This is a genomic window from Geomicrobium sediminis, assembly GCF_016908595.1.
GTDB lineage: Bacteria > Bacillota > Bacilli > Bacillales > Marinococcaceae > Geomicrobium_A > Geomicrobium_A sediminis.
Map to the genome: position 1 here is coordinate 1 of NZ_JAFBEC010000018.1, position 56,299 is coordinate 56,299.

A 56,299-nucleotide genomic window follows, 5' to 3' on the forward strand; every position below is an offset into this window, starting at 1 on the left:
TCCCTACAAGAATCCCATCACATAGTCGAGAAAATTGCATTATTAAATGCAAAAGATGATTATTTTACCGATCTTTGTACTAGAAGTTTAAGAAAGATATTAACTCATGATTTACAGGAACTATTAGTATATAAGCCTCTTTCTGTACCACAAGAGATTGCCATTGAAGTTTACTCCAATACGATTGGAACTTTACTTTCTTATTGGATGAAGAACAAAAAAGAAGAAACTCCGAAAGAAATGGACAACTATTTTCATTCTGTTTTGAATCCCATGTATTTTGATATGTTAAAGTAAATAGCTAAAAGGGACCTTAAAAAAAGTTCACAAAGAAGGCCATAGAAAACGCAACCTTCTTCCGTTAAATGGCCCGTTAATGGAAAAAACAAAATTGGAATTTTTGATAAACAAACACATTAATTTTAACACAAAAACCAGTCGCACTCCCCAAAAACGACTAGCCAAAGAAACGGATCACAGAGTGCAGGTAAACTATTACATCATACCGCCCTTATCTCAAGCATATTCACCTGTATTCGCAAGGTTCTTATCCCCTCGTATGAGTATATATTTCCAATAAAGGAACGTATATTCGTTTAAATTCATCAATGAACGCTTTTTCGTTACTTTTTGTTACCTTTAAAAAGTAACATTTCAATTCCATTCCTCAGCTTCGATAAGGAATAACATAAAATAAACATTCTTCGAATGGCGAATCCTATAGCCAATCCTGACAGAGTGGCAATAATGGACAACATGATGGGACCGAAGACGATTCCAACGATAGATGTCGATGAATAAGCGACCGCGATTGTTGTAACAAATGGTTTAGGACATGCTTCCATCAAAACGACCATTGACGTCTATGGTCACCTATTTCCGAACAAACAAAGAGAAACAATCGACCGGATAGATGATCTTTTTTAAGCAATCGGCAACAAGGCAGAACACAGGCGGAACACGGACGCTCTATTGAACAACATTTTTATCATCAAACGAAAATCACCAACACTCTCTATGTGTTGGGTATGTCAATATTTATGTTGGGCTATTTGACAAGATCGAATATATTAATTCACTTCATAGGTTAAAATATAGATTAAAATATGCTTATTATCGTAAAAAAGAGATTCGTTCACTTTATCTATCCGCATATTTATTCTCTTTACCGGACGCAGAATGCAAACTTCAAACAGGTCCTATAGTTCATCATTTAAATTCAGTTATTTCGTACTATTTTAATAAAATATATTTTATTGTATATTGTGAATAATTCATAATAATTTGAAAGGAGCATTTTGTATGAAAAAAATTATCGTCGTAATCGCTGTCGCATGCTTATCTTTTTCTAGTGTAAACAGTGTAAGTGCTACATCAGTAGAAGATGAAGCGAAAAAGTATGAGATTACATCAGAGCAATTTGAAAATGAGATCTGGAACGAAATGGAAAGCGCTGACGACAATGAAAAAACTTTATTAGATGAAGATTTAAAAACCTTTAAGGATATGGGGGATGAAGAAAGGGAGGAGTTTCTACGCATTTTATCAGATCCTGAATTGATGGAAGAAGCATTGCAGGCTACATTTCAAGGAGAGAGTACAAGTTTAGATGGCGGAAACATTGAGGTAACTACAACAACGAACTCTGATACTGAAGAAGTGAATACTACTTTAGACGAAGATGAACATACTGATATCGAACGTATTAATGAAACGCATTATACTGCTGTTGAAGTTAGAGGTATTAACATATTACGAATTAGGCATACGATAGACTATAATACTGGAACTAGGACTGTAGATGATTTTTCATTTAGAGAAGTTATTGAATTAAATAATGGTGGACATACTGTTGATCGAAATATAAACCCCGCATTGAATGTGCGGTGGGAAGAAGAGTATGATTATATTGCTCCAAACAAACAGTTTGTTACTTCAGAAGCTATAGGAATAGCTGAAATAGGAATCGGCGATTGGGTAATAAATATAATGTCTGCAGATGCTGAGATTAGAGGTCAAGCAAATGGCTGGGTCGATTATAGCTTTGAGTATAGTGAGTAATGATAAACATATAAATCTAATCATTAATTAATGATTTAAAGAGCAATCCGATTATAAAGGATTGCTTTTTAATTTGCGATTTTTAGTCAAAACATTCATTTTTATACATAAATAAGTATCTTACTGTATCAGATTTCATATGAAAGTAGCTTACCAGCATTTGCATCACACCGCTTTACATTAAAATGATTCAAATTTAAAACAAGTCAGCAAGTTTACATATAAGGACAAACTACCACATTGATTTCTTATCATTTTCATATCGGGAAATAAAGAGAAAATGATATCAACCTCTTTCTTACAAAACCCTTAGTATAAAAGGGTTTTTTTAATTTTTTTTGCAAAACGATTCTATGAAATAAACGGGCAAAAAACGGCAACGCTTCAAGAGTCATTATTCAACAAAAATGAACAACACAAATAATGACATCACTCTTTACGAGCAATGCCATTCATCACGTATTACTAGTCCTACTTACGTAATCAAAAATCAAACTCAGCTTCTTTTTGTTCACGAAGCTGCTTTAACGTTTCTGACAAGAGCAACGTGTCGTCCACTAAGTCTTGAAGTCTAAAGTGAATGTCGTCATTGATGATTTGTTTATTTAGGAAATCTTTTTCTTCAATGAACACGAAGCTTTGCGTAATATGAGCTTTCATATAATTTAAAATCGGCTTTAACTGTTGGTCGACGATCATGTAATGTTTTGAAGATCCTGCTGTCATCACAACGCTAACGGTCTTATGCTCAAATGCACGTTCTGGAAGCAAGTCAAAAACGTTTTTCAATGTTCCTGGAATGGATGCTTGAAATACCGGAGTACCGATAAGTAAAACGTCCGCATCCATAATCGTTTGAGTCACGTACTTTGTATCCCCGGCGTAATCGAGGTAGTGACGTCCATCGCTCCACTGGATCGTGTAATCCGCTAAATCGATTAACGTTGCATCAACTGTATGCTTATCAAGCTTCTCCATCACTTGGTTCATCGCTGTACGCGTCTTTGAACCGACCGTTGAACCTGAAAGAACAACTACATTCATTTTCTTCACGATCCTTTAGACGTATATTTTCGAATGGCAGGTAAGATCTCTGTCCCAATCAACTCAATGTTGTTACGAAGTTGCGCCATCGTAACCCCTCCGAAATCCATCTGACCGATATAGCGCTGGTGTCCGAAGAGCTCATGTTGATAGAGGATCTTCTCAATGATTTGTTGTGGGCTTCCCACATTCACAACACTGCGAATATCCGCGCTTTGAGCAAATTGTTGTTTCGGGAAACCGCGACCGTTGGTTAGCTTCATGCCTTCATTAATATGTGGATAATACTCTCGCTGGGCTTGTTGAGTCGTTTCAGCAGTATAGAAGAACCCAGCCGTTGCAATCGGTAACGAATCTGGATCATGCCCGTTTGCTTTAGCCGTTTCACGATACGCATCAATCGTTCCTTTAAAGTGACTAGCCGCGCCTCCCAGATGTGCAAGAAACATCGGGACTCCTGCATACCCTGCTTTCATCGCACTTGCAGGTGTACCGCCAACCGCTCTCCAAATCGGTAACTTCCCTTCTAATGGACGCGGGAGTACTTTTGCATCTTTTAACGACTTACGGAAATTACCACTCCAATTGACGACCTCTTCTTCATTAATTCTACGAAGAAGCTCGAACTTCTCTTCATACAATTCCTCGTAATCATGCAAATCATAGCCTAGCAAGTCGTAAAGACCTACTCTTGATGCTCTTCCTGCAATAATTTCTGTTCGTCCTTCAGAAATTAAATCAATCGTAGAAAAATCCTCATACACGCGTACAGGATCTAACGTACTGATAATGGTCGATGAGCTTCCGATCTTAATTTTTTCTGTCGCTTGAGCAATTGCACCTAAAACGACGGTGTGAGCTTGTGTTGCGAAATAGTCTTGATGGCTCTCCCCAACGCTTATAAAATCAATGCCTGCTTGTTCGGCAAGCTTTGCGACTTCTATAATTTCTTGAATTCTTTGTTTTGCTGAGATTCGGTCTCCAGTTTCCGGATGAGGCAAATGATCCCCTAACGTATACAATCCGAACTCTAGGCCTTTTCCTGATTTAAAACGACCTTTATCCATTTTATTTCAACACCCTTTCGGAATCTTTTCTTTTCTATGAGAGTGACTAATGATAGTATGAGTGAAATAGATCGATTTAGGAAGTACGCACTTTTAGGAACCATAGTATACTAAATGATACTTAGGAGGGATTTCGATGAAATATGAACCCGACTTTTGTAAAATAGACGACGCCTTAACCATTATTGTCGGCAAGTGGAAACCAATTATTCTCCTTCACCTGCTTAATCACGGAACCCAACGGTTCTCTGAATTACGAAGTCAAATGCCTGGCATTACCCAGAAAATGCTCACGAAGCAGTTGCGTGAACTTGAAGAAGAAGACATCGTTTCACGAAAAGTCTATCCTCAAGTTCCACCGAAAGTGGAGTATTCGATCACCGATTATGGACGTACGCTTCAACCGATCCTTGAAGCAATGCATGAGTGGGGAACGAAACACCACGCACACCGCCTTAAGAAAGAAAATACGGCTTCACACGAATCCTAATGGAAATGGACAATACAGCCCTGTCTCATGTAGGATAGTGAAGGAGAACTCTTGATACACCATCAGTAAAGGAGACATACTCATGACAGAACATAAACAAACAGCTCACATTAATCCAGAAGGTAAAGAAATCGCGGAAACGGTTCTTCTACCAGGAGATCCATTACGTGCGAAGTTTATTGCAGATAACTATTTAGAAGACGTTGTTCAATTTAATAGCGTCCGTAACATGTTTGGCTATACAGGAACGTATAACGGGAAGAAAATCTCCGTTATGGGAACAGGCATGGGTGTCCCGAGTATCGGCATTTACTCGTGGGAACTCATTAACATTTTCGGAGTGAAAAACTTAATTCGCGTCGGTTCATGTGGAGCACTTCAAGACGACTTGAACCTTTACGACATTATTTTCGCTATGGGAGCTTCTACGAACTCGAACTATGTTAGCCAGTACAACTTACCAGGCCACTATGCGCCGGTTGCATCGTACGAGCTCCTTGAGAAAGCGAAGAACATCGCTGACGAGCAAGGTCAAACGGTTCACGTAGGTAACGTCCTAACAAGTGACACGTTCTACAATGCCGACGAAACTGCTGCTAAAAAGTGGAGTGACATAGGCATTCTCGGTATTGAAATGGAAGCTGCTGCTCTTTACATGAACGCTGCCGCCGCTGGCGTAAACGCACTTACAATTCTTACTGTTAGTGACCACGTATTCAAGCAAGAAGAAACAACTGCTGACGAACGTCAAAATTCATTTACGAAAATGATGGATATCGCACTTAACCTTGCGTAACTATTGAAAAACTCCTTGAAAAGCGGACGCTTTTCAAGGAGTTTTTCAATGGTTGCTCTAGACGTCAGAACTATGTGAGTAGAATACGTCAAACAGGCTTCTTTTTCACTCATTCTCCTCACATAACTGGCTTATTGTGAGGAGAAAACATAACTTTGTGAGTAGCGCTCTACCATCTTTGTATTTTTTCTTATCTTCTGTTCACAATCCAACGTTGTAGAGCTTCATGCATATCCCGAAGCCTCGAAGCTAAAAGTTTGATATTATGTTAGTAGGTCATATGTATTCTGAAAGTTCTTTCTACTACTTCTTTAAAAGGATGGATCTACGTTGAGAATTGTAAATGAGAAGCAATTAACATCACTTATGGACATGAAAGAAATTATTCAGCGAGTGGAAGTTGCTTTAGAAGAGTATTCTTCGGGAAGGACCAACACTCCAATTCGCACAGCTCTTCCTTACGATGACGAACAAAACACGGCCTTGTTTATGCCATCTGTGGCGGACGGTCTCCAAAAGATCGGCGTGAAAGTCGTCACCGTTGCCCCGAACAACAAAGATCTTGGCAAGAAACTCATTAATGGGTTTGTCGCCCTCTCCGATTACAAAACGGGCGAGCCCGTTGCCATATTAGAAGGTTCCTACTTAACGATGATTAGGACGGGGGCCATCTCAGGAGTTGCAACGAAATATTTAGCAAAACAGAACGCAACGACTCTCGCCATCATTGGGACTGGTGAACAAGCCTTCGGCCTCGCCGCTGCTGTGTTTGCTACGAGAGACATTACAGACGTTCACCTTTATAACCGTTCCAAAGACAAAGCCGAGGCTTTTGCTCATAAACTACAGCATGATTTAAGTCAGTACGTGAACATCCACTTCCATGATCAGGCCGATGATGCTATTACGCATGCCGAAATTATCGTAACCGCAACAAATTCATCAACACCCGTGTACAGTGCGTCACTTCGACCTGGCACTCACGTGAATGCGGTCGGATCGTTTCGACCTACGATGCAAGAATTACCGACACATACCGTGACAGATGCACATAAAGTTGTTGTCGAAGCTGTTGATGCTGCACTTGAAGAGACTGGAGACCTGATTACTCCGATTGAAAATGGCGATTATCAAGAGAATCAAATTCACGGGGAACTCGGAAAGATTGTTTCTGGTGAACTTAGCTGTCGTGAACATGATGAAGAGATTACCGTCTTCAAATCCGTTGGCCTTGCCATCGTTGATATTGTCGTTGCGAATTACTTTTACGAAAAGGCCATAGAGACAAACACAGGGACCGATGTCGACTTTTAACAGGTAGATATTGCTGACTAAACCACAAAGGACGGATCACATGACAACCATTAAACGCGTACGCCTAGAAACAGGATACTTAGAAGAAAATGAATTCGTCTATGGAAGTGCGACATCGCTCGTAGATATTCAAATTAAAAATGGGAATGTCTCAAACATTACTCCCGCTTCAGAAGAACTAACCGACACTGATGCGTTTGATGGGAAGGAACTGTTGCTCCTTCCAGCCATTCGCGAAATGCATTGTCACTTAGATAAGAGTAAGTTAGGAGTGCCGTGGCGACCGGTTACACCTGCAAGTAACCTTGTCGAACGATTCACGAAAGAAATTGATGAACTTGATGCCCTCGACCTTCCTCTTAAAGAGCGGGCAAGAAACTTAATTGAACTTGAATGCTCACATGGGGTGACCTTCTTTCGATCGCACATTGATGTTCACCCTAAAGTTGGTCAACGTTACTTAGAAGAAACCATTGAATTACTTCATGAATATAAGGGAACCTTTGATTATGAGCTCGTTGCGTTTCCTCAACACGGTTTACTTCACTCAAATGCATACAACGATGTATTAACCGCACTCCAATCAGGCGCTACCCTCGTTGGTGGTGTTGATCCCTCCTCACTCGATGGTGATTTAGAGCGGTCGTTACATCAAACGTTTGAACTGGCTACACAATTTAATGCGCCGATTGATATCCACGTTCATGATCGTGATGATCACGGAAGAAATACCGTTCGTGAGTTAATACGATTAACAAAAGAGGCGAGGTGGCAAAACAAAGTTGCCATTAGTCATGCATTTGGATTGAATGATTTTTCAGGCGAGGAACGTGGGAGCGTGTTTAAAGAACTCGCTGAGAACGGCGTTCACATTATTTCGAGCCTACCTTTAAACGGGGTATTCCCACCACTTGAGGAATTACGTAAAGCGGGAGTACACGTATCACTTGGTTGCGATAATGTGTACGATTCCTGGTCACCTCTTGGGACTGGGAATGTGATTGAGAAGCTAAATCGCTATTTAGAAGTCTATCGGATGAGAAGCCAAGAAGACTTAACCGACGCATTGAGTCTCATTACTGACAAACCTTTTTCTTTAGCAAAAGGACAGCCTTGGTTACAAAAAGGAATGGAGGCAGATTTCATTCTCGTGGACAGTTCATCAGCTGCAGAGTTTGTAGCAAGACAAAACCCTGTGCTGTACAGCTTTCACCGCGGACAACTTGTCTATCAAAAAGAATCTTAATGGGGGCACTTGATCGTGAACATATTAATCGTCTATGCACACCCTGAACCGAAGTCGTTTAATGGTGCTTTAAAGGATGCGGCAGTCGAAGAACTACAATCGCAAGGTCACACGGTCCGTATATCGGATTTGTATCGGGCAAACTTCAAAGCGATTGCAGACCGTGGTGATTTTGACCAACAAAGCAATCCGGATTTTTTTAAATACCAAGCTGAACAAGCACATGCTTCTAAGGAACATGGATTCCATCCTGAAATCCAGGCTGAACTTGATCGCTTGTTTTGGGCGGACTTCGTGATCTTCCAATTCCCATTATGGTGGTACAGTGTACCTGCAATTCTAAAAGGGTGGTTCGATCGGGTGTTTGCTGCAGGAACCATTTATGGTGGAGGGCTAGGTAGGTATAGTGAAGGAGCTTTACGTGGTCGTAAAGCGATGCTATCTGTTACGGTTGGTTCTGCTGAAAGTGGGTTTAGCCCAACTGGAATTGATGGAGACATGACGACCATTCTTTATCACATTAACCACGGGATGCTTTACTTTAGTGGCATGCAGCCTGCTGAACCCTATATTACCTACCAGCCAGCTCGAGCGAGCGCCGATGAACGTAAAGCCATGTTGGCTAGTTTTAAACAACATATGAAAGCGATTGATGACATTCCATTAATCCAGTATCACCCGAATGACCACTTTGATGAGAACCATCAACTAAAGCCCGAACATCGTATATAGAATGATCAAAGCGACCCTGTTTTTAAGAGCAGGGTCGCTTTGTAGTCGATTACATTCCATTTCTAAAGAAAGGGGCAAACATCCTTGGCACGAACAGCAAAGCGTCAGCTAAGGCTCCAATCCAAGATGAGAGGAGCGTATCTCTGTTACGCATTTGATTCCGTTCAACTTTCGCCGACATATTGACCTCCCCAAGAGTTTACTAACTTTAGTATACCATGACTGAAAATTAATTCTACTCAACGTCTTCTTCAAGAATTTGCTGCGTGAACGCTTCCGCATCTTCGACCATAACCTCATCACCTAAATAATAGATTGAATAGAAATAATCACCGTGAGGAAAATGATGGGAAACGTTCTCATTGTCCTCTCCAAATTGAGTAGCTTCGACAGGATGTCCACCAATGGTTACTTCTTCTGAAAGTGTCGGAATCGTTGGCGACACATGAATTTCAAGGTTAATTTCTAGCTCACCATCGTAACCTCCGTACACATATTCAAAATCCGCAAGTTCAGCAATCTCTAAATTCGGTTCAGACGATGCCCGGTGCCCGTAATTGACGATAAGCGAGTCTAACGACATTGACTCGTTTTCCCAAATTGATAAAATATCATAATTCGTATGTTCAGGAATGTTCACATTATACGATGTTTCATTCACTTGTTGTTGTACTTCAGAAACATCACCATTAGAGCAAGCAACCATAAAAATGGCAAGCAAAGGAATAATCATAATTCGCATTGTCTTCCCCCTTTGTAGGTCTTTACCCATTTTCAATATACTGGAAACTACTCTGCAATTTCCCGTTTACTTCTTCGAATTTCTATATTAAAGTTATTAAAGACACTTTATGTCTGTAATAAAAAAAGGATGATACATTATGAATAACGAAAAGCACGTAAAGAAAATTCAAGCGTTAGAAAACGAGCATCGCCACACTCATTTTCCAGCTAGTACATTACTTAAATTACTACCAATAACAAATAATAGTACCATTCTGGATTTAGGTGCTGGTACGGGTTATGTCACACTACCCGCTGCAAAAGAAACCTCAGGCAATGTTTATGCACTCGACCGTGATTTAAACATTCTAACCTACTTAGAGCAGTCAGTGGTTGAACAACAAGTCACGAATATCACTACGCTTGAAGCTGATTTCAAAGCCATCCCACTTCAAGATCAACATGTGGACATTGTCATTGCATCCATTTCGCTTCATGAAATCAAACCACTTTCAAGCGCGTTAGACGAAGCATTTCGCGTACTAAAACGAGGTGGGATGATTCAAGTCATTGAAATTGAAGCCACAGAAAAGTCACGGGGGCCGAGAGTATCTTCTAAAGATATGTCGGCAGCACTTGAAGAAGCGGGCTTTGTGATTAGTCAAACTTTATTTCCAGATTTAACGATTGCAAACGAACCTGTCTATATTCACCTCGCTACCCGTCCATAAATTTTACAAGGGCACTTGGTTTTGTTGTTTCAATTTCTCATGCTTTTCAAACATGAGAAACAAGAAGAGACTTACAACCATCAAGATCGTTGCACCATTCACCATGTAATGAACAGCTGGTAACAACGCAACTCCCATCAATTGCACAAGTGAGACAATGAAGATAAACAAACCTAAAACTAAGACGAATAAACGCATGACTTGTTTGAGTACGACCGTAGCTTTTAAGCTCATCTTCAAGCCTCCCGACAATATAAGTTTGTAGAGTCATTCGTTGGCGCGCCGATTTCTTCACCTAAGGCGCTCCACGATGGTTCGATACAATTGATAACATTTACGAAAAAGGTTGTCATAAAACGTACCTAAGGTTCGATCCACAACAACGCGCACTCCTGCAAAAAACAGTGCAATCACAGCGATTATAAGCATAAGTGCAACGCCCGCTTGAATGCCAGACAACACAACCACCCATTCCAATCAGAGTAAACGTAATGTAACACGAACAAGCGGAATTTTCAAATCAGTCAGATAAAATCTTTCGCCAAAACGAGCTCCAAAAAAAGACAGCACCCTTATTAAGGGACTGTCTCTCAACATTGCGCTCTAGGCATTAACAACAACCGATGGTTTCGGCTTTTCTAAACCTAGGTGGTCGCGAAGGGTTGTTCCTTCGTATTCTTCTCTGAAAATGCCGCGTTTTTGAAGCTCTGGCACGACGAGATCTACGAAGCTTGAAAGCCCGTCTGGATAGTTACCTGGGCAAAGGTTGAACCCGTCACAGCCCCCTTCTTTGAACCAACGCTCAAGATCGTCAGCAACTTGTTCAGGATTTCCGATTAAAATGCGATGTCCTCTTGAACCAGCAACATGCTTGTAAAGTTGGCGAACACTCATGTTTTCACGCTTAGCGAGATCGAGGATGAGTTGGCGACGACTTTGGTTGCCGTTGGATTCAGGCAAGTCTTCTGGCAACGGCGAATCCAAATCATAATTTGTAAAATCAAAGCCACCCATATACTCAGATAACAACTCTAATCCTACTTCTGGGACGATGAGTTCTTGTAATTCATCGTACTTCGCTTGTGCTTCTTCTTTTGTCTTTGCTACGTAAATTGACACACCTGGTAAGACTTTCACTTCGTCTGGATTGCGCCCATTTTCTTTTGCGAGCTTCTTCACTTCATCGTAGAAACGCTGTCCTTCTTCTAACGTCAATTGGGCCGTGAAAATCACTTCAGCATGCTTAGCTGCGAATGCCTTACCTTGCGGTGAAGACCCTGCTTGAATAATTACGGGTTCACCTTGCGGAGAGCTTGAAGCATTTACGGGACCTTTGACGTTAAAATAATGACCGTCATGGTTTGTTTCATGTAGGCGCTCTGAATCGAAGTAGGTGCCTGCTTCCTTATCACGAATGAGCGAGCCTTCTTCCCAACTTCCCCAAAGCTTCTTCACAACATCAAGAAATTCATCGGCGCGCGTGTAACGCTCATTATGTTCCATATGAATGTTCTGACTGAAGTTCGCTGCTTCACCCGTATAATACGACGTCACGACGTTCCAACCTGTACGTCCACGGTTTAGATGATCAAGCGAAAGAAACTTTCTCGCGATATGAAAGGGCTCGTTATACGTCGTTGTGGCTGTTGCGGCCAGACCGATCTTCGATGTCATGGCACTCAACGCCCCGAGTAACGTGAACGGTTCAAAGCGTACTAACTCTGACGGATGTGATAAGTGATTAAATGATAATCCGTCTGATACGAAGAGCATATCAAGTTTCCCCTGCTCAGCAATTTGAGCAACATCGCGGTAAAAATCAAGGTTTTCAGGACTATCTGCTGGTGTGTTCGGTTGTCTCCATGAAGCGATATGATGACCAAATCCCATCAAAAAAACACCGATGTTCATTTTACGATCCATAGTACAAGTTCCTACCTTTCAGAAGTTAAGAGTTTCGTAAGTTTTGATAGGTTGGGTGCCAATTAAGAAGGCGTTTCTCCAATAGCTTCGCCAAAGTGTCTGCGATTTTTCCTAATACCGAATAAAGTAAAATCGCGAGAATGATGACATCAATCTGCATGAATTCTCTTGCATTCATCGACATATAACCGATACCAGATGTCGCAGCAATCGTTTCTGCCACAATTAATGTGACCCACATCACACCGAGTGCATAACGGACGCCAACGAGAATGGATGGCATTGCGCCTGGCAAGATCACCTTCGTAAATAAATGCCATTTCGAAATACCATAAATACGGCTCATTTCAAGTAACCCGCGATCAACAGAACGGATTCCGTGGAATGTATTAATATAGACCGGGAACATAACCCCTGCCGTCACGAGAAAGATCTTCGCCGTCTCTCCAACTCCAAACCAGATAATAACGAGCGGAATCATCGCGAGAATTGGAATGTTACGGAACATTTGAATCGTCGTATCGGTATACCGCTCCGATGAGTTTGACATTCCGTTTAACACTCCGAGGATAAAGCCTAGTCCCCCACCGATTAAGAACCCTACTGCTGCCCGGAAGAAGCTAACACCGATGTGTTCAAAAATCTCCCCACTTACGGTATACGTGATTGCCGTTGTAAGCACTTCATAAGGGCTTGCAATTAACTGCATCGCTCCAGTAGAAACAGAAACTTGCCAAACAACGAGTAAAACGATGGGCAGAACCCAAGGGGCAATGGAGCTTTTATACACATGCTTAAGACCGTGATTACTAATTGCTTTATTCGTCATTTGACAGCTCCTTCCCTTCTACAATATAAGAATCCATTTCTAAAGGATCATCAATAAATCCTAATTCTAGTAAATCATCGGCTTGTTGCTGTAAATCTTCTTCCACACCCGGCCCATTGTAATCAGCAATGTTAATGCCACGATCTAATATCCGGTGCCACGTCTCCTCAGACAGCCCCGTTTCCTCAAACAGTAACGGTGTTGCAATGGAAGGATCATCTTCAACTTCTTCACCGATTCGAATGACCGCATCGACATATACTTCCAACGCTTCTGGATGATCCGTTAAAAATGCTTCATTCGTAAAATAAAACGAGCGATACGCAACGACATCTTCTGACGTTGAGATCACTTCGTGTCCCCGTTCTTCACCTGCTGCTAAATACGGATCCCAAACGACCCAAGCATCAATTTCTCCTCGTTCCATCGCTAGAATTGCGTCTGGAGGATCAAGATAAACAGGTCTCACATTCTCTAAATCAAGTCCTTCTTTTTCAAGCGTTTTTAGTGTTAAATAATGGGCAATCGATGCCCGATTAAAAGCAATTCGTTTTCCTTCAAGGTCACCAATGTCCTCAATATCCGTATCCCTTTGCACTAAAATGCCTTGACTATGTGGCGCTGATTCGGTTGAGGCAATATATCGGATCGGATGATTGTTCGCAATCGCATAAAGGGAAGGTATGTCGCCCGCATTTGCAATGTCCACGCTTTCTGTTCCGAGTGCCTCAAGTGTGGAGCTACCTGTGTTGAATTCTGCCCAGTCCACTGAGTAACCAAGCGCCTCCAGATCAGCGTGAAATTGTTCATCTTCACGTAACATGAGCGTAATCGCGTTTTTTTGATACCCGATTGTGAATTCATTCATTTCTTGCGAATGCGTCGTGGCTTCATGGCTACATGCAAAAAGCACACCTACTGACGTAATCATCCCCAATAAAGCACCTGTTGCTTTTCGCATCATCTCATCCTCTCCGACCCTACCTTAGTCTCTATACAGGTTTTTTTAGTTGCTCTCGTACGAGAGGCAGAACTTCCCTGCCGATTTGTTCAATCACTTCCAAGTGAGGGAATCCACGCAGCAACACTTTATCGAACCCTAATTCAACATACTCGACAATTCGTGCTGCCACTTGTTCTGGTGTTCCAACGAGAGCAATGGAGTTCCCCGATAACACTTGCGTGAGCCCGGCCCAAAGGTTTGGAGCGAGTAGGAAGTTGCTCTCCCTGCTGTTCTCCATTAAATCGTGAAGCCGACGTACCCCTTCAGAATCACCTTTCTTGCGATCCGTTTGTTTTTGTTCCAACGCTTCTGGCGAAAGATCTTTAATTAACTGTTCCGCATTTTCAAATGCCTGTTCTTCTATTTCACCTAGAATTACTTGGAATGAAACGCTATACGAAAGCTCTCGATTTTCCTTTGCTGCCCTTGACTTCACATCAGTAATCGTCTCTCTCGTATTATCAAGCGTTTCGCCCCACGTCATATAAACATCCGCTTGTTTGGCGGCGACATTTCTTCCTGTTTCCGATGCACCACCAAAGTAAATCTCTGGAGCTTTAGTCTGCGCAAGTTCTGGAAAAAGAGAGGCATTGTTCAATTCGTAAAATTCACCGCTATGCGTCACATTCTCTTCTGTGAAAAGGCGTTTTAATACGTGAATGTATTCTTCGGTACGACGATAGCGAACGTCGTGCGGCTGGAAATCACCGTAAGCAGCAAGCTCTGTTGGTGAGCCTCCGGTCACGATATTCACGAGCGCACGACCACCAGACCAGTTATCAACCGTTGCAAATTGTTTCGCAAACGTAAACGGCGACATTACACCCGGTCTTGCTGCGAAAAGGAACTTCAATGACTCTGTTTGAGTACTCAAGCTCGCAGCAACCGCAAGGGAGTCTAAGCAACCTGCGCCAGTAGGCAAGAGTAGTGAAGAAAATCCACCGCGTTCCGCTGCTAACGCAATATCTCGAATGTATTCAAAGGTCGGTTCCCGTTCGGTCTTCCCTTTTCCATTCGTCCAACCGGCATTTCCTGTTGCGATGACTCGCCCATCACCGGAAGTAGGTGCCATCGTTATAAATTCAACCATGTTATTTCCTCCTTTGTTGCCTTACGATTGCATTGCAAACGTCTGCTGTTTGTGACTTTCTTCTAATAATTCTGCATATAGTTCACGTTCAATTTCTTTAAATACTGGATGACTACGCTCCCGGGGTCTCGGTAAGGGTACGTCTCGATCATAAGAAATCGTCCCTTCTGAAATGACGATAATTCGATCCGCGAGCATAATAGCTTCACTCACATCATGTGTCACGAGTAAGGCTGTGAATTGATTGCGTTTCCAGATCTCCTCAATGAGACCTTGCATCTCAATACGCGTTAACGCATCAAGGGCACCGAGTGGTTCATCAAACAGCAATAATCTTGGGTTGGCTGCAAGTGCTCTCGCTAGTGCTACTCGTTGCTTTTGACCACCAGACAAAAGAGAAGGCCATTTAGAAGCATGGTCTTCGAGACCAACCTCTTGAAGTAATTGTTTGGCACCTGTTTGCCAATCGTTTTGGAGTTGTAGACCGAAACCAACATTTGTGAGGACATCTTGCCATGGAAGTAGACGATCTTCTTGGAACATCACTCGCGCATCATCATTTTCCTTAGATAAAGGCGCATCATTTTGATAAATCGTGCCTTCCGTTTTTTCTTCAAGTCCTGCAATTAATCGAAGTAGCGTACTTTTCCCACACCCACTTTTCCCGACAACTGCGACAAACTCCCCAGCGTCAACTTGCAAATCAATTCCTTTAATGACTTCCGTGCTGCCGAACTTCTTTTTCATATTTTCAATGCGTAATTGCACGCCATTTTGTTGGTTGGTCATCTTCATTCTCCTTTCTTAGCTAGGGACGATCTCTTTTTGCGGAAGCTCCGTGCTAAATTGATACGATGACTCTAAAAATTGCTGAAACAACGTGCCCGGATTTAATTGGACAAACTGAAGGTCTTGTTCTTTCGCTTTATCATAAGAACGCTCACAAAACGTATTAGGTGGAGCTAAAAAGACAGTGACGTTGAAGTTGTTCACGAACTTTAATACCTCTCCACGTCGTCCTTCCTCTACAGATAATGCAGGGTTACGATGATCTTCAAACCCGTTTGTTTCCGTGTTATAAATTCGAACCCAATCGCCTTCAACAATTGGAACAATTTCTTCTCCCTTAAGTGCTGCAGCAAGAATCGTCATTCTAAGTCCACCTTTCATATAATTCTTATTAAATTGATCTGTTTTATTGAATATACGTCAATAGTGCTGTACAATCAATTTCAAATAAGTAAACTCGGAATTCAGTTTTACTGAACGGTTCATTCGAATACGCTTACAGTAGGGAATTAAGAGAGGTGATACTATTTGGACCTTCGCAATATTGTTACATTTCAATCCATCGTGAAGTTAGGAAGCTTCCATGCAGCTGCTGAAACGTTGAATTACGCACCATCAACGGTAACGATGCACATAAAAAATCTTGAAGAAGAACTCGGCGTCACGTTATTGGAACGCCTGCCAAAACTGAAGCTTACGAGTTCAGGAAAGTTGTTGTATGAACAAAGCGATGTACTCCTGCGAGACTTTGATATGTTGAAAGAAATGATGACGAGTTTACAAAGTGGAAAAAGTGGGTTTATTACGATCGGGGTGATGGAACCCACGGCGAGCTTTCGATTGCCACAACTTCTCGCTGCCTTTCAAGAAGAGCACCCATTAATGAAACTTTCAATACAAGTGCATAACGCAAATGCACTTGAAGAGCTCGTACAGTCTGGGGAACTTGACGTAGCAATTGGAACGACACCAACGACATACAACGATGACGTTTCATTTTCTTGGTTATTTAATGAGGAATTTGGGTTATTAGCACCCATCACTCATACTCTAGCAACAAAAGATACTGTCTCACTCCGTGACTTACACGGTCATTCACTCTTACAAACGACCCCTTCGTGTCCATTTCGAGCGACACTCGACCGAGTGCTACTAGAAAATGACATTAAAGTAAGCAAAAACATTGAAATTAGTAATCTCTTAGCTTTAAAACCATATGTAGAGTCCGGTATTGGCATTGCAGTCATTCCAGAAATCATTGCAAAGCCACCTTTTACTGAAACACGATACGTACCTATAGCAGACTTCAATGGACAGCTCCCTATTGGAATGATGACAAAAACGACCAATTTAAATCCGAGCCCCGCACTTTCTCAATTCATCGCTCATATTCATTCGATCTACCACCCCACTACATTAATTGATTAGACACAAAGAAACCCGATTTGAGACTGACTCAAACCGGGTTTCTTTACGCTTCTATTCATAGAATCTTTACAAAAGCCACATCGCAAATACAGATGCTCCAGTTAAACTGAACATATTACTATTTAGAGGAGATGTTCACTATGTATGCTAAATCGTCAACACTCTTCCCAAAGAAACGAAAAACCGAAGTAGCCCTCGGCTTAAACGTGCGCCTATCATCTGTATTCACGAAAGCGAGTCCTAAACGTCAACAGTTAGTTAAATCCATCAATTAAATACTGTTTGTCTTCCTTGTATTCTAGCAAGAAAGGTTGAATAAATAGATGGATCAACACGGCATATACTGCGATAAAGAGTAGACCACTTGTAAAAGAGATATCTAGAAATGGATGCAGAACCGTCTGGAAGATGAGCACGATAATATATGGTGTCCCTATGTTCCACTGCGCCTTCGACGAAAGATAATTTCTCGTACCACACGTCGAGCAGTCAATCCGGTGATACAACCCGATGCACTGGCGCCAACTCATCGCCGCTTCGCACTTCCAACATGTTGGCATGCTCATTTTCCTATGTAGAGCGTAGCTTTTGAGTACAAGGTGACGAAACCACTAATTTTAACTCTGTCTCCTTCTGATTTGCAGTAGAGCGTGCCTCCACGTGCTGACAATTGACGAGCGACGAGTTCTGACTTGCCGAGTTGCTGTTCCCAATAGGGAATGAAGTTGCAATGAGCCGAGCCACACACAGGGTCTTCATTCACTTGTAATTTCGGAAAAAAACACCGTGAAACAAAATCGTATGTTGTGCTTGATGCTGTAATCGTTAATCCAATCCCATCTGGCAATTGCTTGATTTTCTCAAAGTTCGGACGGAACTGTTCTACAAGTTCTTCATGAGGAGCGACAACCATTACATCCCTCCCTAAATACACTTCCAGTGGCGTAAATCCAAGAACATCCTCCAACTCAGCAGTTGAGGAGATGATCTCTGGCATGCGACTCGGAAAATCCATCTCATAAAGATCTCCCTTGCGCTTTACAAAAAGCTCGCCACTCATCGTAAGAAACGTAACACCGGTTGCTTCTTCTTCGTAATAATTGCAAATCACATAAGCGGTTCCTAGTGTTGCATGACCACAAAGATCAATTTCCCCACCTGGTGTGAACCATCGAAGATGGTAAACTTCCCCTTCTTTCACTGTAAAAGCTGTTTCGGAAAGGTTATTCTCAATGGCAATCTTTTGCATCGTCTCATCGTCTAACCAACGGTCCATCACACAAACCCCCGCAGGATTTCCTTCAAACACCTTTTCTGCAAACGCATCTACAACGTAATAGTCCATTGTCAATCCCATCCTTTTCAACGTTTCTTTACTATTATCGTACGCTAAGCAATTAAATTTGCATATAAAAAAGAAGGTTCATAAACCTTCTTAAAGTGTATAAAACAAAATCGATGTGCACGTAATTTCGAAACACATTCATTTCTAAGCAGTCGAAGACGGGGCATCGACCTTTTTTTCTACTGTTTTTGAAACGACTTGTAAAAACCAAGGTGCAAAATGTCTTAACCGGTACGCATTTAACGTATGCATCATCTGCTCTGCTTCTTGTTTCGTTTCATACTGTTTTTCGTCAGTTCGATTGGCGTGCGTCAATACTTCTAATTTCCCTTTGTGTTCACGACAAATAATATACACACGACACCCCTCATCCAACGATTAAACTTGTAGATCAAAACCTTGAGGAAGTTATTATGAATTTTTATTCATTTTGAGCAGACCATAAAACCCCAAAATGACTAGACCAATTATGACAATGATTAGCATTATGGAAGACCATCCAACATGAATCATCTTTTCTCACCACCTGAAAAAGGCTGAACGGGCAGTGAAACATAGATCACTCATAAATTGGGCGCAAATTATAAATTATCCCACAATAAGTGATGAGTTGAATGAATGCGATTTATCTATTTATATTCCCACCATAACAAACCTCAACTATGTATGCTTATGCTTACTTTGTTCTTGTAGACCACTTTATTAAGTTGCAAAAACCTCTTTCGGTTCTCTTCGCAACCGAAACACCTGCTTTACAACATCCATCTCTTTTCATACCGATATGCATACGTCTTATGACCTCTTTATCGATTAGTCTGAGAATAGCCCCCATACTAACCATGTACTTATGTTCTTGAATTCAATACAACTATACAGATGAGGAGCGATCTTTCAAATGAAAAACGCATGGTTTTACGTTTTAACAGGGTGGTCAACTGTAACAATTGGGCTGTTTTTAGCTTCTTTTTTCGGATCGATTGCAACAGAGCATTTCGGGATTACAGGTGACGGGCGACAAGTAATCCATGCAGTGGTTATGAGTGGGATAGTCTTACCAACGATCCTCATCTTATACAAAAAAATGAATAAGTCGTTACCTACTCCAAGACCACCGGCGTATTCAATGAAACGAGCACATCACTTTTTTGGTGGATTTATACTAGCAGCAGGATTAGCATTTGTCGGTTTGTTCCTTGCAAGTGCGTTAAACCTTATTGAAATTAATCAGTGGAATGTACCAAATGCGTGGATCGGAGCACTACTCTTAAATCTATTGATTGCTTTTTTCTATGAAGCTTTACCAGAAGAATTGGCGTTACGGGGATTGATCTTCGATGCTTTAAATCATCGGTTTACTGTCTTTCTCGCCGTACTTTTTCAAACGATTGTTTTCATGATGATGGCACTTACTGTGAATTTCTTGCAAGTACTCGTTGGAATGTCGACGTTCGATCTGTTCTTCTTGCAACTGCCTCAGCTCATTTTACTTTTTGTTTTCGGTATTGCCTTAGCGCTCATCCGAATTTATACAGGTAGTCTTTGGGCCGCAATCGGTTTTCATTTAGGCTACTTAATAATGGCACGATTCTTAATCATGCCCGTAGAGTATGGCGCACCTCCGATCGTCTCGTTTGAAAACGTCTCTGAACTGAACTTCGGTGCCACTGTCATGATTGATACGATAATTTATGGCTGTATTGGTCTTATGTTGGTTTTATTACTCTTTAGAAGGGTGCGTAGATCGAAGGCAACTACGTCTTTATCACAGTAAACGCCCGTTAGAATAGTTTCTTTTATAATTCTATTTGGTTTCTTACAGGTTCCTAAAATGAATAATTACCCTTTTGACAACTGTCAAAGGGGTAATTAAGGGATTAAATTTCTCTCTTCTTTTCTTTTCGTACTTTTACGATATACACACATAATAGAATGGTTAGATGATAATACACTAGTGCCGAAGCTAAGACAGGAATCCAAGTCCCCGTGCCAAGGCCAATGACAATAGCCATGAGCATGACTCCAGAATTGATCACAACAACATTGAAAAACCGTCGTTTTTCTCGAGGTGTGATGGTGGATTCTGTGACATGAATGACTTGGGAAGGTCCAAATATAACTAGAGGACCAATGAGGACAACTAAAAAGAATACACTTAACATCGTGTCCATAATCAGTGATCACCCTCTCTGTTGTTAAAACAATCGCATCAAATCCGTAAGTGCTTTACCTAATTGTTTATGATTGTATGCAAAGGATCGTGACAGTTGCTTCTCAACATGAGCGTATGAAAAAAACACCTTTACTCATTAAAGGTGTCTTCCATATGACTATAAACATTCTTCTAAAAACGTAAGCGTCTCGTCCCAAGAATCGATTGTCGCTTCTGCATTTGCTTCTCTCGTTCCCCCGAAGATCATCGACATCGCAGCATTTGTATCGCCAAGTGTCTGTGGAAGATGCGGTAAATGACTCGGAAATGCAGAGAAGTGCCCCGCACCTTCTTGAATTCTCACGTGCACTTTCGATTTACTATGATGTTGAAGTTTCTTTTCCATTAACTCTGAGAAAAATACTGCGGGTTGAACGTGATCATCTGTACCCGCTACGAGCATCACTGATGCGTCAATTTTTTCGACAGGAATGAGATGTTCTTCGTACTGCTTTTGATCCGCCAAGTTTCTTTCTATCGCTTCTAAGCCTGAAAATGGCTTTCTCTTAATCATATGGCCGAAGAACGACAACATATCTGAGAATGTTTGCTTCGCTGCAAAATAAGATAACGACTCACCATTGTATGTCCACGCGGGCTTTGCTACGGGTTGGAAGTTCTGAATCCCAGAAAATTGCACTGCGCTCGGTGCAACACCAACCACTGCTTTTAAGCTCGAATAAGAGGATGCATACAATAATGCAAGCTCAGAACCTCGTGAATGTCCGATCATTGCAAGTCTTTCGTTGTCCACGATCGTCTTTTCCTTCAAGTATGTAAACGCATTGTCAACATACTCTAATGGGATGTTCACAATTCCTTTCGGCAACCCCGCCTTTCCAAAGTAGGCGAGCGCCATCACCACGTATCCTTTTGAGGCAAGTAAGGCTGCGGCGGACTCATGGTGTGCACCATCTGAACCTCCAACGATCACAATTGCAGGCAATGGATCGTTTGTATGAGGATAATACACTGTACCGACAAGTTCTTTGTCTTCAATGACTTCTTTTTGGATATCATCTTTTAAAAATGTTCTCGTCACCATTGCTTTAGCAATCACTTTATCGTCATCCATTAGTTCCAGTTCAAACGTTACCGGTGCATCTGAGTGTTTAACGAACATTCTTTCTTTTCCATCTTTACTTCTCATCGACTCAATAAGCCTCATCAAATCATTATGCATCTTAATCGAACCTTGTTCATCAGTGAGCGCGTCGATCGATGCAACGAATGTATGACCTCGATCATCTTTCGTTGAGATTGCTATACGAAAGGACTTATTCGCGTCTCCAGTCTCGATCTGTAATGATACACATTCTGTGACTAACGTACTCTCTTCTTGAATTTCAATTCTTACCTTCTGTTCAATCATTGTAATGAAACTCCCCACTTTCAAATGAACCATTTACCATACGAGCAGAAACAAACCAAATCCAGAAAAACTAACACCAATGAAAACCACAAAGACACGAATGAGTGCTGTTGGGAAATTCTGAATCCACCTCGTCAACCACTCCACTTCAAAATACGGGCTATTAATTTTCCCTTTTGACTTCAAATCCGCTTCACTTAGCTTTTTTAGACCGAGTAGAATGACAACAATTCCCCAAAGAAAGAACAACACTCCGAAAAAGATGTTCATAAACTAATCCTCTCCTAAAAACATTGTCTAAGACTCTTCGTCTAATCGATGCAAAAAGCGTTTCATTTCTTCTGCAATTTGTTCAGGTTCATACACGTGAATATAGTGACTACGATTGATTTCTATAAATGTACTATCGTTAATTTCATGTAAAAACTCGTTCAATGTTTCTCGCCAATCATCGATTCCTGTCCCTTGACCGTTCGAAGCAAAAAACAACATCGGCGTCTCCCTAGGAATATGATTGCTTACAACTTTCGCATTCTCATGCACTCGCTCAATTTCCTCACGCATATTCTTCGTCATCGTTCCACGATGAATGAAGGATTTGTAAGCTTTTGTATCCTCTGTAGATAAGTACTCCGTCGAGAAAATATCCGCTTCTTTTACAAACGAAGGCAAGATGCGCAATCCGCCAAACTCACTTAAGGTACCCGAGCCGATTATGATTATTGAGCTCGGTACCTGCAATTGCTCATAGCTTTTCGGTACGGCAGGATCAAGACCGACAATCGCTTGCACTTCTTCAGGGTAAACGGATGCATAGTAAAGAGCTTCAAGACCAGACATGGAGTGAGGTGCCAACACATACGGCGGTGTATGTCCAGAGAGGCGAAGTGCTTCTCTCATCTCCGCCACCATTTGCTCGACGGTGCGGGGACTGTCTGATTCTTCACTCCAACCGTATCCTGGCTTTTCCACCACAGCAATACGATACTCATCTGTAAGAAGCGACCATAATGGCTTGAAATCAATCGTAGGTGCTTGCGTTCCGCCACCACTCATAAAGACAATCGTGGTCTCACCTTGTCCTTCACTATACACGTGCATGTTGGTATCATTGATATGCACAACGTCACCTGGAGCGGGGAAACGTTCTCTTTCATTGTCACTCGCTACGAAGTGTAGCAATTGAATTCCAAAGATGATGACAATGAATCCTATCGTAACGATCATCGCAAAGATCTTTATCCTTCTCATAATCTCCTCATTCATTGAAAATTAATGATAATTAGAACTTTAGACCTCCCTTATTCTATCATAAGTTATGCTGAACGGTGATCTTCTTGTTCAGAAAATAGGGGATCTTTTTGCTTGTTCAAAATTGCGATGGAGAAGCCAATTGCACCGATTGCCATGATACTCACGAAAACGATTAATGTAGCTCGTAATGAAAACAAATCCGCAAACAACCCGAGCATAAAAATGAGCAAAATCTGGCTAGCACTTTGAATTAAATCATAAATACTCGTCACCCTCCCCATCATCTCGACGGGTACATTGTTTTGATAAAAAGTTATCATCCCTGCATATAGAAATGCATTAAAAAATCCGAGAATCATAAAGCCTACAGTGACCGACAAAAACGACCACGACAACGCGTAAATGCCGTACCCGCTAATCGTCAACAAGAGTCCCATAACAATCATTACTCGAATGGAGAGGTGTTTTGAAATCATCGTTAATACTAGACCACCAGCAATCGCACCAATGCCTGTTAAGCTAATTAATAGACTGTATTCAAATTCACTCAGCCCAATGACTTGTTGAGTGAACACGACTTCTTGAGCATCCATCGCAAACGTAAATGTCATTAACAAAATAAAACTCATGTAAATGAACGCAACATAACGTTGTTGTTTCATAAACGACTGTACGACTCGAAAATCTTGAATGACTTGCGCAATGGTTAGTGTAGGAATCTTCTCTTTCTCTCGCTTCTCATTGTCTGGCATTAGCCAAAGGAGGAATGCAGCAATGAGGAAAAAAGAGACATTAATCCAAAACGTAAGTTGTACCGTCGTAAGCATAATTAACGCTCCACCAATTGCCGGTCCAATAATACCTGCGCTTGATGTAAACAGAGATCGTAACGAGTTGAACTTTTTGCGCTTCTCTTTAGGTACTGTCATCGTGACAAATGTTATTGAAGCAGGGTGATAAAACGCACGTGCAACACTAAGTAAAACCAAGATCAAATAAACGACAAAAAGATTAGGCGCTAAGGGAATACACGCCACAAAAACCGCTCGGCATACGTATGTAACCATCATCACTTTCCGTTTACTACGATCGTCAATAAAGCTACCCGTCCAGAACTTCGCAATCATATTCGTTAAAGGTCCGATTAACCAAAGCGTTGCAACAGCCGCTGCAGAACCCGTCAGTTGAAAGACGAATAGATTAATTGCCACAAGGTAAATAAAATCACCAACACTTGAAATTCCTAACGTAGATAGCAACAGAAAACGTGGTTTCCAGTCATCTCTTTGCAAAAACATCCCACCTTACCGTTTCAGTTGATAACCCTTTCCGTTAGTGAATCCGAATCTCCTTGTCCAATTCAATAATTTCAATAATTTGTCAAAAAAATAAGCCACGCAAATGCGAAGCTCCAGGTCATTCATGATGTAACTCATGTTCTTCAGATTCGGATCTTTTCCATTTGATGTACGTGTAGATTAACTGAAAGACGTGAGAAATTATTAACATTGAAATAATAAGAATATCAATTTCAACTCCCCAAGTCGATAACATAAAAATGAAAAAAATCGTAAAAATAATGAACGGTGTCATCCAGAATGTGCGTATAAACTTCCTTCGATACGATAAACGATGATAATTCAGCGTAAAACCTTTATCTACTTTCTCTTCACCTTTGTAAGCATACGTAATTGCAGTCAAGGTGAGTAAAGCAATACCAACCACAAGCATAATTTCTGCCAACACCGGTAACACTCCTATGAATGCAAAGTCACTTCCTTACGAAATATGTTCAATAACTATTGCTAAACTCCTGGCGGTTGTTTCTTCAATTCATGCTGGGCATCTCTCACGCCATGTTTCACTGCAATGCGAATGACAAAGTAAGCAACAACTGCACCAGCGGCAAAAAAAGCGATGTACAACAAGATTGCAAACAAACCGATCCACTCGAATCCCATTCTAATTCCTCCTTTAGAATCTATACCCGTCATATGCATGACGTTAACTTCAAAGGAGTTATTCAGACTCATTTTTTGTCGCTCGTATTCTTCATCCCATGTTTACGAGCTCATGTTCAGAACAAACCTCAATCCCATGCTTTTTCAAAAGAGCTGCAGTGACACCATTGCCTTGAATTTTCTCACCATTGAATGATCCGCTATAGATCGACCGACTCCCGCACGACGGGCTGTCTTCTTTTAGAATAACGAGGCTGGCATCTAGTTCTTGAATCTTACTTAACGTTTTATAAGCACCTGCTATAAATTGATCACTCACATCATTTCCTTTTCTGTCGATGACTTGTGCACATCCCTCGAGTACGTCATCCCCTGTTCCACCTACGATTTCCGCAGGTTCCCTTGGTGTCTGTAATCCCCCAAGCAATTCCGGGCATACCGGGATCGCTTTCTTCTCACTAAGCCACTGTTGAATCAACTCATGACCTTTATGTTGGCCATCATAGCGAACCGGCATCCCGGCTAAACAAGCACTCACAACAACAATCATCTCATCACCCCTCGTTCGTTTACACGCACAACTTAACCTCTGCAACCGAACAGATCACAGAGGTCGTTGTCCCAGATCTTGTCTGCTTAGCTCACCACAAATCCTTCGAATTCGTTTTGAATGACTTGATCACAGATCTGCTTAAACATCGGAAAGCCACCGACAAAAATCGGAAAGCGGCTTTTGCGATTTTCAATATTCGTACCAGTATACCAAGAATCCGTTTTTACGTATAACGTGTAGTCCGCAATCGTCTTGCATTCTTTACTCCAATTCGACACCGCAGCTTGAACGACCTCAATGTTCGTACTCCCTTTTTCTCTCGTATTCAAAATCAAGTCCGTAATGAAATCTACATGTTGTTCAATAGCAACCGGCATGTTCATGAGAACCGAAGGGCTTTGAGGTCCTGTAATCATGAAGAAATTAGGAAAATCATTTGTTGCAACTCCTAAGTACGTTTGCACGGCCTCGCCGTTTTGCCAATGCTCTTGAAGTGATTGACCGTTACGCCCGTGAATATTCATCTTAAACAAAGACCCTGTGATTCCGTCGTACCCTGTTGCGAAGACGATCTTATCAAAGTCATAAAGCGTCTTTGTCGTTTGGATCCCCGTTTTTGTGAGCACTTCAATCGGTTCTTGTTTCACGTCCACGAGCGTGACGTGTGGTTGATTAAAGGTCTCATAATATCCACTATCAAAGATTGGCCGCTTTGCAGCATAGTAATACTCCGGACATAACTGCTCTGCAACATCTTCATCTTGCACAGTCGAGCGAATTTTGTTCCGAATAAAGCTCGCTGCCGTTGCGTTGGATTCTTCGCTTATTAACAAATCATTATACGCGGTTGGAAAAACAAACCCGCCTTTGGTCCATGCATTTTCATAAACCGCTTCACGCTGTTCTTTTGTTTCATCAAGAGCAGACACTTCGCGCCGGTCCGTAGGCATGCCAAGACGAGTCGAATACATTAATTCACGGATTGAACTTCTATCGTTCTTTACGCTGTCGATGTAGTCATGCTCATACACGTAATTGTTCGCGGGCACTGCATATTGCGGCGTACGTTGAAACACCGTCAACGACTTGGCCTCTTTTGCAATCACCGGAATCGCTTGCACTCCGCTCGATCCTGTCCCAATGACTGCTACGTCTTGATCTTTAAAGTCTACTTCCTCAATTGGCCAATCACCCGTGTGATACCATTCCCCCTCAAACTGATCAATCCCTGAAATCGGTGGAACATTCGCTTTGGATAAGCAGCCTGTTGCCGCAATGAAATACTTTGCTGTCACAGTGACATCGTCACTAAAATGAACTTTCCACAACTCGTTCACATCATCATAAAATGCAGCCACGACTTCTCGCTGAAACTGGAAATGCTTTTTTACGTCCAGCTCTTCTGCAACAAAGTGTAAGTAACTTAATATTTCTTTTTGAGAAGCAAACCGTGATGACCACGTCCACTTTCGGTAAAGATCTTCTGAGAAAGTGAAATTGTAGTAGATGCTTTCGGAATCGCATTTCGCCCCAGGATAACGATTCCAATGCCACACCCCACCAACATCCTCCGCTCGCTCAAACCCTTGCACGGTTAACCCAGCCTCACGAAATCGATAAACCGCATACAATCCTGAAAACCCTGCCCCAACAACTAGAACTTCATAATCTGTTTGATGCGTTTGTTCTGACATCTTGTGATCCTCCCAACTAGATTTCTATTCTTTAACTTATTATCCATTTATCTGTTATTTTCCTGTTTTTTACGGCGAATGAGCTGAACAACGACAAAAAAGCCATGTGGATTCTGAATGCCCGTCCACACGACTTTTTTTAGAAGATCTTATAATTCTATGTCTAACGCATTTGCTATCATTTTAGGTAAATCAGTATTGTCCATCAATCCACCGAATTGTTCACTGCCTGGTCCAAAGCTGTAGACTGGAACATCAACTCCAGTATGATTTGTTGTGCTCCAGACCGGGTTGTCATTGCCATCAAGTGCTAAACCACCCGTATCATGGTCACTCGCCATCACAACAAGCGTTTCTTCATCTTCTTTCGCAAATTCAATTGCCTCGATATACGCCGCTTCAAATGCTTCAGTATCGGTCATCGCCCAATCATAATCGTTTGCATGACCTGCCCAGTCAATTTGACTCCCTTCTACCATGAGGAAGAAGCCATCATCGTTCTGATCAAGCGCACTTAGCGCAGCCTCTGTCATCTCTTGAAGAGAAGGTTCATCTGTTTCATGACGATCCCGTTCAGGAGCCATTGCGTTGTTTGCGAATAACCCGACAACTCGGTCACTATTCGCAGATTGTAACTGCTCTGCATTTCGGGCAATCTCATACCCATCACGTTCAAAACGTTTCATGTAGTTCATTAAGTATTGGTGGCCACCTTCACTTTTCGGTAAGAAATAGCTTTCTCCTCCACCGAGTAACACATCAATATCTTGATTGTAAAACTGATTAGCAATTTCCATTTCATTGTTCCGATTGGAAACATGAGACGCAAACGCTGCTGGAGTCGCATGAGTGATCGTTGATGTCGCCACTAACCCGGTAGATCTTCCTGAGTCTTTTGCTGCTTCAAGAACTGTCTGCACACGCTCTCCTTCTGGATTTAAGCCAATGACACCGTTATTCGTTTTTACTCCAGTTGCCATCGCTGTTCCCGCTGCCGCAGAGTCTGTGACACGGTTGTTCGCAGAATGTGTCATCATGTGGCCGACTTGGTGCTCATCCCAAGCTGGAATTCCTTCTTCTTTAAACGCTCGGTAGACACTAGCATAGCCAGATGAATACCCATCAGGAATCATAAAAATTACATTTTTCGCTTCCCCTTGTGCTTCAGCCTGCTCACTCACATCTCCAAGCCCTGCCAAAACAGCTGTAGCCACTACGGAACTAACCATCCACTTTTTCATCCCGAATCCCTCCAATGTTTGTGTTGTCACAGTTAGCGTAACAAGTGAACGTTAATCTCATATTGGAGAAAGATAAATGTTCCGTAGACCGTTCAAAATGAGACTTTCCTAAGGCTAATATTCCTGTACGGTCAGTCGATTGCCATGAACTTTATCAGAGTAAACTAGTACAATGATCATCACGAATGTTAATTGTGTTAATGAGTGGTAAACATAACTATAAAAAAAAGACGAACCATAATGGTCCGCCTTACTTGCTCACATCGACTTCTTCAGCAGTCGCTTCACTAATCTTTTCTAACCCACACCACGAACTTAATAAATTCGCATAAACCTTTGTCACTTGCTTCACACTCTCTAAATCAACCCACTCATCGATTTCATGGAAGTTCCCTCCTTCTGGACCATAGCAAATCGCATCGCTATCATAATACAACTGGAAGAAACGGGCATCTGTCGTTGAAGGCAACGTGCGTCGCTTCGGTTGACCTCCGATCACTTCTTCATGAGCGTGATCTAGCGCTTGGAATAATTGCGATTGATCATCACTTTCTGTCGGCTCAGCGTGAAATCCATAAAATTCAATGTGAGGAAGGTGATCACAGAACCAGTCGTCTGATTGTAAAGCTTCCCGTAAAAAGGCGCGCATTGATTCTTTACGCTCTTTAACGGTTTCTCCTGGTACGAGACCAATTCGACCTTCAATCGTTCCAACGACAGGTTCATTTGATTCAAAGTCTCCTGAATGAAATTTGCCAATGTTCATTTCAATCGGTTCTTCTTGATCTTTAAAAGCTGGATGAGTTACTTGTCCGTTTAAGTGACGGACAAACTGTTTTAAGGCATCAATAATCACTTGTCCTTTTTCAATTGCATTGCATTGAACATGTCCATCTTGTGTACTCCGAACTGTATCGTAGCGAACTCTAAACCACATGCTTCCAACTTGAGCATAAGCCGCCTTTAACCCGAACGGCTCAGGAATTAAAGCGGCTTTTCCTGTGTACCCCGCCTCTAATGCAGCTAATGCCCCATTACCTGTTCGTTCTTCATCCGGAACAAATTGGAGCATTACATTCGACTTCGGCTGATAGCCTGCTTTTTGAATGGCACGGTACGCAAAGACCATCGCCGCTAATCCTGCTTTCATATCTGCAGCACCACGCCCGTATAAACGACCGTCTTTCTCTGTCGGTTCATAAGGATCTGTGTTCCAGAGAGAAACCGGCTCAGCACTTACCACATCGGTATGACCTTGGAAAATCAAAGCATTATTTTCGCCTTCTGATCCATAGTGACTCCCAACAACAACGTCACTATTCTCATAATCCCACTCCACCGGGGAAAAACCAGGGTGCTTAGCGATTGATTCAATGTCTGGTTGAAACCGATCGACGTGCATGTGTAATTGATTTTGCAAGTAATGGGCAATATATTGTTGTATCGGTCGTTCATCGCCACTTAATGATTTATATCGTATTAATTCTTTTAGAAACTCAAGTTGCTCATTCCAACTAGTTTCGATTTCTTTATGGATTTCATTTACGTTCGTATTCTGTGCTGTAATCATGGTCTCACTCCCTAATAACTATACTCATCTACAACATTCCCGCTACTTCTACTCTAAAACTCCTATTTTTAAAATAGAAAAAGACTAGATGTTTCACTAGGGAAACTCTAGGGAATGTAAGGTTATAACATAAACACAAAGGAGCCAATCACATGCTTTGGACAATTATTGGTATCATTTTAATTCTATGGTTACTCGGTTTTATCGGCGGTGTCGGTGGCGGGCTCGTTCACCTCTTACTAGTCGTTGCATTGGTTATCGTTATTATCCAATTACTAACAGGTAGAAGATAACAGCAATCATATTATTTATAGAAACGAGCCCAGGTTTGGCTCGTTTTTTTATGTGTGTCATTTCAAGTTCGAGAAAAGACCATCTTCCTGTAAGGAAAGGTTTATGTGAGATTTCAATGATTTAACCTTTATTTGGGGCGCAAAAACCCATCATAAAAGTAATTAAATATGGTTTTTATGATCCCCACCTCCTCCAATCCTTCTAGACCTGTCGGTGTGCACCTCTATACAAACACATACATCAGGACATCATCCGCATACTCATTCGGCCCACGCTTCCATTCGTTACGTTTGCGCCCTTCTTCAATAAATCCGAACCGTTCATACAAGCGAATGGCATGGTGATTTGACGAGAGTACCCCTAAACTGATTTTTTCTATAAAGGGGTTTTCTTTTGCCCAAGAAAGTAAATGTTGAATGAGCGATTCACCATACCCTTTTCCTCGATTTTCTTTGCTGATCATCATTTCAAATGATGCTGTATGCTGTAACCGAACTGGCTTCGGAGAATGACACCAAATATATCCAACCAAAGATTCATTTTCTACAGCTACAAAGATCACTTCACGCTCATTCATGATCGTCTGATTAATCTCTTCCTCCACATCGTCCACTTGTTTTCTCCATTCTGACGGGCTCGTAATCAGGCCGTTGTCTTCTTTAATAACTGCATTTTGAATGGTATAGATGGACACCGCATCAGAAACCATTGCAAGTCGAATACCCATGACTGTATTCCTCCCATCACTAATTTTCAGAAGATATAAATTCAGGTACACTAAAAGTAAGAGGTGAGAATTAATGAATACTGAAACTACTGCTAAAACAAGAGAAGGCGTATTAGGGCCAAGAAGCCATGCCTTCATGTCAGTCCTCATCTACGGAATGCTATTTGTGACATTAATGGTCGCAACAGGTGGTTCAATCACTCTTGATAACTTACTACTTCCGATTGTAGCAATTTATGCCACGGTAAGTATCCTAGAATTCTTAATAAAGAGACGACGGGAGAAAACCCCGCAATGGCTCGTAGTAGGATCTTTTGGAATCGGCGCGATCATGGCCGTCATGATGACTATTGTATCTTCGACTATGTAGAAATAGCTAGCTAAGGTGGATTTACGTGATTTAGCAAGAGACTCGTCTTGTGCCAGAATTGATCCAAAATGTAAGAGCCTTGATCCTTCAGGCCCGAGTCTTGAGCTTTCTAAAAATCCCCTCGTATCAATCGCTACGAGGGGATTCTGTTACATATTCTCTTGTTTTAACGTTTCAATGATGTTGTTTTTCTTCACTTTGGACATGGAGTAAGCCATCGCCATGGCTACGATGATGAACACGCCGATGATAGCGGCGATAATTTCTGTCCAAGGTAACTCAAATGCGTAGGAAAAGGCATTTTGATTTGTGAAATAGATGCCATACATAATGATTCCGCTAATTGGTAATCCGTACGCCAAAGCTTTTATGCCATAGAAAACACTTTCAAAGTAAATCATTTTATTAAATGATTTAGGGATCATTCCCATTGATTTCAGCATGGCGAATTCTCGTTTACGAAGTGCAATGCTTGTTGAAATTGTATTTAAGATGTTCGCAATTGAAATTAACGTAATGAGCGTGATAGATAACCAGAGACTACTTTTGACATGTTGAACAATAGTATGGTTCACTCTTCATAATATCATATGAGACTCTACACACACATTTGAAATATCCCCTTACAATGCCCTTATTCTTGACTTATACTAGAAGACAGGGAATATTTACCGTTGGATGGTGGCTTACATCCTCTTGCCTTTCAGGTCTGTATGACAGATCGGGAAGGGGGTGTAAATATGGTTGTAACGTATGAAGCATTGTTTCTAGCTTTAGCTGTTGGAACACTAGTCTATACGATTTCAAGAAGCCAAAATAATGACGAAAACAGAAAAAAGTAGTCACCCCACCATCCAAAATTGTGGTAACTACTTTTCCGAATCATTTAGAGGATAAGTAACCCACCGTTCTTGGTGAACCTATTCCCTCTAATTTAGCCTGTCAGTGGTCGCACACTGATGGGCTTTATTAGTTTATACAGTTATTTTAGCAAATATGCAGGTCAAGAGGCAACAATATGTTACGTTACCCCTATAAAAAGACCACACCTTTTCAGGTATGGTCTAACTTGCGTCCTGTTTTCTTTTAGCACCGATAAGGAGTGTAATTATTATAGCTTGGGGAAGTAAAAGATAGTTATAATCTGCTAATTGTTGCGTATTCACTGTCATAAGCTACTATAGATAGATCATAAGCTGTGAGTTCACTTAACTCTTAATCTGAAAGGTGTGAGCCCACAGTATCTAGCATCTCTGCCCCTGCACCTTGAGTACGTTAATTTCTAATCACAACACAAATAAGAGCATGGCTTCAAATGAAACCATACTCAGTGAGTACCCGTCGTGTCTCTTCAATTTCTTGGATTAGAATAGGTAAATAAGTGCATTCATTTTGAAAGGTCTGACTGTCTCTGAACGTTATAAGGTCGTTAAGGTGTTTCTTAACGAGTACTGCCTCTTGATTCGTCATAGGCAACACCTTCAGTATTTTTTTGTGTACTACCCGATACCCTAAATACGCTATACAAAAACAATTTTCAGCGAATTCGTTACGAATGTCTTATTCTCTAGCTTCTCTATAGTACGAACCTGAATAAGCCAACGTGAGTAACCAAATGCCTATGTTACCGGCTTTTGTTAGTATTTAGGCGTTCATCCAATTCGATTTTCGAATGAATTTGGATGAGCTGATCTAAAAGTCCATTTCGATCTTTCGGAGAGATAATGACAGGCATCTCACCATGTTTCCTCGACAATTCAATTCGATCCGTAAGTGAAGCCGCCGGTGAACTTAACAGACTTTTCGTCGGTTGAATCGTTGTAATGTCTTCAATCGGAATCGACATAGCTCTAATCACAAACCCAAATCGAATTCGCAACGTGTCATCGCAAACCTCATAATGAATAATAAATATAGGAACGATTGGAAAGATGATTGCTGTAATCACAATCGCTGCAACAAATTCAGCGTTAAGGATCAGATGAATGATCGGCAAAAATAATGATATTGCTAAAGCCATCATCAAACCGACGGAGTAAGACGTACGCGTACGAAACGTTACAGAACATCCTTTATCCATATAACTACACCTCGTCTAATTGCTTCATCAACGTGTTTTTCATAAGATGGTACCCGTCACGGTTTTCTTGCTTAGCGTAGAAACGTAGGCCATTCAGTAATCGACACAATAAATTTGCTTGAAGTCTCTCGTTAAAATACGGGATTTCTACGCCTTCCTCTTCAAAGTACCGCTTTACTTTTGCAGGAAAGTCTAGGTTTGGTGACCATAAATGAAGATTCGCAACATCATATAAGAAGTCGCCATACATCGCCATTTCCCAATCGACAATGCCAGTAATTACAGTGCCATCTGTGACCACATTTCCTAAATGGAAATCTCCGTGTACGAGAAACGGTCGTTTCGGTGCATAACTTGCTAGTTCGAGCATCTTATCATAACCTGCATCAAACACCTCTTTGTCTAACACTCCTGTTGTAAACATCGTGCGCCAGTTAGCAAAAAAACCTTCGCTCTCTTCTATGAAGAAACCCTCAAGCATGTCTTGCCACGTTTGATAACGCTTGTTATCTCCTCGGTTCATCCAACCAAACGTGTCATTGTCGCGAACCGTAATCATAGATTCTAAGATCGTAATGAGATGAGAAGCAAGATCTGCTTGCGTAGGTTGTGGATAAGCAGACACCGGATCACCGTTTAGTTTCTCACTAACCATCATATACGTTCCTTGATGATCATGAATCGCAATGACTCTTGGGATTGGCAGCCTTGTCCCATATCGATTGTACACGTCTCGCGCTTTGTAAAAGCTCTCAGAATGTTCTCGGATGTGAGCAACATAAACCTTCTCTTTCGTCATAAATTGATCAACACGACTGAGCTCGCCGATATCAATTCTCTTGAATTGTTCTGCATCAGGATAGTGTTCCTTCACCATTGCGTTCACCCATTGATCTGAAACGTCCTTCTTAAATGATTTCATTTGGACCACCTTCAATCTGTCTATGTATATATTAGCCTAGCACGTTCCAATTCAATTCTCGCTTCAAGTGCATTTCAGTTGGATAAATCTAGCAATGTTGATATGATAATATTCAAAAAATAAGGGTGATTTGATGAGCGACAACCAATTACTTGAGCGAGGTTTTAAGCGATACCACGGTGAAGAGATCAACGTCTACTTCAATAAGGAGATTTGTGAACACGCTGCAGAATGTGTTGGCAACGCGCCTGAAGTGTTTGACACTAAGAAAAGACCTTGGATTACACCCGATGAAGCTTCAGCATTAAAAGTAGAGCGTACCGTAAAGCTATGTCCAAGTGGTGCACTGCAATACCGTTACGACGATTAAACAATAATAAACAATGTCGCTACGAGCTGTGGCGGCTTTTTTCTTCGAAAACATCACTTCATGCTTTTCGTAAAGCCCACATTCGTTTCTAGAAATCCAGCTTTTTTATAATACCCGTGAGCATTTGTTCTTTCCTCTTTTGCTCCACTATTTAACGCCATGGTGCACGCACCTATACTAGTTGCCCAGTCTTCAGCTCTTTGCATAAGCTTTTGCCCAACGCCTTGGCCCCGGTGTTCCCCATCAACGACAAATGCAACAATTCGTACGTACTCACCGTCTTTTTCATAAAAGTAACTCTTCACTGCAGCAATTAACCCAACAACTTCCCCATTAACAAGCGCTAACCAAGTTCGATAATCACCATGAGATTGAATTCGTTCAAACCGCTCTTTCATCTGCTTTACCGACGTAGGATAACCGAGTTGAGTGAGCAACACGCTCATTGATTTCACATCACTCATCGTAGCCAGACGAACCTCCAAATGAATCCCTCTTTTCTACGTAGCTTCATTCCCACTATATTTCAACATATTGGTACTTCATCCCTTTTCATTCTACTCTTTGTACTTCATCACTCGCATCAAAAGTCCTTTTTTAGATTAAAAGGGTTATTCTTGTCCATATTCGGGAACACCTTCACCATGCTTAGTTAACCAAAGGAGTGAACGTCGATGAGTGTCCGCAAATGGATGCCCAAAACGGGTCAACGTCTTCTTAGTATGTCACGAAGGCAAATTCGTTTTGAAACGCAAGCGAATGTATGGCTTATCAGTCTCTATTACGGACTGCTCGGGTTCTTAATTGTAGGAATCGCGTATGTGTTGGACATGCGATTATTTATAGGAGAACACGCTTCTTTTTTTCAAGTCGATTATGAATTAACGAGACAAATTATTAGCTCGCTCGTTGCCGGAATTATTACGTTAAACGCATTTACACTAAACTCGATCCTCGTCGTATTAACGAACTTCTCTGGGCAATTCACCCCGAGAATGTTACTCACGTTCATTGCGGATCGTAAAACACAACACGCCGTCGGTATCTTTAATATGGTGTTTGTCTTTATTCTGTTCTCCTTTTTCATGATTAATGATGGAACAGCAGAGTATTACGCCGCCTTCCCAACGCTCACCATTTTACTTATGTTCTTTGCACTCGCTACTTTCGTCTTTTTTATTAATCATGCTGTTAAGTGGATGCAAGTACCTAACTTAACGTTCAATATGAAGAACGAGTCAGAAAAGCAAATCCTTACTACACTCGTTGAAGACCTTGAACCTTATCGAACACAAGAGCCAAAGAAAGAAGAGATGGAGTTAAACGAAGATGAAGGCACAATCCTTTACGCCAAGGATTCTGGTTTCATCCAAATCATTGATTTCAAAAGCCTCTTTCAATATGCAGAGAAAAGAGGACTCATTATTCGATTAGAAAAGCGAATCGGAGAATTTGTCTTAAAAGATATTCCTCTGCTCACTTATTGGAAGCGAGAAGATTGCGATGTAAATGAGGCATTTATTTGTAGTAAGGTGTTCGTTGGTCGTAAGCAAACAGAAGTTCAAGACATTGAGTTTGGTGTAAACAAGCTCAAAGAAATTGCGATTAAGTCGATCGGAAATGATGATCCGAACACGGCAAAGAATGCCATTCTACAGCTATCTGACTTGTTGCTTTCGATTTCTGAGATCACGCACTTCACACCGTATCTTACGGACAAAGAAGGTAACCTTCGCGTCATTATTAACGAAGAGACATTCGACTATTACCTGTACTCTTCTTTCTCACACATTAGCATTTATGCAAAAGAAGATCCCGTCATCACGAACGATATCTTACACGCCATAAGCTTATTAGCGAGCTCAACCTCAACTGCCAATCACAAAAGCGTCTGGACATTTGCGATGATGGTCGCAAGAGGTTATCAAGCACCGTTTGCCTTTGCATACCACGAGAAAGACTTTTATACACACCTTGAGAAAATCTCTCAAATGACTGACAACCAAGAAGACTATTCACAATTAGAACAAGAGTTAAAAGAGCGATTAAACAATCCAAAACCTGCTTAAATTTAAAAGTAAAACGGCCGTCATTTGTGACAGCCGTTTTCTTTCTGTTTACTATATCGTTCGTGTCATGCCCCATATGTCTATGAAAATCTCAATAATACACGTATCATGATTAAACATTTGTTCCTTCTTCAGACGTCTGAATATGCTTCGTTTCATTCGACCGCTCAATTGCTCGTTGAAGATTATGAAGTTGCATTAAAATAAGACCAAGCATAATGAATGTAACAAATTCACCAGTGACAAAGGCCAGTACTGCCATCACAATCATGATAATAACTTCGAGTGGCTTAGAATTCGAGAACACGTTAATCACCTTCCTATATTTCTACAAGAATACTTCACGTAACTATGATTGCGGCGTTACTACATATACCCCACCACAATGAGAGATTTGTTCGTAATCAACGTGAACATTCGCGCTAAATCTTCGTTTTATCCCTTCTACTACAAAATAAAATTCATCGTGATCCCAAACATCTTTGTATCGATCACGACAACGATTGTGATCTTCTTCTGTTTGAAACGAAACATCACCAATTAATAGTTTACCTTCTTTAGTTAACATAGGTAGCATCTGTTCCAATAATTGAACTTTGTACGCATCCGTAAAATGATGTAATGCATATGTACTGACAATATAATCGTATTTTTCAGTCAGTATTTGGTCTGGGAAACCATTCGTTAAATCCCATTGAATGAGCGTCGCATTCGGCATCTTCTCTTTAGCAATTTGAATCATCTTGTCTGAGAAGTCTAGTCCCGTAATGCGGTGACCGGCATCATATAACTTACCTGTTAGAACTCCTGTTCCAAATCCGATGTCTAGTATGTTGAGCGATTCCTTTGTCATTATTTCATTGTAAATTGCATTTAATATTTGTTTATAACCCGCAAAAGGATAATGATCATTTTCTTCACTAAGCTGTACCGAATGATCATACCCGTCTGCCCATAAATCAAAGCCTTTTTGGTTTAACATGTCATTCCTCCTAAAATCTATGACAAACAAGAGATCACATAACTTATCTCTATTGAGCTTTTTTAACTTTTTCCTTCACAAACGGAATAAATCCGATAATAAAAACAACAAAACCGACAATTGCAATCAACGGTGTCACAAATAACAACACACCAACTCCGGCGATCACGGAGGCAAGAATTGCAACAGCATAGCTAATCATCGGCGAGACGACGAATACGATTAATAGCCCCCAAGACATCATCTTCGCTCGTTTTGTTTTTGACCGAAACAGAAACACGAATAGCCCTAATGCGCCAATCATGTATAGCATAAATAATATGGCTTCCAAGTGAGAAACACCTTTCTTCTTCAAGTATAAATTTACTGCTACACCCAGTATGACAGAACGTCTCAATTTTTGAAGAAGAAGGCAACGTTAATTTGAATACGCACATCTCGTTTAATACAGCTATGCTAATTTTACAAAAACAGGTGATGTTTGTTAGGTTACTTTCTTTTGAAGAATATGTAAATAGCTCCGAGTAAAGATTCCTTGCATGAGCACAAAGTTTTTCCTATAAAAAAGCTGGCTATTTAAAAATAGCCAGCTTGCCAGCTTGCCAGCTTCCCAGTATTGATGCGATTCACTTCTCCATGAAAAGTACATCATCTTTGTTGCATCCGAGTGTTTCGTAGAATTTTCATCGGCGCTGGACCCATTTTTTCGACTTTGGATTTGTGGATCGACCAACTAATTGCCCTTCTTAGAATCAGATTGTCCATTATCCGCAGCGCGATCTTGCTTCTCTTGATAATAAGCTTTCATTTCCTTATACATGTAATCGCCGATCTCTTCAGGAAAGTAGTTATTAAAATTGGAGCTGTGTTTTTCAAAGAAGCTATCGTCATCAATGACGCGGAATAGGAACTTTTCATTCGCGGGAAATAATCGATCCATTTTCTCTAGCGTATCATGGACTTTCTTTTTACTTGAAGCGTCATTAAACTGTATCGAATCTTTAATCGCTTGAAATAATTCCCACGTAATTTTATCCATAAGGTCTTGAGACTCTGGTTCGTTAAATGACTTGATTTGTTCCATGAGCTGTTCATCTTCGTTAAAATGCTGTTCAAATGCTTGCATTTGTTTCTTTTCCCTCATAAATAAATCAAGCATAATAAACGCAAATTGATCGAGTTCACCCTCAGACGTATCTTCAAAATTGTAGAGACGTTCCATTCTAGTTATAACGCCCTTCAGCTCATTTAATTGCTCTTGCTTTTCTTCGATCAACGTCTTCTGAATTCGTAACAACTCGCGGTTACTCACCTTATTATCCGTCATTTGTTCTTTAATCTCATTCAACGTTAGACCGAGATGTTTATAGATGTTGATTTGTTGGTAAGACTCCCATTCTTTACGTGTGTACACTTTATTGCCATTATCATTCAGTTTATTCGGGCTTAATAAACCCATCTTATCGTAATACCGCAATGTTCGTACGGTTGTCCCTACAATTTTCGCAAATGAACCGATGGTTACTTCCATAATAAATACCTCCTCCCTCCATTTTATACTGTTACGTAACGTCATAGGCAATCCTTTTCGCTCTTTGTTCATTCAGGATGAATTTCCCTAAAAAAAGTGCTTGATTGTGACGTTACGTAACAATCTAATATAGGTCATAGATTCAGTTCGAAAGGAAGGTTATGTATGGAAGAACAGGAGCAACAACAACAATCATTACTAAAGAATCGCCCATTTATATTCCTATTTCTCGGTAGCTTTTTAGCAATGATCGGCTTTACGATGTTTTTCATGACAACGACTTGGTTTGTCATTTCAGATCTAGGTTCGGCTAGTTCACTTGGCATTATACTCATTGCCATTACAGTTCCACGTATCTTAATGATGGCATTTGGTGGGGTTCTCGCTGATAAATTTAAAAAAACAACGATCATGTTCACCACGAGCTTCATTCAAGGCATTCTACTCGTCATCATTTTCTTATTGAATAATGCAGACCTATTAACGTTTGGGTATTTAATTATTTTAGGCCTTCTTTTCGGAACGTTGGACGCTTTTTCTGGCCCAGCGGGAACGTCATTGATTCCGAAATTAGTGGAAAAAAGCCAAATCAAGCAAGCCAATGCGATCATTCAAGGATTCGGTCAAATTGGTATCGTAATTGGTCCTGTCATTTCTGGAAGTGTAATGGAGTTCGCAGGGGTCACAACAGGTTACTTTGTCGCAGCGATTATTGTACTGCTGTCAGCCTTCTTTATGTTCCCACCATTCTTAAAAGAAGGACCTGTAGACAATACGATTAAGCAAACACCACTGAAAGATTTAATTGAAGGATTTAACTATGTAAAAGCAAGCAGATTCCTCATTACCGGAATTCTAATCCTGATCACGTTAAACTTCTTTGCCTTCGGATCGATTTCCATTGCCATCCCGATCTTAGTGGAGACTTATGGAGGTTCTCCAATTAACCTCAGTTACATTGAAGCTGCGTTAGGGATCGGAATGTTAGTGAGTACAGCCATTATCGGTACGGTAAAAATTCGCCGCAGAGGATTGACTTCACTTCTTGGTCTTATTGCAACCTTACTTGTCGCGATCGCATTTAGCCAAATTCCTAATTTGCATATTTTGACCGCACTTGCGTTCTTAATTGGATTTACAATAACCTTCGTTTCTATTCCCTTCTTCACATCAGCTCAAGAAGATACAGACCCCCGTATTATGGGTCGTGTCATGAGTATCATTTTCTTAGCGATGAACGGGTTTGATCCACTCGCTTACGCAGGGGTAACCGTCCTCGTTTCAAGAGGTGTTGACATCCAATTGGTCATCTTGTCCTTCTCACTGATCGGATTACTCATCGCGTTAATCACGTTATGGAGAGGCAAAACGTACAGAAACTACACGTCGAATTATTAAACTTAATTACACGAAAAAACCACTTTTCTATAGAGAAGTGGCTTTTTCGATTGATCTGATGGTATTAAACTTGTCGGTATCTTATAAGGATGATTGGACAATAAATGCAACCACAATCAGGTTGACGAATTCAGTCACATGCCTCACGGCTTTTTTCGTTTAATTTATGTCCTAGCCTTTCATTTTTCTATCAACACTGAGTAATTACGATACCCGCTATAAAAACTGCTACCAAACAAGATCGCTAGCATTACAGGAGACAACTTCAAAAGAACAAATGGTGTTTCAAATAATAATGCATACCAAAACAATGCACCTTCCATATTCCAAAGCCCATCATGGTAAAAGCCAGAAAGATCCTTGTAAATCATATACGAAAGAGCCAAGCACAGCATCCCCATTAAAAATGAATAACCCATTAGCCGTTTATAATACTTCCCCTTCGATTGACGATCTGAGAAGATTTCATTTTGATTCCCTTCTTCTTTTTGCCAATACCGTATTCCACTTAGCCAGGACCCCTTAATGTAGTGCCAACCAAAATCTTCATATATTCCTTTGTAATCCTGCAATTTATCTTTTGGTAAATAATCTTGATAGTCCAGTCGCATAACATACTGCTTCTCCGTTTTGTCGAAAGTATATATGCCAAATCCACTAATACCGGTACATCGAAAGCCTTTTTGTAATTGTTCATTCAACCATTGCTCTTCTTTTTCAATATTAAAAAACCATTTAATCTTCTTCATATCATTCACTTCCTTCATACAAGGATAGAATATGCAATAGCCTTTCTTGTTCCAACTTCAAAACAGCACTTCCTTCTGTCGTAATTTTGTATATTTTTCTCCGACCTGAACTTCCTACTGCTTCAATCCAGCCATGTTTATTTAGATTTTCAATGGCACCATATAATGTACCTGCCGCTAAAATGACAGAACCATTACTCATTTCTTCGATCTCCTGCATAACAGCATAACCGTGATGCGGTTCCCGTAAAGCTAACAAAATATAGTGCATCGTTTCAGACAACGGTAATAATTTATGTTTCATTATTTCAATCCCCTATTCAGTCTAACTGTACAGTTGAACTTAATAATAATATAATACAGTTCAACTGAATAGTCCATAACTTTTTGCCCCAATCCAAAAAGTCGATTTCCTTTACATTTGGAAATCGACTTGCATGACAGACAATATTCAATTAGTTGAAACGTTGCTCTAATTTCCTTCGATGCTCTGAAAATACATCAGCTAATTCTATATCATATTTATTCGCAATGACTGCGATGTTACCCATTAAATCCCCTAATTCTTCAACTAAAGCTTGCTTATTAACTTCCGATGATTGCGCTTCTTCGTCTGGTCGATCTCTGCCAATTTCGAGCGCCCTGATCGCCCTTGCTACTTCACCTGTTTCTTCAGATAAAAAACCGATTCGCATAAATATATCTAATTCCAGCCACCCTCGTCTTCCGTAGAAGTTATCTACCCATTCCTGAAATTGTTCTGCTTTCATTCGCTTCGCCACCTATGTATACATGATAAACACCTATCTAAAAAGTATACCAGTTACGTTGACTTGCTAAATTAGTTGGCGCGATCCCTTCGTATGATCGGATTGCGCCTAGAACGTTGTAAAACATAGCAGACCTCTTCGACATACAACCACTATTCAATGCAACTTTTCATTTCTTTTTTGATTTACCGAAAATGCCTAATACCGTTAATAATGCAACACCTATAGCAACCCATACACCTACACTCATTTATTTTCGCCTCCTATATTAAGTTTGACTTCATGTAGAGGGATGCAACGGTTTCATACTTGTGACCACTACACAACAACCAAATATCAATTGAATTGATCATAATTACAAGAACCATTTAACTATTATATAAGAGCTGACAAGCATAAATATGATTGAAAATTCAGTTATATAATCCCGGAAGATCTCTTTCAATTTACTCTACGTATTCCCATGAAGAATGGTTTCACATTCAACGTCAAATTTCTGGTTCTCATTATTCACGATAAGAAACTACATGTCTTTTATCTCTTCCTCAACTATTTACGATTCCCTTTCACCAAATGATGACACGCATCAATAATAATAGTTCTTCCTTAGGTATTTGCATACAAAAAAGGCCTCATCATCGACGAGGTCTTCCCTACAATCAGCGTCCGATTATACTCGCCAATTGATCTTCTACGAAGTTGGCGTCATCCATGTAGGCTCAAGCATGTTGCCATCAGGGTCTTGAACTTCGAGGCCGTACATCTGATCTTCTGGAATTCCGTGATCTAAATGATAATAATCGCCACCATGTTCTTTTGCCGTTTCAGCAAATTGCTTTACAGCGTCAATGCTCTCCATTTCAATGGCAATTAACGTTCCACTTGTCGTTTTTGTATCCGCAATTGCTTTGTCCTTAAGAAATTGCTTGTAAAAGTCATAGGTTAGAATCATAATCCAAAAATTGTCATTCCACATCATCGCGCTTGAATGATCGTTGGAGAACAGTTCATTCTTTTTAAAGCCAAGTTGTTCATAAAAATGTGTCGATTTCTTCAAATCACGAATTGGAAAATTAACAAACACCCTCGTCATAACAAACAACACCTCACCTTTAAGATGTACTGATAATGTAACCCGATCATGTTCTGTTCATACCGTTCGAATTAATCGTTTCGCTGTAGCAACTGTATATCGCTAAATCCATGCGCTGCTAGGTATGTATGAGTATTCATTCCTTTTGCCTTTCGCTTGTCCACAGGTGCATCTACCGCAAATGACTTCTCAACATGTGGATAAAACAACATGCATACTGCTTTCGGAATTCGCTCCACAGATTCTCGATCCATAATAACCGACGATGCCCACAATATTCTCTTCTTGTCCACACAAACAAGCGAATGTTGCCGCTACACTTAATCCAACAAGTATCACATTTCGTCCCTCGTTACGATACTCTCTAATCTGTTTGTTAACAGTGTGCACAGCTTGTTGAAAACCGACATCTTCCATAAAGGAACGGTACGCTTCATGTTCTTCTTCCTAACGAAACGGATGGTCTCGTTGAAGAAAATCGATGGCTTCTACTTGAAATCCCTCATCACGCAATGCTTCACAGTAATCTTTACTATGTGCATTAACGCCATAAATTTCATGCAGAGCTAAAGTGGTTGTTTTCATCTTTTCATCCATACGTTTGGTTCATCATCACAACTCTCCATCCATCGGGATCCTCAATCGTCACTCCTTTTTCTTTCCAATACTCATTTTCTGGCGCCACTTCAGGATAGCCCATATCGCATAACCGGTATGCTACATTTCTAATTTGTTCGTAGTCCTCAATGTAAAAGACGAGTAAATTATCTCGAGTTGGTGCAGGGCAAGGGCTTCCATCATGGTGATGGGTGAACTCTAAATGAATCAGAACTTGGTAATCTAATTGCGACACCTTCATATCCACGATGACCTTTAAATCGTTCAACTTCTGCCAACCCTAAACCATTCACATAGAAATCAATCACTCGATCGAATTGATCGGTCGACCTTGCAATTCGTACTTGTCCCGCAACAAAATCAAAGAATCAGCGTTCGACGTTCGTCAGTTCTTCTCTACAACTTTGGTCGTAAGGAGCATGAAAAATGAGAGTCCTCGATTCTTCACCCTTCAGTATTTCCCTACTTTTTCTAAGTTTGGATACATCCACATTTACACATGATACCTATAAGGAGGGTTTGCGATTGAGTAATGAACATCAAATTGATACATTAAATAAATTATTAAAAGGTCAGCACATGGGAGTTGATGCTTACGAAAGTTACCTTGAGAAGTTACCAGCCTCTTCACCACTGAAAGAACCATTTATCACCATTCAATCTGATTTGCGTGACCATGCAAATCTACTTAGCACACGCATTTTAGAACTTGGTGGCACACCAAAGAAAAGTGAAGGCTTAGTTGGAAAAATGGAGCTTTTTATGAGCGAACTGTTCGATCGCCCTCACGACGAAAAAGAGATCGTAAAACACGCCATAAAAGGTGAGAACATTTACGGAAACAAAATGACCGAAAAAATCGCCGGTGAAGAATTGGATGAGCACAACCAACAACTCATCCACACGATTCTTTTCAAACAGCGTGAACATGTGGATGAATTAAAAATCATTCTAGATAACATGAAAAACGAGGAGTAACCACTACTCCACGTTTTTCATGTGCAGTTGTTTAAGATAGACCATCATCTTTCTATGCTCTTCTTCAAGGTAAGAGAATTGGTGAACGATGGCAACTTCTTGCGCGACTCTTTTAAACAGTTCGCATGCAGTAGTCAACGCTTCAAAGGACACTTTAAGGTTGGCGCTTGCATACGTCTTCTCATACAACCCCCACAATTCATTTGGCAGCAATTGTTTATAATATTTGCCGAACATTCCTGTTGAAACACGATACGAATGTTGGCTACCAATCCACCAATCGATCATTTGGTGAAGATCCGCTCGAACAATCACTTCAAACATTTGTTTTGCATACGGAAGTTCATCCCGACAAAGACCTTTTGCGACGTTTTGTACACACCAAAGAAAATTGTTACAACAACTAAAATACTCCGCTTCTGAAGGTTCTTTTATCCAATAACTCTCATCTGTTGCTTTCGGGATTTCTTTGAGTCGACCGTCTTTATCGAGCAATGGTACCGTTAACGAATCTTTTCCATATTGTTCAAGCATTTTCGTTAGTGTCACAAGTCGTAAATCTATTCGATTCCCATCCTCAAACAACATCAAGTATGCATTCGATTCGGTAACATCAACCTCAATTCCAAGTGCAAGGTCCATCTCATCAGGTTGTTGAACCATTATTAGCTCCCCAAAGACATGAATCCAACTAGCGTCCTCGCGAAAGGAATCGATTTCAGAAACAACGTAGATAATGTCATAATCTTGAAGAGAGTCGGGTAAAACATTTGGATTCGTTCGCGACCCGTTCATATAGACCGCTCGCACTCGCTCGTCTCGCTTAGCTACAGTTAAAATCAACTCCATCATTTCATCACTTGATCGCATGGGATTCTCCCTTCTATTGCTACTCGCTCAAAATGTTCCACTGTCGGAAATGGGTCATAGAAATGGTGCAACAATCGTTTCCATTCTTGATACTCGTCCGATTGCCTAAAACCGATCATGTGATCTTCTATAGTTTCCCATCGGACCAACAGTAAATAGTTCCCTTTCACTTCTATGCAACGTTGCAATTCATGAGAAATATAGCCATTCTTCGAAGAAATGATTGTTGATGCTTTGTGAAATGCCTCTTCAAATTCATGTTCTAGTCCTCGTTTAACTTGTAAGTAAGCAGTTTCCAAGATCATGTTATACACACCCTTCAATGCTCATATGTAAGAAACTGATACACTTCACCGATCAAACCTTCCATTTGATGAACCCCAAGTTCACCATTAGTCATAATAACCGCTGCACGGTCGACGTCAGGGTGCACAAACCCCATACATTGATATCCTTTTCCCCAGCCCCACGATACAATTTCTTTCCCAGCTTTAGATTCTTCTATAAAGACACCTAAGCCTGACCATGCTTTACCAAATTGAGGGGTCATCATTTCAAATGCTAATTCCTTTGAAAGACCGAGCTTGCTCTTCCCTTTTTGGGCATGTAGCAGTTCTTGAAACAACCTCACAAGCGTCTTTGAGCTTGACCACAGACCTGAGGCGGCTGGATATGGATACAACGTTTCAGTAAAACAAATCGGTTGTCCTTGTTTAGAGTGCCCCCTCGCCAAATCATCGCTAATATACGCAAGCGACGTTGGCGTTACATAACGAGCATGCATCTGGAGTGGTGTAAATAGATAATTGCTCACTACCTGCTCAAATGTCTTTCGCGTGACGTCCTCAATGAGCAATTGGATCACACAGTAACCGGCATCGGAATAGTGGAATTCACGTTCCGGCTCCCCCACCGTGATTAACGTCGAACAATATGATGTTTTACCATTTAAAATGTCTGGTATCGTAGGAACACCAAAGCGAGCTTCATAGGGTTGAAAACTATCTTTTGGATCAATAATGCCTGATTGATGACTGAGTAAATGCCTTAATGTTACTGGTTTTTTATTAGTAGATGGAATTTTCCAACGAATGAGTTTATCATTAACCGGTTGGTCTAATTGAAGTAGCCCTTTTTCCACTAAAAGTATCGCTGTAAGAGCTGTTACGTATTTACTCACTGAACATGCGTTAAATAATGTCTGCTCCGTTACTTTTCGATCACGATCCGCTTGAACAACCCCATACTGACGAGACAGTTGATGATCGCCTGCAATTGCGGCTATACTCAACCCTTGAACTTTGTAATGACTCATCCGTTCAAGAATGTATTCATCGCTTAGCTTCATTATTTTCACCTACTCGATCGTATTGATAAGAATAGAAAGAAACGCATACCTCGTCTTAAGATATACGTTCATGATTGTCTAATTAAATTGCAGTTGGTACCTTCTTCTTTTTTGCTCACTAACAGAAATGGTGATCATTGCACTTGTTAAACAAAGAACCGTACCAAAAATAGCCCAACCACTTAGTAACAGTCCGTTTGAAAAAGCCATCACCGTTAACGTCACTACAAAGAACGTAAAAAATCCAAAAAGTTGATAAACCCCTGACACAACTCGTAAAACGATCCGATTCGAGAAAGCCAACACAATAGGTATAGCAAAAAACACACTCACATAGGCCATTGCGACAATTACTTCTCCAAAAGAAGTAAAAGAAAAGTGCATCACACTAAGTGATTGCGAAGCAACCATAATCAACATAATCATTGAAACCAACCAGCAAGCTGCCGAAAAACCTAAACGAATATACACAAACATCCATCCAATCCTATCATTGTTACTCTATTGCTATTATAAATAATGGTAGATTATGATAAATATTGTGTTCTACACGATACATTGAACGTCCCAATGTTTACGAATCTCATCAACAATTCTAGTCCGAACAACGACTCTCAAATCAAAGTGTTTAAACATAGGCTGACCGTTTTCAATCACAACATCCACCGCACGACTCACATTCTGATCTAGAAGAATAACTTTAACTTCGCCATTAAGCTCATCGACTTTATTAATCTCACGAATTCTAATTTCTTCCACACCAATCATCCTCCTCGGTTCTCTCTCTATAAAATCACTTTAACACGTTACTGCAAAATGAAAATAAAGTTTATAGAATTGTTATGTTTATCTTTAATACGTGATAATTGCATACAAAGTTTCAGTTTAGAGAGCATTTCCATTGAAAAAGTTGGAATAAATTGATGATCTAGTCTATTCGGTTAGGTTATTTGTCTGGGTCTTGCTCCGCGCTCACCTTCGCTTGTTCCACGTTCTACTTCGCTTACTCCGCGCTCTACTTCGCTTGCTCCACGCTCTACTTCGCTTGATCCGCACACCAAAAACACGAAGGGAGCAACTCCCTTCGTGTTCAAAACTAATACTTATTCAAAAGATACTTTAATGGCAAGATTGAAATGAAACGATTAAGACGATCGTTCCAACGGGCAAATCTTACAATAGTCTAGGTCTTCTTTTTTATTCTCCATCCGATGAAAAAGGCAGCATGTCTTTCTCGTGCACGCCGAGCCTAAAACTGCTTCTTCTTGCAAAAAGGGTTGTAAAGGATTGGTATCCAATCCGAATAGTGAACCTTCTGCTCGTTGCAAACATCGAAAGTCTGACAATAATTGTTCTCGTTGTATCCGCGATTCAGTTGATTGTAAGAGACTTCGATAAACCGAATGGATACGAATCGCAATGTTTTCCCAAAGAATTCTCGTAGAAATTCTCACCGTTGAAATTGCGCGAATAAGTGGCGTCATATGTTCCGTAAAAAATGTCTGCAACGTGCGATCACGCCACTCAACCCGATTTTCAGCTGGACACGTATCCCACGGACAATCCCGTTCTTGAATACATAGCTTTTTGCGATCCTCATTAAAAACACAACCCGTTAACGGCATGGAGAGCGCCTGATTGTAATTGCCTAAGCTATACAATAATGAACCCACAGTCACGCGAGCATAATATTTAATAAATAGTGATGCTGCGACTTTAATATTCGGTGCTTCAATCTTCTCCATATAACTCATCAAGAAGTCACGACATCTCAATGGATCCAATAAGTGGTCCATACGGAATCCTGTTGTGTTCGATGTGTAACGCTCAATCCCAAACGAAGCTAAGCGTTCAATCGTTACAGATTCTCGCATCTTACCTTCTCCTTTCAAACTTCTATAATGCGAAGACCTTTTTTTCTACACGGCGAGCCGCCTTTTTGCTATACGGAATGGTCATCGGTGTTAATGTAATGGGGTCTTCAATTACTTCACAATCTAATGCAAAGACTTGCTTCATCATGTCCGTCGTGACGACTTCTTCCGGACTTCCTTGTGCATAGATCGTTTTGTTCTTAAGTGCAACCATATGATGCGCGTAGCGGGCGGCTAAATTTAAATCGTGCAAGACGATGACAATCGTTTTGCCTTCTACTTCATTTAACGTATGACAAAGATCCAAAATCTCAATTTGGTGAGCGACGTCTAAAAACGTCGTCGGTTCATCAAGAAGTAACGTTTCCGTACGTTGTGCTAACGTCATTGCAATCCATACCCGTTGACGTTGACCTCCCGATAAAGAAGTAACCGGGCGATCTGCCATCTCAAACACACCCGTTGAAATCATCGCTTCTTTAACGATTTTCTCGTCTTCTACGGACCATTGTTTTAGTAAGGTTTGGTGGGGATAACGACCTTGTTTAACGAGTTGAGAAACGGTAATGCCTTCAGGACTTTCCGTACTTTGAGGCAGAACAGCGAGACGCTTTGCAATCTCCTTCGTTGAAAGCTGACCCATATCTACCCCGTCTAATTGAATTGTTCCGCTTTTCGGTTTGAGCAATCGTGCGATCGAACGTAGTAAGGTCGATTTGCCACACCCGTTCGCTCCGACAAGAATGGTTACTTTTCCTTTTGGAATGTCTAAATCTAGCTCATCAATGACAATTCGATCTTTAAATCCGAGTGTAAGTGAATCGGTTCTCAACATATCATTCATCACTTTTTTCAACCCTTTCGATTGCGATACAACAAATACAAAAAGAACGGGGCACCAATTCCAGAAACGAGTACACCCACAGGAACATCAAGTGGTAAAAATGCCGTCCTTCCAACTACATCAGCGACAAACACCATCGTTCCACCAATGATCGCTGCCGTAGGAACGAGTAATGCAAATGATCGACCGATGATAAAACGAGCAATGTGCGGTGCCATTAACCCAACGAAACTAATTCCACCAGCAAAAGCAACAGCGACACCTGCTAAGATGACACTTACCGTTATCATCCCTAATCGTTGCCACTGAATGCGTGCACCTAGACTTTTCGCCACATCTTCTCCCAGTTGTTGCACATGCACAGCTCTTGCACAAAGAAGGGCCAGAATCATTGCGCAACCAATCCACGGAACCATTTGTTGAACTGCAGTCCAAGACGATCCATACACACTTCCAGTCATCCAAACATAAGCCTGACTACTGCTATTAATCGGACTAAAAATGATCATGAGTGTTGTTAAAGCACTCATCGCTGCATTGATTCCAATTCCAATTAACACTAATCGTAGGGGCGATATGCCTTCTTTCCATGCAAGAGCGTAAATGAGTACTGAAACGATTGCTGAACCGAGCATCGCAGCTAGCGGTAACAGGCTCATCGGTAATACTCCACTAAACGTTGTAATAAAGAAAACTGCGGCAACAGCCCCACCGCCTGTAATCCCGATAATGTCTGGGGAGGCCAGTGGATTACGAACCATTTCTTGTAGAATCAATCCCGATACACCTAGCGCAGCTCCTGCGAGTAATGCCACTAACATTCTTGGTAACCGCAAACTCTCAATGATAAAGGTACTTGCACCTACATCTACACCGATAAAGTATTGCATAATCGCTAATGGAGACACCCACGTACTACCAAGAGACAAACCTACAATCATGAGCACGATCATCACGAGAAATAAACACAACGTAAGAACGATTGGACATAACGGTAATTGAAGTGAAAATGCACCGGACTGGGGACGTAGTGTGAACACTTTTTTCATGATTGTTTAAACCCTTTTCTAGCAATGTAAATGAAAAACGGTGTACCGATTAAAGCCGTTACAACACCGATTGGAATTTCTCTAGGTTGTATCGCAATTCGTCCAACAACATCTGCATTCAACATCAGTATTGCACCGATGAACACACAGTATAGAATTAACCACATATGTTGATGACCGACGAAGAAACGAGCAATGTGAGGAACGATTAATCCAACAAATCCAATCATTCCACCAACTGCTACCGCTCCACCCGCTAACATGACGGCAACGAGTATAATCATCATCTTTAAGGCAAGAACACGTTGCCCAAGACCTTTTGCAATTTCATCTCCTGTATGCAACAGATTCATTGGTTTAGCAATTAAAAGTGCAAGAATTAAGGCTACACAAACGATTGGAATGACAGGCATCAAGACTTCAATAGGACGGTTGGCAACTGTCCCTGCCATCCACAACAACACGCGATCAAGATTCGCTTCATTTGTAACGAGCATTCCTTGAGTAAAGGAAACGAACAACGCATTGATTGCCGTTCCAGCTAACACGACACGAACTGGAGAAAACCCTTTGTCGCCAACTGTACCGAGGACATAGACGAGCACCGCAGCAAGCAAAGCTCCTGCAAATGCAAACCAGAACAATGACGTTAAAGCCTGTATTGAAAAGAAAGAAATTGCAACAACGACAAAAAACAGTGCCCCCGCGTTAATACCAAAAACCCCAGGGGACGCTAATGGGTTCCGCGTTAACGCCTGTAGCATGGCACCTGAGACCGCAAGGCTTAAACCGATCAAAATCGCTGAAGCCGCACGTGATACTCGATGATACAAAATCACGTGATCTGCATTGGTCGCATCATACTCCCTCAGTGCATCAAACATCACATGCCAAGCAACGTGTTGTTGGCCTACTTGAATGCTCATGTAGAGGGATAGAATAAACAGTAGAATTAAGAGAATGAGGCCAATAAGTTTTGACCTCGTCGTTAGTAGTCGCTCACGCATCGTTTATTCCTTTTCGATACCGTACATATCGTACAAATCGTCTAGCATATGATTCGCTGCGATATACCCAGCGCCCATGCTCCACGTCACTTCATCGACCATCTCTACTTGATCATTCTCAACAGCATCTAACTCTTCCCAAAGCGGGTGTTCTGTCCAAAGATCCCAAGACTCATCCAATTCGTCGCCGTCTTGATTGCTTTGAAGGTAAATAAAGAACTGATCGCTATTAAGTTCAGGAATACTCTCTGTATTCGTTAACTCAATAAAGGCCTCGCCAGCATCATAAGCTTCTTGTTGATTTTCAGGCATCGTAAACCCTGCATCTTCAAGAACACTTCCAGGGAACCCTCCGACAAACAGTCTCAATGAATCTGATCGGAAGTTAATGACTGAACGCGTCATCGATTCTTCTTCAACTTGTTCCATTTCCGATTTAAAATGGTCAATTCTTTCATCCCAGCGACTTAACAATGCTTCCGCTTCATCTTCAACAGCAAGCGTTTCTCCCATTACGTCTAACGTCATCTTAAAATCATTAAGTTCATCAACAACAACCGTTGGTGCAATGCCAGACAGTTGCTCATAGATTTCTTCGTGACGTGACTGCGTTGCAATGATAACGTCTGGTTCAAGTGCTGCGATTTCTTCTAGATTCGGTTGAATTTCGTCACCTACAACCGTACTTTCACCTAAATCTTCTCGTAAGTATTCATATACCGGTGGTTCTAACCATGACTCCACAATCCCTACCGGTTCATAACCAAGAGCTGCTGCAGTATCGTTCGCTCCTTGGAATAACGTGACAACCTTCTCAGGAGGTTCTTCGAATTCAGCGACCCCTAAGCTATGTTCCACTGTATATGATTCTGTGTTCTCTTCTGTATCTTGACCCGCATCACTTGTCGTCGGTTCGTCACTGCCTCCACAACCGATCAATACAAGTAATGATGCAAACGGAATTAATCGTATTATCTTCATGGCACCCTCCATTTGTTGATAATGATTCTCATTACTGATTATATGACTATTTTGACTTGATCAACATAGACCATACTGACATAACCATGAACATTTCAGACTTTATGTCACGAAAAACTCGGATAGCTTATTTAATAGAAGGTTATGTGAATACGCATTGTAGCTCGTATATAAATGTTTCGTGTCATATAACCCATACAGTTGCTTGTTCTTTACCGCTTTTAATGATTGCCAGCGTTCATCTTGGCTTAACTGTTGCAAGTGCTTAACAATCGTCATTTGGCTTGGCAATCGCTTGTGACTTCGATATACAGTCAAAATAATTCGATCCGCATTGATTTCCATAAGCTCTTCTAATGTAACCTCTTTAATGTGAGCAATCTTTCGAATGCGTTCAGGTGCTTCCATCTGTAAATCATCGTACATGACCGCACCCATATTCCGCATCCCATAAAGGCAACAACCTACTTCTCCAATTCCTACAACGATCACCGTCTCTTTGCCAACGTACTTCTTGATTGAATCTCTTATACTGCTCGCTTTATGTTCATAGTGTTCCAACCATTGCTGTGCGCGCTGATCGCAATCAACAACTGAGGCGATTTGTGTGAAGTGTTCACGCCACGTTCCTTCGTATGCAAGGTTTACAACTGGCGCAATCTGGTTAATTAACTCAGACTTTGTTTTTACTGCATCACTCATCGGGGCTTTCTGAATGACAACATCAGGTTGAATCGTGACTAACTTATCCACATCGACACTTTCTTGCCCGATTTCGACAACACCCGCTTCCTTTAAAGAAAGGGGATACGAGTGATTCATAATCGCTGAATGAGGCAAATGATTTAACGCATACAAATGACCGGTCACAAGATGATGGAGGGAAGCCACTTTTAGTGAGAGAATTGAACGCTTCATGTAGCTTTGTGGTGAACGTCCAATCTGTCGTTTGAACTGCCGACTAAAATAAAACTCATCCTTAAAGCCAACATCAAAAGCTATGTCGCGAATGGTTTTATTACGTTTAAGTAAAAGGCTTTTGGCGTGAGTGATCCGCACACGATTTAAATATGACATCGGGCTTTCTTCATAGCGCGCTTTAAATGTTCGTGAAAAGTAATCAACATTGACCCCTGCTCTTTGTGCTAAGTCAACTCGTGTTAGAGGTACATTGTAAAATTGGTCGATATACGTCTTTGTATCAGCCAAGCGTGACTGCAATGAATCTTTCTTTTGATCATTTAATTGTTGCAAGACGAGGTAAAGTAATTCATAGAACCAGCACGTTAACGTAAATGGTTGTGTTTCCGGATTTTGTGATTCAATAGAGAGTTGCTCTAGTTTGCTTGTAATTACTTCGTTGATCGGGAATTCTACATATAAATTGTCAATCGCCTCGCGAATATAAACATCCTCAAACTGATCTTTCTTGTATGCTTTACAAACTAATTGAACCAACACATCTTCATCTGCGACATATTCTCTCGTTGCGATGAGCTGCCTTTCATTCTTCTGGACAAAGTACACACTCTCACCGTCGTATGAATCGATCCTATCTTTTCTTCCTTCAATCGCTCGTACAAATTCAAACTTTCGCTCATTTACATATTGAGTGAACGTACTTTCATTCATCATCTCTCACCACCGATAATGATAATCATTATCAACATAATATCATGAACAACGATGAATGCGACATTAAATCGTCTAAAACGTTCATGAATTCATTCAAATCTCCTATTTTCACGTACAAAAAAAGACCATGAACCTTTTGGTTAATGATCTTTATTACCCTAGTTATGGCAATGCTATAACTCAAAACGGACTCGATTGTTTAGGCAAAGAACCGATCTCGGTTTTCGTATCCATATCAATTATCGAAATTAATTGTCGATTTGAATAACCAACATACGCTCGACGAGTATACGGATTCAATCCAATTGTAACAGGGTTCGAACCTGAATCTGCTACCGGAATCTCCGCAATAATCACTGACGTATTCTCATCGATGACCGTAACATACCCATCCGCATTTACAACATATAACTCATCAAATAAAGGGTCAATTTCAACACGGTTCGGACTACCATTGACGACAATCGTGTCGACTAACGCCAACGTATTTCCGTCATACACCGTGACCGTGCCTCCTTCTGTATTCGTAACGTAAACGAGATTCGTTCGCTCATCAACAATTACATCGCTCGGGTTAACCAATCCTTCTGTAAACGGGCCGATTATTTCATTAGTTGCACCATTAACTACATTCATTTCATTAGCGAATTGCCCACCACTCACTATATAAATAAAGTTCGTTAGTGAATTTACAGCAATCGCATTTAAAGGATTAGGAAAGACTCCTTCACCGATCACAGCTTCTACTTCAAACTTTTCCCCATCCACGACAAACAATCGGCCTGTTAGTGTTGTCACATAGAGCTTATTCGTTGTGAAGTTGATTTCTACAGCTTCTGGGTTAGGCCCTGGCGTTGAGAGTGCAAATTGTGTAATTAAGCTTTCGTCCAATGCACTATACACATACATTGTTCCCGGTTCATTCGCTGCCGCAACATACACATAATTTCGGTAAGGGTCGACAGCAATAGCAAACGCAAATGAGAGATAAAAAGTTGGCAACGTCCCAATTTGTTCATTTGTGAACCCATCAAAAACCGCTGTATTTCCTGAGAATGGTTGCAGACCATACACTTTATTTAAACCGGTTGGCGCTGTTGGAGATGGCGGGATTGTCGGTTGTGTTGGAGCTGTTGGCGCAGTAGGTGGTACAACATTCGCTGGGCCATTAATAAGATTGTTGTTAACCTCGATCCTCTTGAAACAATTACCCATATAACCCCTCCTTTCTCCTGTATTTATATAGCTTATGTACAGGTACCTCTCGCCCGTGTT

At 41.0% G+C, this 56,299-nt stretch carries 69 protein-coding genes and 3 pseudogenes; 17 read left to right on the forward strand and 55 right to left on the reverse strand.

The genetic code is table 11. The annotated features are described in order from the left end of the window. From JOD17_RS19240 to JOD17_RS19245, 3 genes and pseudogenes are all read left to right on the forward strand, one after another. Window positions 1-297 (forward strand): TetR-like C-terminal domain-containing protein (locus JOD17_RS19240; protein ID WP_204699599.1); only part of this gene is annotated, 297 nt, incomplete at its 5' end. Between the two features lie 528 nt (window positions 298-825). Beyond that, window positions 826-927, forward strand: a pseudogene (locus JOD17_RS21785) (site-specific integrase); the annotation flags it as partial. Window positions 928-1,302: 375 nt separating this feature from the next. Beyond that, window positions 1,303-2,061, forward strand: coding sequence for a hypothetical protein (locus JOD17_RS19245; protein WP_204699600.1), 759 nt, complete (start codon window positions 1,303-1,305; stop codon window positions 2,059-2,061). Between the two features lie 483 nt (window positions 2,062-2,544). Here the strand turns inward: JOD17_RS19245 and JOD17_RS19250 are convergent, their stop codons facing one another. Together JOD17_RS19250 and JOD17_RS19255 are read right to left on the reverse strand one after the other, a co-directional pair. After that, window positions 2,545-3,105 carry an NADPH-dependent FMN reductase gene (locus JOD17_RS19250; protein WP_204699601.1) on the reverse strand — a complete coding sequence of 187 codons (561 nt, stop codon included), beginning with the start codon at window positions 3,103-3,105 and terminating at the stop codon, window positions 2,545-2,547. Between the two features lie 5 nt (window positions 3,106-3,110). Next, window positions 3,111-4,172 (reverse strand): LLM class flavin-dependent oxidoreductase, encoded by a 1,062-nt coding sequence (locus JOD17_RS19255; RefSeq protein WP_204699602.1) that lies wholly within the window; start codon window positions 4,170-4,172, stop codon window positions 3,111-3,113. Between the two features lie 136 nt (window positions 4,173-4,308). Between JOD17_RS19255 and JOD17_RS19260 the strand changes: the two genes are divergently transcribed. From JOD17_RS19260 to JOD17_RS19280, 5 genes are all read left to right on the forward strand, one after another. After that, complete coding sequence (locus JOD17_RS19260) at window positions 4,309-4,662, forward strand: winged helix-turn-helix transcriptional regulator (RefSeq protein ID WP_169965131.1); 354 nt, start codon at window positions 4,309-4,311, stop codon at window positions 4,660-4,662. Window positions 4,663-4,744: 82 nt separating this feature from the next. After that, window positions 4,745-5,458, forward strand: a complete 714-nt coding sequence (gene deoD / locus JOD17_RS19265) for a purine-nucleoside phosphorylase (RefSeq protein ID WP_204699603.1) — start codon at window positions 4,745-4,747, stop codon at window positions 5,456-5,458. A 330-nt stretch (window positions 5,459-5,788) separates the two neighbouring features. Next, entirely contained in the window at window positions 5,789-6,772 is a 984-nt protein-coding gene (locus JOD17_RS19270) for an ornithine cyclodeaminase family protein (RefSeq protein ID WP_204699604.1), read from the forward strand. Window positions 6,773-6,812: 40 nt separating this feature from the next. After that, window positions 6,813-8,018 (forward strand): amidohydrolase, encoded by a 1,206-nt coding sequence (locus tag JOD17_RS19275; protein ID WP_204699605.1) that lies wholly within the window; start codon window positions 6,813-6,815, stop codon window positions 8,016-8,018. Between the two features lie 15 nt (window positions 8,019-8,033). Then, entirely contained in the window at window positions 8,034-8,750 is a 717-nt protein-coding gene (locus JOD17_RS19280; RefSeq protein ID WP_204699606.1) for an NAD(P)H-dependent oxidoreductase, read from the forward strand. A 235-nt stretch (window positions 8,751-8,985) separates the two neighbouring features. On the opposite strand, the gene JOD17_RS19285 is transcribed toward JOD17_RS19280, so the two are convergent. Further along, a complete protein-coding gene (locus JOD17_RS19285) occupies window positions 8,986-9,492 on the reverse strand; it encodes a hypothetical protein (protein WP_204699607.1) in 507 nt (168 codons plus the stop codon). A gap of 139 nt (window positions 9,493-9,631) precedes the next feature. Here JOD17_RS19285 and JOD17_RS19290 point away from each other — a divergent pair, with 139 nt between their 5' ends. Next, a complete protein-coding gene (locus JOD17_RS19290; RefSeq protein ID WP_204699608.1) occupies window positions 9,632-10,204 on the forward strand; it encodes a class I SAM-dependent methyltransferase in 573 nt (190 codons plus the stop codon). Between the two features lie 3 nt (window positions 10,205-10,207). Here JOD17_RS19290 and JOD17_RS19295 read toward each other — a convergent pair whose 3' ends face one another. From JOD17_RS19295 to JOD17_RS19330, 8 genes are all read right to left on the reverse strand, one after another. After that, entirely contained in the window at window positions 10,208-10,438 is a 231-nt protein-coding gene (locus JOD17_RS19295) for a hypothetical protein (RefSeq protein WP_204699609.1), read from the reverse strand. Window positions 10,439-10,495: 57 nt separating this feature from the next. Further along, window positions 10,496-10,663, reverse strand: a complete 168-nt coding sequence (locus JOD17_RS19300; protein WP_169965117.1) for a hypothetical protein — start codon at window positions 10,661-10,663, stop codon at window positions 10,496-10,498. A gap of 144 nt (window positions 10,664-10,807) precedes the next feature. Continuing rightward, window positions 10,808-12,127, reverse strand: coding sequence for an LLM class flavin-dependent oxidoreductase (locus tag JOD17_RS19305; RefSeq protein WP_204699610.1), 1,320 nt, complete (start codon window positions 12,125-12,127; stop codon window positions 10,808-10,810). A gap of 25 nt (window positions 12,128-12,152) precedes the next feature. Continuing rightward, window positions 12,153-12,956 (reverse strand): ABC transporter permease subunit, encoded by an 804-nt coding sequence (locus tag JOD17_RS19310; RefSeq protein WP_204699611.1) that lies wholly within the window; start codon window positions 12,954-12,956, stop codon window positions 12,153-12,155. Next, window positions 12,946-13,920 (reverse strand): aliphatic sulfonate ABC transporter substrate-binding protein, encoded by a 975-nt coding sequence (locus JOD17_RS19315; protein ID WP_204699612.1) that lies wholly within the window; start codon window positions 13,918-13,920, stop codon window positions 12,946-12,948. Before JOD17_RS19315 ends, JOD17_RS19310 begins: the two co-directional genes overlap by 11 nt. A gap of 28 nt (window positions 13,921-13,948) precedes the next feature. Beyond that, window positions 13,949-15,049 (reverse strand): LLM class flavin-dependent oxidoreductase, encoded by a 1,101-nt coding sequence (locus JOD17_RS19320; RefSeq protein WP_204699613.1) that lies wholly within the window; start codon window positions 15,047-15,049, stop codon window positions 13,949-13,951. Between the two features lie 21 nt (window positions 15,050-15,070). Next, window positions 15,071-15,838, reverse strand: coding sequence for an ATP-binding cassette domain-containing protein (locus tag JOD17_RS19325; RefSeq protein WP_204699614.1), 768 nt, complete (start codon window positions 15,836-15,838; stop codon window positions 15,071-15,073). A 15-nt stretch (window positions 15,839-15,853) separates the two neighbouring features. Beyond that, entirely contained in the window at window positions 15,854-16,201 is a 348-nt protein-coding gene (locus JOD17_RS19330) for a hypothetical protein (protein ID WP_204699615.1), read from the reverse strand. A gap of 165 nt (window positions 16,202-16,366) precedes the next feature. Between JOD17_RS19330 and JOD17_RS19335 the strand changes: the two genes are divergently transcribed. Continuing rightward, window positions 16,367-17,266 (forward strand): LysR family transcriptional regulator, encoded by a 900-nt coding sequence (locus JOD17_RS19335; RefSeq protein ID WP_204699616.1) that lies wholly within the window; start codon window positions 16,367-16,369, stop codon window positions 17,264-17,266. 254 nt (window positions 17,267-17,520) lie between these two features. On the opposite strand, the gene JOD17_RS19340 is transcribed toward JOD17_RS19335, so the two are convergent. The 3 genes from JOD17_RS19340 to JOD17_RS19350 form a co-directional block, all read right to left on the reverse strand. Next, on the reverse strand, window positions 17,521-17,826 hold the full coding sequence (locus JOD17_RS19340; protein ID WP_204699617.1) for a TIGR04104 family putative zinc finger protein: 306 nt from the start codon (window positions 17,824-17,826) through the stop codon (window positions 17,521-17,523). Between the two features lie 2 nt (window positions 17,827-17,828). After that, window positions 17,829-18,611 (reverse strand): PhzF family phenazine biosynthesis protein, encoded by a 783-nt coding sequence (locus JOD17_RS19345; protein WP_204699618.1) that lies wholly within the window; start codon window positions 18,609-18,611, stop codon window positions 17,829-17,831. Between the two features lie 144 nt (window positions 18,612-18,755). Then, window positions 18,756-18,968, reverse strand: a complete 213-nt coding sequence (locus JOD17_RS19350) for a hypothetical protein (RefSeq protein ID WP_204699619.1) — start codon at window positions 18,966-18,968, stop codon at window positions 18,756-18,758. Window positions 18,969-19,506: 538 nt separating this feature from the next. Between JOD17_RS19350 and JOD17_RS19355 the strand changes: the two genes are divergently transcribed. Continuing rightward, the gene (locus tag JOD17_RS19355; protein WP_204699620.1) at window positions 19,507-20,382 is read left to right on the forward strand and encodes a CPBP family intramembrane glutamic endopeptidase; all 876 of its coding nucleotides are present in this window, start codon (window positions 19,507-19,509) and stop codon (window positions 20,380-20,382) included. Window positions 20,383-20,485: 103 nt separating this feature from the next. Here the strand turns inward: JOD17_RS19355 and JOD17_RS19360 are convergent, their stop codons facing one another. The 11 genes from JOD17_RS19360 to JOD17_RS19410 all read right to left on the reverse strand — a co-directional run bounded on the left by JOD17_RS19360 (window position 20,486) and on the right by JOD17_RS19410 (window position 30,465). Continuing rightward, window positions 20,486-20,779: a hypothetical protein gene (locus tag JOD17_RS19360; protein WP_204699621.1), complete on the reverse strand. Its 294-nt coding sequence runs from the start codon at window positions 20,777-20,779 to the stop codon at window positions 20,486-20,488. A 159-nt stretch (window positions 20,780-20,938) separates the two neighbouring features. Next, entirely contained in the window at window positions 20,939-22,192 is a 1,254-nt protein-coding gene (locus JOD17_RS19365; protein ID WP_204699622.1) for an alpha/beta hydrolase, read from the reverse strand. Window positions 22,193-22,225: 33 nt separating this feature from the next. Beyond that, entirely contained in the window at window positions 22,226-22,462 is a 237-nt protein-coding gene (locus JOD17_RS19370; protein WP_204699623.1) for a hypothetical protein, read from the reverse strand. 27 nt (window positions 22,463-22,489) lie between these two features. Further along, window positions 22,490-23,443 (reverse strand): alpha/beta fold hydrolase, encoded by a 954-nt coding sequence (locus tag JOD17_RS19375; protein WP_204699624.1) that lies wholly within the window; start codon window positions 23,441-23,443, stop codon window positions 22,490-22,492. A 65-nt stretch (window positions 23,444-23,508) separates the two neighbouring features. Beyond that, on the reverse strand, window positions 23,509-24,744 hold the full coding sequence (locus tag JOD17_RS19380; protein WP_204699625.1) for an MFS transporter: 1,236 nt from the start codon (window positions 24,742-24,744) through the stop codon (window positions 23,509-23,511). 118 nt (window positions 24,745-24,862) lie between these two features. After that, window positions 24,863-25,192, reverse strand: a complete 330-nt coding sequence (locus tag JOD17_RS19385) for an ATPase (RefSeq protein ID WP_204699626.1) — start codon at window positions 25,190-25,192, stop codon at window positions 24,863-24,865. Window positions 25,193-25,251: 59 nt separating this feature from the next. Beyond that, window positions 25,252-25,407, reverse strand: a complete 156-nt coding sequence (locus JOD17_RS19390; protein ID WP_204699627.1) for a hypothetical protein — start codon at window positions 25,405-25,407, stop codon at window positions 25,252-25,254. A gap of 91 nt (window positions 25,408-25,498) precedes the next feature. After that, window positions 25,499-25,954 carry a 2-thiouracil desulfurase family protein gene (locus JOD17_RS19395; protein WP_204699662.1) on the reverse strand — a complete coding sequence of 152 codons (456 nt, stop codon included), beginning with the start codon at window positions 25,952-25,954 and terminating at the stop codon, window positions 25,499-25,501. 89 nt (window positions 25,955-26,043) lie between these two features. Further along, complete coding sequence (locus JOD17_RS19400; RefSeq protein WP_204699628.1) at window positions 26,044-27,654, reverse strand: flavin-containing monooxygenase; 1,611 nt, start codon at window positions 27,652-27,654, stop codon at window positions 26,044-26,046. A 149-nt stretch (window positions 27,655-27,803) separates the two neighbouring features. After that, window positions 27,804-28,895: an alkaline phosphatase gene (locus tag JOD17_RS19405; RefSeq protein ID WP_204699629.1), complete on the reverse strand. Its 1,092-nt coding sequence runs from the start codon at window positions 28,893-28,895 to the stop codon at window positions 27,804-27,806. Between the two features lie 250 nt (window positions 28,896-29,145). Beyond that, window positions 29,146-30,465: an ArgE/DapE family deacylase gene (locus tag JOD17_RS19410; protein WP_204699630.1), complete on the reverse strand. Its 1,320-nt coding sequence runs from the start codon at window positions 30,463-30,465 to the stop codon at window positions 29,146-29,148. Window positions 30,466-30,617: 152 nt separating this feature from the next. On the opposite strand from JOD17_RS19410, the gene JOD17_RS19415 reads away from it, so the two are divergent. Then, entirely contained in the window at window positions 30,618-30,758 is a 141-nt protein-coding gene (locus JOD17_RS19415) for a lmo0937 family membrane protein (RefSeq protein WP_152549394.1), read from the forward strand. Between the two features lie 224 nt (window positions 30,759-30,982). Here JOD17_RS19415 and JOD17_RS19420 read toward each other — a convergent pair whose 3' ends face one another. Continuing rightward, the gene (locus tag JOD17_RS19420; RefSeq protein WP_204699631.1) at window positions 30,983-31,486 is read right to left on the reverse strand and encodes a GNAT family N-acetyltransferase; all 504 of its coding nucleotides are present in this window, start codon (window positions 31,484-31,486) and stop codon (window positions 30,983-30,985) included. A 136-nt stretch (window positions 31,487-31,622) separates the two neighbouring features. Between JOD17_RS19420 and JOD17_RS19425 the strand changes: the two genes are divergently transcribed. Continuing rightward, window positions 31,623-31,856 (forward strand): hypothetical protein, encoded by a 234-nt coding sequence (locus JOD17_RS19425; RefSeq protein ID WP_204699632.1) that lies wholly within the window; start codon window positions 31,623-31,625, stop codon window positions 31,854-31,856. 149 nt (window positions 31,857-32,005) lie between these two features. On the opposite strand, the pseudogene JOD17_RS19430 reads toward JOD17_RS19425, so the two are convergent. The 4 genes and pseudogenes from JOD17_RS19430 to JOD17_RS19445 form a co-directional block, all read right to left on the reverse strand. Next, a pseudogene (locus tag JOD17_RS19430) lies at window positions 32,006-32,383 on the reverse strand (ABC transporter permease); the annotation flags it as partial. Between the two features lie 784 nt (window positions 32,384-33,167). Next, window positions 33,168-33,326, reverse strand: coding sequence for a hypothetical protein (locus JOD17_RS19435; protein WP_204699633.1), 159 nt, complete (start codon window positions 33,324-33,326; stop codon window positions 33,168-33,170). A gap of 154 nt (window positions 33,327-33,480) precedes the next feature. Then, window positions 33,481-33,936 (reverse strand): PH domain-containing protein, encoded by a 456-nt coding sequence (locus tag JOD17_RS19440; RefSeq protein WP_204699634.1) that lies wholly within the window; start codon window positions 33,934-33,936, stop codon window positions 33,481-33,483. A 4-nt stretch (window positions 33,937-33,940) separates the two neighbouring features. Beyond that, window positions 33,941-34,858, reverse strand: a complete 918-nt coding sequence (locus JOD17_RS19445) for a phosphotransferase family protein (RefSeq protein WP_204699635.1) — start codon at window positions 34,856-34,858, stop codon at window positions 33,941-33,943. A gap of 133 nt (window positions 34,859-34,991) precedes the next feature. On the opposite strand from JOD17_RS19445, the gene JOD17_RS19450 reads away from it, so the two are divergent. Further along, window positions 34,992-35,228 (forward strand): (4Fe-4S)-binding protein, encoded by a 237-nt coding sequence (locus tag JOD17_RS19450; RefSeq protein ID WP_204699636.1) that lies wholly within the window; start codon window positions 34,992-34,994, stop codon window positions 35,226-35,228. Between the two features lie 53 nt (window positions 35,229-35,281). On the opposite strand, the gene JOD17_RS19455 is transcribed toward JOD17_RS19450, so the two are convergent. After that, window positions 35,282-35,713 (reverse strand): GNAT family N-acetyltransferase, encoded by a 432-nt coding sequence (locus JOD17_RS19455; RefSeq protein WP_239575753.1) that lies wholly within the window; start codon window positions 35,711-35,713, stop codon window positions 35,282-35,284. Window positions 35,714-35,902: 189 nt separating this feature from the next. On the opposite strand from JOD17_RS19455, the gene JOD17_RS19460 reads away from it, so the two are divergent. After that, window positions 35,903-37,297 (forward strand): DUF2254 domain-containing protein, encoded by a 1,395-nt coding sequence (locus tag JOD17_RS19460; RefSeq protein WP_204699637.1) that lies wholly within the window; start codon window positions 35,903-35,905, stop codon window positions 37,295-37,297. 112 nt (window positions 37,298-37,409) lie between these two features. Here the strand turns inward: JOD17_RS19460 and JOD17_RS19465 are convergent, their stop codons facing one another. The 4 genes from JOD17_RS19465 to JOD17_RS19480 all read right to left on the reverse strand — a co-directional run bounded on the left by JOD17_RS19465 (window position 37,410) and on the right by JOD17_RS19480 (window position 39,810). Then, a complete protein-coding gene (locus tag JOD17_RS19465; protein WP_204699665.1) occupies window positions 37,410-37,604 on the reverse strand; it encodes a hypothetical protein in 195 nt (64 codons plus the stop codon). Window positions 37,605-37,646: 42 nt separating this feature from the next. Further along, window positions 37,647-38,279 carry a class I SAM-dependent methyltransferase gene (locus tag JOD17_RS19470; RefSeq protein ID WP_204699638.1) on the reverse strand — a complete coding sequence of 211 codons (633 nt, stop codon included), beginning with the start codon at window positions 38,277-38,279 and terminating at the stop codon, window positions 37,647-37,649. A 49-nt stretch (window positions 38,280-38,328) separates the two neighbouring features. Next, window positions 38,329-38,610, reverse strand: coding sequence for a hypothetical protein (locus JOD17_RS19475; RefSeq protein WP_204699639.1), 282 nt, complete (start codon window positions 38,608-38,610; stop codon window positions 38,329-38,331). A gap of 402 nt (window positions 38,611-39,012) precedes the next feature. Continuing rightward, entirely contained in the window at window positions 39,013-39,810 is a 798-nt protein-coding gene (locus JOD17_RS19480; RefSeq protein WP_204699640.1) for a MerR family transcriptional regulator, read from the reverse strand. Between the two features lie 165 nt (window positions 39,811-39,975). Here JOD17_RS19480 and JOD17_RS19485 point away from each other — a divergent pair, with 165 nt between their 5' ends. Then, on the forward strand, window positions 39,976-41,208 hold the full coding sequence (locus JOD17_RS19485; protein WP_204699641.1) for an MFS transporter: 1,233 nt from the start codon (window positions 39,976-39,978) through the stop codon (window positions 41,206-41,208). A 179-nt stretch (window positions 41,209-41,387) separates the two neighbouring features. Here JOD17_RS19485 and JOD17_RS19490 read toward each other — a convergent pair whose 3' ends face one another. From JOD17_RS19490 to JOD17_RS19520, 7 genes and pseudogenes are all read right to left on the reverse strand, one after another. Continuing rightward, a complete protein-coding gene (locus JOD17_RS19490; protein ID WP_204699642.1) occupies window positions 41,388-41,957 on the reverse strand; it encodes a DUF2812 domain-containing protein in 570 nt (189 codons plus the stop codon). A 1-nt stretch (window position 41,958) separates the two neighbouring features. Further along, window positions 41,959-42,261: a PadR family transcriptional regulator gene (locus JOD17_RS19495; protein ID WP_204699643.1), complete on the reverse strand. Its 303-nt coding sequence runs from the start codon at window positions 42,259-42,261 to the stop codon at window positions 41,959-41,961. A gap of 151 nt (window positions 42,262-42,412) precedes the next feature. Next, window positions 42,413-42,727 carry a MazG nucleotide pyrophosphohydrolase domain-containing protein gene (locus JOD17_RS19500; protein ID WP_204699644.1) on the reverse strand — a complete coding sequence of 105 codons (315 nt, stop codon included), beginning with the start codon at window positions 42,725-42,727 and terminating at the stop codon, window positions 42,413-42,415. Window positions 42,728-43,418: 691 nt separating this feature from the next. Then, window positions 43,419-43,820: a VOC family protein gene (locus JOD17_RS19505; protein WP_204699645.1), complete on the reverse strand. Its 402-nt coding sequence runs from the start codon at window positions 43,818-43,820 to the stop codon at window positions 43,419-43,421. A 71-nt stretch (window positions 43,821-43,891) separates the two neighbouring features. Then, window positions 43,892-44,095 (reverse strand): hypothetical protein, encoded by a 204-nt coding sequence (locus tag JOD17_RS19510; RefSeq protein ID WP_204699646.1) that lies wholly within the window; start codon window positions 44,093-44,095, stop codon window positions 43,892-43,894. A gap of 172 nt (window positions 44,096-44,267) precedes the next feature. After that, a complete protein-coding gene (locus JOD17_RS19515) occupies window positions 44,268-44,405 on the reverse strand; it encodes a hypothetical protein (protein WP_204699647.1) in 138 nt (45 codons plus the stop codon). Window positions 44,406-44,409: 4 nt separating this feature from the next. Beyond that, window positions 44,410-44,776: pseudogene (locus JOD17_RS19520) on the reverse strand (VOC family protein). Between the two features lie 187 nt (window positions 44,777-44,963). Between JOD17_RS19520 and JOD17_RS19525 the strand changes: the two are divergent. Then, complete coding sequence (locus tag JOD17_RS19525; protein WP_239575754.1) at window positions 44,964-45,416, forward strand: ferritin-like domain-containing protein; 453 nt, start codon at window positions 44,964-44,966, stop codon at window positions 45,414-45,416. A 3-nt stretch (window positions 45,417-45,419) separates the two neighbouring features. Here JOD17_RS19525 and JOD17_RS19530 read toward each other — a convergent pair whose 3' ends face one another. The 13 genes from JOD17_RS19530 to JOD17_RS19585 form a co-directional block, all read right to left on the reverse strand. Then, window positions 45,420-46,286 carry an aminoglycoside 6-adenylyltransferase gene (locus tag JOD17_RS19530; protein WP_204699649.1) on the reverse strand — a complete coding sequence of 289 codons (867 nt, stop codon included), beginning with the start codon at window positions 46,284-46,286 and terminating at the stop codon, window positions 45,420-45,422. Further along, the gene (locus tag JOD17_RS19535) at window positions 46,265-46,591 is read right to left on the reverse strand and encodes an antibiotic biosynthesis monooxygenase family protein (protein ID WP_204699650.1); all 327 of its coding nucleotides are present in this window, start codon (window positions 46,589-46,591) and stop codon (window positions 46,265-46,267) included. The genes JOD17_RS19530 and JOD17_RS19535 overlap by 22 nt, the downstream gene beginning before the upstream one ends. Window positions 46,592-46,605: 14 nt before the next feature. Further along, window positions 46,606-47,634 (reverse strand): serine hydrolase domain-containing protein, encoded by a 1,029-nt coding sequence (locus JOD17_RS19540; protein WP_204699651.1) that lies wholly within the window; start codon window positions 47,632-47,634, stop codon window positions 46,606-46,608. Between the two features lie 78 nt (window positions 47,635-47,712). Beyond that, the gene (locus JOD17_RS19545) at window positions 47,713-48,105 is read right to left on the reverse strand and encodes a hypothetical protein (protein WP_204699652.1); all 393 of its coding nucleotides are present in this window, start codon (window positions 48,103-48,105) and stop codon (window positions 47,713-47,715) included. Window positions 48,106-48,180: 75 nt separating this feature from the next. Continuing rightward, complete coding sequence (locus JOD17_RS19550; RefSeq protein ID WP_204699653.1) at window positions 48,181-48,393, reverse strand: hypothetical protein; 213 nt, start codon at window positions 48,391-48,393, stop codon at window positions 48,181-48,183. A 182-nt stretch (window positions 48,394-48,575) separates the two neighbouring features. After that, the gene (locus tag JOD17_RS21645; RefSeq protein ID WP_275581902.1) at window positions 48,576-48,701 is read right to left on the reverse strand and encodes a hypothetical protein; all 126 of its coding nucleotides are present in this window, start codon (window positions 48,699-48,701) and stop codon (window positions 48,576-48,578) included. A gap of 78 nt (window positions 48,702-48,779) precedes the next feature. After that, window positions 48,780-49,508, reverse strand: a complete 729-nt coding sequence (locus JOD17_RS19555; protein WP_204699654.1) for an IucA/IucC family C-terminal-domain containing protein — start codon at window positions 49,506-49,508, stop codon at window positions 48,780-48,782. Window positions 49,509-49,530: 22 nt separating this feature from the next. Further along, a complete protein-coding gene (locus tag JOD17_RS19560; RefSeq protein WP_204699655.1) occupies window positions 49,531-50,352 on the reverse strand; it encodes an ABC transporter ATP-binding protein in 822 nt (273 codons plus the stop codon). Window positions 50,353-50,360: 8 nt separating this feature from the next. Further along, on the reverse strand, window positions 50,361-51,401 hold the full coding sequence (locus tag JOD17_RS19565; protein WP_204699656.1) for a FecCD family ABC transporter permease: 1,041 nt from the start codon (window positions 51,399-51,401) through the stop codon (window positions 50,361-50,363). After that, on the reverse strand, window positions 51,398-52,408 hold the full coding sequence (locus JOD17_RS19570; RefSeq protein ID WP_204699657.1) for a FecCD family ABC transporter permease: 1,011 nt from the start codon (window positions 52,406-52,408) through the stop codon (window positions 51,398-51,400). Before JOD17_RS19570 ends, JOD17_RS19565 begins: the two co-directional genes overlap by 4 nt. A gap of 3 nt (window positions 52,409-52,411) precedes the next feature. After that, window positions 52,412-53,389 (reverse strand): ABC transporter substrate-binding protein, encoded by a 978-nt coding sequence (locus tag JOD17_RS19575; RefSeq protein ID WP_204699658.1) that lies wholly within the window; start codon window positions 53,387-53,389, stop codon window positions 52,412-52,414. A gap of 102 nt (window positions 53,390-53,491) precedes the next feature. Next, window positions 53,492-55,024: an ABC transporter substrate-binding protein gene (locus JOD17_RS19580; protein ID WP_204699659.1), complete on the reverse strand. Its 1,533-nt coding sequence runs from the start codon at window positions 55,022-55,024 to the stop codon at window positions 53,492-53,494. A 180-nt stretch (window positions 55,025-55,204) separates the two neighbouring features. Continuing rightward, on the reverse strand, window positions 55,205-56,239 hold the full coding sequence (locus JOD17_RS19585) for a YncE family protein (RefSeq protein ID WP_204699660.1): 1,035 nt from the start codon (window positions 56,237-56,239) through the stop codon (window positions 55,205-55,207). Window positions 56,240-56,299: the final 60 nt, after the last annotated feature.

What these genes read in the sequence shown, in the direction of transcription:
- JOD17_RS19245 (WP_204699600.1), top strand. Translation starts at nt 1,303, where the DNA reads ATGAAAAAAATTATCGTCGTAATCGCTGTCGCATGCTTATCTTTTTCT.
- JOD17_RS19250 (WP_204699601.1), bottom strand. Translation starts at nt 3,105, where the DNA reads ATGAATGTAGTTGTTCTTTCAGGTTCAACGGTCGGTTCAAAGACGCGT.
- JOD17_RS19255 (WP_204699602.1), bottom strand. Translation starts at nt 4,172, where the DNA reads ATGGATAAAGGTCGTTTTAAATCAGGAAAAGGCCTAGAGTTCGGATTG.
- JOD17_RS19260 (WP_169965131.1), top strand. Translation starts at nt 4,309, where the DNA reads ATGAAATATGAACCCGACTTTTGTAAAATAGACGACGCCTTAACCATT.
- deoD (WP_204699603.1), top strand. Translation starts at nt 4,745, where the DNA reads ATGACAGAACATAAACAAACAGCTCACATTAATCCAGAAGGTAAAGAA.
- JOD17_RS19275 (WP_204699605.1), top strand. Translation starts at nt 6,813, where the DNA reads ATGACAACCATTAAACGCGTACGCCTAGAAACAGGATACTTAGAAGAA.
- JOD17_RS19285 (WP_204699607.1), bottom strand. Translation starts at nt 9,492, where the DNA reads ATGCGAATTATGATTATTCCTTTGCTTGCCATTTTTATGGTTGCTTGC.
- JOD17_RS19290 (WP_204699608.1), top strand. Translation starts at nt 9,632, where the DNA reads ATGAATAACGAAAAGCACGTAAAGAAAATTCAAGCGTTAGAAAACGAG.
- JOD17_RS19295 (WP_204699609.1), bottom strand. Translation starts at nt 10,438, where the DNA reads ATGAGCTTAAAAGCTACGGTCGTACTCAAACAAGTCATGCGTTTATTC.
- JOD17_RS19305 (WP_204699610.1), bottom strand. Translation starts at nt 12,127, where the DNA reads ATGGATCGTAAAATGAACATCGGTGTTTTTTTGATGGGATTTGGTCAT.
- JOD17_RS19310 (WP_204699611.1), bottom strand. Translation starts at nt 12,956, where the DNA reads ATGACGAATAAAGCAATTAGTAATCACGGTCTTAAGCATGTGTATAAA.
- JOD17_RS19315 (WP_204699612.1), bottom strand. Translation starts at nt 13,920, where the DNA reads ATGATGCGAAAAGCAACAGGTGCTTTATTGGGGATGATTACGTCAGTA.
- JOD17_RS19320 (WP_204699613.1), bottom strand. Translation starts at nt 15,049, where the DNA reads ATGGTTGAATTTATAACGATGGCACCTACTTCCGGTGATGGGCGAGTC.
- JOD17_RS19325 (WP_204699614.1), bottom strand. Translation starts at nt 15,838, where the DNA reads ATGACCAACCAACAAAATGGCGTGCAATTACGCATTGAAAATATGAAA.
- JOD17_RS19330 (WP_204699615.1), bottom strand. Translation starts at nt 16,201, where the DNA reads ATGACGATTCTTGCTGCAGCACTTAAGGGAGAAGAAATTGTTCCAATT.
- JOD17_RS19340 (WP_204699617.1), bottom strand. Translation starts at nt 17,826, where the DNA reads ATGCCAACATGTTGGAAGTGCGAAGCGGCGATGAGTTGGCGCCAGTGC.
- JOD17_RS19345 (WP_204699618.1), bottom strand. Translation starts at nt 18,611, where the DNA reads ATGGACTATTACGTTGTAGATGCGTTTGCAGAAAAGGTGTTTGAAGGA.
- JOD17_RS19355 (WP_204699620.1), top strand. Translation starts at nt 19,507, where the DNA reads ATGAAAAACGCATGGTTTTACGTTTTAACAGGGTGGTCAACTGTAACA.
- JOD17_RS19360 (WP_204699621.1), bottom strand. Translation starts at nt 20,779, where the DNA reads ATGGACACGATGTTAAGTGTATTCTTTTTAGTTGTCCTCATTGGTCCT.
- JOD17_RS19365 (WP_204699622.1), bottom strand. Translation starts at nt 22,192, where the DNA reads ATGATTGAACAGAAGGTAAGAATTGAAATTCAAGAAGAGAGTACGTTA.
- JOD17_RS19370 (WP_204699623.1), bottom strand. Translation starts at nt 22,462, where the DNA reads ATGAACATCTTTTTCGGAGTGTTGTTCTTTCTTTGGGGAATTGTTGTC.
- JOD17_RS19375 (WP_204699624.1), bottom strand. Translation starts at nt 23,443, where the DNA reads ATGAGAAGGATAAAGATCTTTGCGATGATCGTTACGATAGGATTCATT.
- JOD17_RS19380 (WP_204699625.1), bottom strand. Translation starts at nt 24,744, where the DNA reads ATGTTTTTGCAAAGAGATGACTGGAAACCACGTTTTCTGTTGCTATCT.
- JOD17_RS19390 (WP_204699627.1), bottom strand. Translation starts at nt 25,407, where the DNA reads ATGGGATTCGAGTGGATCGGTTTGTTTGCAATCTTGTTGTACATCGCT.
- JOD17_RS19400 (WP_204699628.1), bottom strand. Translation starts at nt 27,654, where the DNA reads ATGTCAGAACAAACGCATCAAACAGATTATGAAGTTCTAGTTGTTGGG.
- JOD17_RS19405 (WP_204699629.1), bottom strand. Translation starts at nt 28,895, where the DNA reads ATGAAAAAGTGGATGGTTAGTTCCGTAGTGGCTACAGCTGTTTTGGCA.
- JOD17_RS19410 (WP_204699630.1), bottom strand. Translation starts at nt 30,465, where the DNA reads ATGATTACAGCACAGAATACGAACGTAAATGAAATCCATAAAGAAATC.
- JOD17_RS19415 (WP_152549394.1), top strand. Translation starts at nt 30,618, where the DNA reads ATGCTTTGGACAATTATTGGTATCATTTTAATTCTATGGTTACTCGGT.
- JOD17_RS19420 (WP_204699631.1), bottom strand. Translation starts at nt 31,486, where the DNA reads ATGGGTATTCGACTTGCAATGGTTTCTGATGCGGTGTCCATCTATACC.
- JOD17_RS19425 (WP_204699632.1), top strand. Translation starts at nt 31,623, where the DNA reads ATGTCAGTCCTCATCTACGGAATGCTATTTGTGACATTAATGGTCGCA.
- JOD17_RS19435 (WP_204699633.1), bottom strand. Translation starts at nt 33,326, where the DNA reads ATGACGAATCAAGAGGCAGTACTCGTTAAGAAACACCTTAACGACCTT.
- JOD17_RS19440 (WP_204699634.1), bottom strand. Translation starts at nt 33,936, where the DNA reads ATGGATAAAGGATGTTCTGTAACGTTTCGTACGCGTACGTCTTACTCC.
- JOD17_RS19445 (WP_204699635.1), bottom strand. Translation starts at nt 34,858, where the DNA reads ATGAAATCATTTAAGAAGGACGTTTCAGATCAATGGGTGAACGCAATG.
- JOD17_RS19450 (WP_204699636.1), top strand. Translation starts at nt 34,992, where the DNA reads ATGAGCGACAACCAATTACTTGAGCGAGGTTTTAAGCGATACCACGGT.
- JOD17_RS19460 (WP_204699637.1), top strand. Translation starts at nt 35,903, where the DNA reads ATGAGTGTCCGCAAATGGATGCCCAAAACGGGTCAACGTCTTCTTAGT.
- JOD17_RS19470 (WP_204699638.1), bottom strand. Translation starts at nt 38,279, where the DNA reads ATGTTAAACCAAAAAGGCTTTGATTTATGGGCAGACGGGTATGATCAT.
- JOD17_RS19480 (WP_204699640.1), bottom strand. Translation starts at nt 39,810, where the DNA reads ATGGAAGTAACCATCGGTTCATTTGCGAAAATTGTAGGGACAACCGTA.
- JOD17_RS19485 (WP_204699641.1), top strand. Translation starts at nt 39,976, where the DNA reads ATGGAAGAACAGGAGCAACAACAACAATCATTACTAAAGAATCGCCCA.
- JOD17_RS19490 (WP_204699642.1), bottom strand. Translation starts at nt 41,957, where the DNA reads ATGAAGAAGATTAAATGGTTTTTTAATATTGAAAAAGAAGAGCAATGG.
- JOD17_RS19495 (WP_204699643.1), bottom strand. Translation starts at nt 42,261, where the DNA reads ATGAAACATAAATTATTACCGTTGTCTGAAACGATGCACTATATTTTG.
- JOD17_RS19500 (WP_204699644.1), bottom strand. Translation starts at nt 42,727, where the DNA reads ATGAAAGCAGAACAATTTCAGGAATGGGTAGATAACTTCTACGGAAGA.
- JOD17_RS19505 (WP_204699645.1), bottom strand. Translation starts at nt 43,820, where the DNA reads ATGACGAGGGTGTTTGTTAATTTTCCAATTCGTGATTTGAAGAAATCG.
- JOD17_RS19515 (WP_204699647.1), bottom strand. Translation starts at nt 44,405, where the DNA reads ATGAAAACAACCACTTTAGCTCTGCATGAAATTTATGGCGTTAATGCA.
- JOD17_RS19530 (WP_204699649.1), bottom strand. Translation starts at nt 46,286, where the DNA reads ATGCGATCAAGTGATGAAATGATGGAGTTGATTTTAACTGTAGCTAAG.
- JOD17_RS19535 (WP_204699650.1), bottom strand. Translation starts at nt 46,591, where the DNA reads ATGATCTTGGAAACTGCTTACTTACAAGTTAAACGAGGACTAGAACAT.
- JOD17_RS19540 (WP_204699651.1), bottom strand. Translation starts at nt 47,634, where the DNA reads ATGAAGCTAAGCGATGAATACATTCTTGAACGGATGAGTCATTACAAA.
- JOD17_RS19555 (WP_204699654.1), bottom strand. Translation starts at nt 49,508, where the DNA reads ATGCGAGAATCTGTAACGATTGAACGCTTAGCTTCGTTTGGGATTGAG.
- JOD17_RS19560 (WP_204699655.1), bottom strand. Translation starts at nt 50,352, where the DNA reads ATGAATGATATGTTGAGAACCGATTCACTTACACTCGGATTTAAAGAT.
- JOD17_RS19565 (WP_204699656.1), bottom strand. Translation starts at nt 51,401, where the DNA reads ATGAAAAAAGTGTTCACACTACGTCCCCAGTCCGGTGCATTTTCACTT.
- JOD17_RS19570 (WP_204699657.1), bottom strand. Translation starts at nt 52,408, where the DNA reads ATGCGTGAGCGACTACTAACGACGAGGTCAAAACTTATTGGCCTCATT.
- JOD17_RS19575 (WP_204699658.1), bottom strand. Translation starts at nt 53,389, where the DNA reads ATGAAGATAATACGATTAATTCCGTTTGCATCATTACTTGTATTGATC.
- JOD17_RS19580 (WP_204699659.1), bottom strand. Translation starts at nt 55,024, where the DNA reads ATGATGAATGAAAGTACGTTCACTCAATATGTAAATGAGCGAAAGTTT.
- JOD17_RS19585 (WP_204699660.1), bottom strand. Translation starts at nt 56,239, where the DNA reads ATGGGTAATTGTTTCAAGAGGATCGAGGTTAACAACAATCTTATTAAT.